This window comes from Glutamicibacter sp. (assembly GCF_032154645.1).
Lineage (GTDB): Bacteria > Actinomycetota > Actinomycetes > Actinomycetales > Micrococcaceae > Glutamicibacter.
Genome location: NZ_JALDXV010000003.1, coordinates 228,092 through 282,904 on the forward strand (window position 1 = coordinate 228,092; position 54,813 = coordinate 282,904).

Annotated in this window: 53 protein-coding genes (1 of these 53 running past the window's edge); 43 read left to right on the plus strand and 10 right to left on the minus strand. The window is 60.0% G+C overall.

The features are described from left to right. The 11 genes from RUH64_RS04885 to dapF all read left to right on the plus strand — a co-directional run. Positions 1 to 467, plus strand: the 3' portion of a protein-coding gene (locus tag RUH64_RS04885; RefSeq protein ID WP_313811745.1) for a hypothetical protein. Its footprint begins 193 nt before the window's first position; only the last 467 of its 660 coding nucleotides appear in the window; its start codon lies off the left edge, out of view; its stop codon occupies positions 465 to 467. A 140-nt stretch (positions 468 to 607) separates the two neighbouring features. Next, positions 608 to 3,652 (plus strand): DNA translocase FtsK, encoded by a 3,045-nt coding sequence (locus RUH64_RS04890; RefSeq protein WP_313811747.1) that lies wholly within the window; start codon positions 608 to 610, stop codon positions 3,650 to 3,652. A gap of 5 nt (positions 3,653 to 3,657) precedes the next feature. After that, entirely contained in the window at positions 3,658 to 4,269 is a 612-nt protein-coding gene (pgsA, locus tag RUH64_RS04895) for a CDP-diacylglycerol--glycerol-3-phosphate 3-phosphatidyltransferase (RefSeq protein WP_313811748.1), read from the plus strand. A 96-nt stretch (positions 4,270 to 4,365) separates the two neighbouring features. Continuing rightward, complete coding sequence (locus RUH64_RS04900; RefSeq protein WP_313811749.1) at positions 4,366 to 4,845, plus strand: CinA family protein; 480 nt, start codon at positions 4,366 to 4,368, stop codon at positions 4,843 to 4,845. Between the two features lie 198 nt (positions 4,846 to 5,043). Beyond that, positions 5,044 to 5,457, plus strand: a complete 414-nt coding sequence (locus RUH64_RS04905; RefSeq protein ID WP_313811750.1) for a helix-turn-helix transcriptional regulator — start codon at positions 5,044 to 5,046, stop codon at positions 5,455 to 5,457. 106 nt (positions 5,458 to 5,563) lie between these two features. Beyond that, positions 5,564 to 5,788, plus strand: coding sequence for a DUF3046 domain-containing protein (locus tag RUH64_RS04910; RefSeq protein ID WP_313811751.1), 225 nt, complete (start codon positions 5,564 to 5,566; stop codon positions 5,786 to 5,788). Positions 5,789 to 6,018: 230 nt separating this feature from the next. Beyond that, positions 6,019 to 7,071 (plus strand): recombinase RecA, encoded by a 1,053-nt coding sequence (gene recA, locus RUH64_RS04915; protein WP_313811753.1) that lies wholly within the window; start codon positions 6,019 to 6,021, stop codon positions 7,069 to 7,071. A 59-nt stretch (positions 7,072 to 7,130) separates the two neighbouring features. Beyond that, the gene (locus tag RUH64_RS04920) at positions 7,131 to 7,928 is read left to right on the plus strand and encodes a regulatory protein RecX (protein WP_313811755.1); all 798 of its coding nucleotides are present in this window, start codon (positions 7,131 to 7,133) and stop codon (positions 7,926 to 7,928) included. Positions 7,929 to 7,988: 60 nt separating this feature from the next. Beyond that, positions 7,989 to 9,521: a tRNA (N6-isopentenyl adenosine(37)-C2)-methylthiotransferase MiaB gene (miaB, locus tag RUH64_RS04925; protein WP_313811757.1), complete on the plus strand. Its 1,533-nt coding sequence runs from the start codon at positions 7,989 to 7,991 to the stop codon at positions 9,519 to 9,521. A 1-nt stretch (position 9,522) separates the two neighbouring features. Beyond that, entirely contained in the window at positions 9,523 to 10,428 is a 906-nt protein-coding gene (gene miaA, locus RUH64_RS04930) for a tRNA (adenosine(37)-N6)-dimethylallyltransferase MiaA (protein ID WP_313811759.1), read from the plus strand. 46 nt (positions 10,429 to 10,474) lie between these two features. Further along, positions 10,475 to 11,407, plus strand: a complete 933-nt coding sequence (gene dapF, locus RUH64_RS04935) for a diaminopimelate epimerase (RefSeq protein WP_313811761.1) — start codon at positions 10,475 to 10,477, stop codon at positions 11,405 to 11,407. Between the two features lie 30 nt (positions 11,408 to 11,437). On the opposite strand, the gene RUH64_RS04940 is transcribed toward dapF, so the two are convergent. After that, positions 11,438 to 12,046, minus strand: coding sequence for a methyltransferase (locus RUH64_RS04940; RefSeq protein ID WP_313811762.1), 609 nt, complete (start codon positions 12,044 to 12,046; stop codon positions 11,438 to 11,440). Between the two features lie 414 nt (positions 12,047 to 12,460). On the opposite strand from RUH64_RS04940, the gene hflX reads away from it, so the two are divergent. Together hflX and RUH64_RS04950 are read left to right on the plus strand one after the other, a co-directional pair. Continuing rightward, positions 12,461 to 14,029, plus strand: coding sequence for a GTPase HflX (hflX, locus tag RUH64_RS04945; protein ID WP_313811763.1), 1,569 nt, complete (start codon positions 12,461 to 12,463; stop codon positions 14,027 to 14,029). Further along, positions 14,022 to 16,019 (plus strand): ATP-dependent DNA helicase, encoded by a 1,998-nt coding sequence (locus RUH64_RS04950; protein WP_313811765.1) that lies wholly within the window; start codon positions 14,022 to 14,024, stop codon positions 16,017 to 16,019. The genes hflX and RUH64_RS04950 overlap by 8 nt, the downstream gene beginning before the upstream one ends. Here the strand turns inward: RUH64_RS04950 and RUH64_RS16890 are convergent. After that, positions 15,934 to 16,932, minus strand: coding sequence for an alcohol dehydrogenase catalytic domain-containing protein (locus RUH64_RS16890; RefSeq protein WP_396275988.1), 999 nt, complete (start codon positions 16,930 to 16,932; stop codon positions 15,934 to 15,936). The genes RUH64_RS04950 and RUH64_RS16890 overlap by 86 nt on opposite strands. Positions 16,933 to 17,148: 216 nt before the next feature. Between RUH64_RS16890 and RUH64_RS04955 the strand changes: the two genes are divergently transcribed. Both RUH64_RS04955 and RUH64_RS04960 read left to right on the plus strand, forming a co-directional pair. Beyond that, positions 17,149 to 17,607, plus strand: coding sequence for a MarR family winged helix-turn-helix transcriptional regulator (locus tag RUH64_RS04955; protein WP_313811766.1), 459 nt, complete (start codon positions 17,149 to 17,151; stop codon positions 17,605 to 17,607). 93 nt (positions 17,608 to 17,700) lie between these two features. Continuing rightward, on the plus strand, positions 17,701 to 19,101 hold the full coding sequence (locus tag RUH64_RS04960) for an MATE family efflux transporter (protein WP_313811768.1): 1,401 nt from the start codon (positions 17,701 to 17,703) through the stop codon (positions 19,099 to 19,101). A gap of 149 nt (positions 19,102 to 19,250) precedes the next feature. Here RUH64_RS04960 and RUH64_RS04965 read toward each other — a convergent pair whose 3' ends face one another. After that, positions 19,251 to 19,718 carry a phage tail protein gene (locus RUH64_RS04965; protein WP_313811770.1) on the minus strand — a complete coding sequence of 156 codons (468 nt, stop codon included), beginning with the start codon at positions 19,716 to 19,718 and terminating at the stop codon, positions 19,251 to 19,253. 482 nt (positions 19,719 to 20,200) lie between these two features. After that, positions 20,201 to 20,920 (minus strand): transcriptional repressor LexA, encoded by a 720-nt coding sequence (gene lexA, locus RUH64_RS04970; RefSeq protein ID WP_313811772.1) that lies wholly within the window; start codon positions 20,918 to 20,920, stop codon positions 20,201 to 20,203. Positions 20,921 to 21,175: 255 nt separating this feature from the next. On the opposite strand from lexA, the gene RUH64_RS04975 reads away from it, so the two are divergent. The 8 genes from RUH64_RS04975 to RUH64_RS05010 all read left to right on the plus strand — a co-directional run bounded on the left by RUH64_RS04975 (position 21,176) and on the right by RUH64_RS05010 (position 27,524). After that, on the plus strand, positions 21,176 to 21,529 hold the full coding sequence (locus RUH64_RS04975; RefSeq protein ID WP_313811774.1) for a LysM peptidoglycan-binding domain-containing protein: 354 nt from the start codon (positions 21,176 to 21,178) through the stop codon (positions 21,527 to 21,529). 88 nt (positions 21,530 to 21,617) lie between these two features. Beyond that, positions 21,618 to 22,724 (plus strand): histidinol-phosphate transaminase, encoded by a 1,107-nt coding sequence (locus tag RUH64_RS04980; RefSeq protein WP_313811775.1) that lies wholly within the window; start codon positions 21,618 to 21,620, stop codon positions 22,722 to 22,724. A gap of 25 nt (positions 22,725 to 22,749) precedes the next feature. Then, positions 22,750 to 23,370, plus strand: coding sequence for an imidazoleglycerol-phosphate dehydratase HisB (gene hisB / locus RUH64_RS04985; RefSeq protein ID WP_313811776.1), 621 nt, complete (start codon positions 22,750 to 22,752; stop codon positions 23,368 to 23,370). Continuing rightward, positions 23,371 to 24,006 (plus strand): imidazole glycerol phosphate synthase subunit HisH, encoded by a 636-nt coding sequence (hisH, locus tag RUH64_RS04990; protein ID WP_313811778.1) that lies wholly within the window; start codon positions 23,371 to 23,373, stop codon positions 24,004 to 24,006. Position 24,007: 1 nt separating this feature from the next. Continuing rightward, positions 24,008 to 24,157, plus strand: coding sequence for a hypothetical protein (locus RUH64_RS04995; protein ID WP_313811779.1), 150 nt, complete (start codon positions 24,008 to 24,010; stop codon positions 24,155 to 24,157). Positions 24,158 to 24,179: 22 nt separating this feature from the next. After that, the gene (gene priA, locus RUH64_RS05000; protein ID WP_313811781.1) at positions 24,180 to 24,914 is read left to right on the plus strand and encodes a bifunctional 1-(5-phosphoribosyl)-5-((5-phosphoribosylamino)methylideneamino)imidazole-4-carboxamide isomerase/phosphoribosylanthranilate isomerase PriA; all 735 of its coding nucleotides are present in this window, start codon (positions 24,180 to 24,182) and stop codon (positions 24,912 to 24,914) included. 361 nt (positions 24,915 to 25,275) lie between these two features. After that, complete coding sequence (locus tag RUH64_RS05005) at positions 25,276 to 26,157, plus strand: SseB family protein (RefSeq protein WP_313811783.1); 882 nt, start codon at positions 25,276 to 25,278, stop codon at positions 26,155 to 26,157. 32 nt (positions 26,158 to 26,189) lie between these two features. Next, positions 26,190 to 27,524, plus strand: a complete 1,335-nt coding sequence (locus tag RUH64_RS05010) for an MFS transporter (protein WP_313811785.1) — start codon at positions 26,190 to 26,192, stop codon at positions 27,522 to 27,524. A gap of 124 nt (positions 27,525 to 27,648) precedes the next feature. Here RUH64_RS05010 and RUH64_RS05015 read toward each other — a convergent pair whose 3' ends face one another. Continuing rightward, complete coding sequence (locus tag RUH64_RS05015; protein WP_313811786.1) at positions 27,649 to 28,014, minus strand: DUF1844 domain-containing protein; 366 nt, start codon at positions 28,012 to 28,014, stop codon at positions 27,649 to 27,651. Between the two features lie 331 nt (positions 28,015 to 28,345). On the opposite strand from RUH64_RS05015, the gene infC reads away from it, so the two are divergent. From infC to RUH64_RS05060, 9 genes are all read left to right on the plus strand, one after another. Then, positions 28,346 to 28,996 (plus strand): translation initiation factor IF-3, encoded by a 651-nt coding sequence (gene infC, locus RUH64_RS05020; RefSeq protein WP_396275985.1) that lies wholly within the window; start codon positions 28,346 to 28,348, stop codon positions 28,994 to 28,996. A gap of 170 nt (positions 28,997 to 29,166) precedes the next feature. Beyond that, complete coding sequence (gene rpmI / locus RUH64_RS05025; RefSeq protein ID WP_313811787.1) at positions 29,167 to 29,361, plus strand: 50S ribosomal protein L35; 195 nt, start codon at positions 29,167 to 29,169, stop codon at positions 29,359 to 29,361. 98 nt (positions 29,362 to 29,459) lie between these two features. Further along, positions 29,460 to 30,155 (plus strand): 50S ribosomal protein L20, encoded by a 696-nt coding sequence (gene rplT, locus RUH64_RS05030; protein WP_313811789.1) that lies wholly within the window; start codon positions 29,460 to 29,462, stop codon positions 30,153 to 30,155. A gap of 97 nt (positions 30,156 to 30,252) precedes the next feature. Then, complete coding sequence (locus RUH64_RS05035; protein WP_313811790.1) at positions 30,253 to 31,146, plus strand: RNA methyltransferase; 894 nt, start codon at positions 30,253 to 30,255, stop codon at positions 31,144 to 31,146. Positions 31,147 to 31,162: 16 nt separating this feature from the next. Then, positions 31,163 to 31,612 (plus strand): NUDIX domain-containing protein, encoded by a 450-nt coding sequence (locus RUH64_RS05040; protein ID WP_313811791.1) that lies wholly within the window; start codon positions 31,163 to 31,165, stop codon positions 31,610 to 31,612. A gap of 66 nt (positions 31,613 to 31,678) precedes the next feature. Beyond that, the gene (locus RUH64_RS05045) at positions 31,679 to 32,323 is read left to right on the plus strand and encodes an LppM family (lipo)protein (RefSeq protein ID WP_313811793.1); all 645 of its coding nucleotides are present in this window, start codon (positions 31,679 to 31,681) and stop codon (positions 32,321 to 32,323) included. 139 nt (positions 32,324 to 32,462) lie between these two features. Continuing rightward, positions 32,463 to 33,542, plus strand: coding sequence for a phenylalanine--tRNA ligase subunit alpha (gene pheS, locus RUH64_RS05050; protein ID WP_313811795.1), 1,080 nt, complete (start codon positions 32,463 to 32,465; stop codon positions 33,540 to 33,542). Between the two features lie 4 nt (positions 33,543 to 33,546). Next, positions 33,547 to 36,087: a phenylalanine--tRNA ligase subunit beta gene (pheT, locus tag RUH64_RS05055; protein ID WP_313811797.1), complete on the plus strand. Its 2,541-nt coding sequence runs from the start codon at positions 33,547 to 33,549 to the stop codon at positions 36,085 to 36,087. A 232-nt stretch (positions 36,088 to 36,319) separates the two neighbouring features. After that, positions 36,320 to 36,508 carry a hypothetical protein gene (locus RUH64_RS05060; RefSeq protein WP_313811799.1) on the plus strand — a complete coding sequence of 63 codons (189 nt, stop codon included), beginning with the start codon at positions 36,320 to 36,322 and terminating at the stop codon, positions 36,506 to 36,508. Positions 36,509 to 37,262: 754 nt separating this feature from the next. Here RUH64_RS05060 and RUH64_RS05065 read toward each other — a convergent pair. Next, positions 37,263 to 37,787, minus strand: a complete 525-nt coding sequence (locus RUH64_RS05065) for a phosphoribosyltransferase (protein ID WP_141364912.1) — start codon at positions 37,785 to 37,787, stop codon at positions 37,263 to 37,265. A gap of 445 nt (positions 37,788 to 38,232) precedes the next feature. Here RUH64_RS05065 and RUH64_RS05070 point away from each other — a divergent pair, with 445 nt between their 5' ends. Continuing rightward, complete coding sequence (locus RUH64_RS05070) at positions 38,233 to 39,624, plus strand: DUF5129 domain-containing protein (protein WP_313811803.1); 1,392 nt, start codon at positions 38,233 to 38,235, stop codon at positions 39,622 to 39,624. Between the two features lie 304 nt (positions 39,625 to 39,928). Here RUH64_RS05070 and RUH64_RS05075 read toward each other — a convergent pair whose 3' ends face one another. The 3 genes from RUH64_RS05075 to RUH64_RS05085 form a co-directional block, all read right to left on the minus strand. Next, positions 39,929 to 40,879 (minus strand): DMT family transporter, encoded by a 951-nt coding sequence (locus RUH64_RS05075; RefSeq protein ID WP_313811805.1) that lies wholly within the window; start codon positions 40,877 to 40,879, stop codon positions 39,929 to 39,931. Between the two features lie 93 nt (positions 40,880 to 40,972). Continuing rightward, a complete protein-coding gene (locus tag RUH64_RS05080; protein WP_313811807.1) occupies positions 40,973 to 41,890 on the minus strand; it encodes an amidohydrolase family protein in 918 nt (305 codons plus the stop codon). 32 nt (positions 41,891 to 41,922) lie between these two features. Then, a complete protein-coding gene (locus RUH64_RS05085; protein ID WP_313811808.1) occupies positions 41,923 to 42,891 on the minus strand; it encodes a quinone oxidoreductase in 969 nt (322 codons plus the stop codon). A 167-nt stretch (positions 42,892 to 43,058) separates the two neighbouring features. Between RUH64_RS05085 and argC the strand changes: the two genes are divergently transcribed. The 7 genes from argC (at position 43,059) to RUH64_RS05120 (ending at position 50,899) form a co-directional block, all read left to right on the plus strand. After that, positions 43,059 to 44,090: an N-acetyl-gamma-glutamyl-phosphate reductase gene (argC, locus tag RUH64_RS05090; protein WP_313811809.1), complete on the plus strand. Its 1,032-nt coding sequence runs from the start codon at positions 43,059 to 43,061 to the stop codon at positions 44,088 to 44,090. Continuing rightward, positions 44,087 to 45,301: a bifunctional glutamate N-acetyltransferase/amino-acid acetyltransferase ArgJ gene (gene argJ / locus RUH64_RS05095; protein ID WP_313811811.1), complete on the plus strand. Its 1,215-nt coding sequence runs from the start codon at positions 44,087 to 44,089 to the stop codon at positions 45,299 to 45,301. Before argC ends, argJ begins: the two co-directional genes overlap by 4 nt. A gap of 15 nt (positions 45,302 to 45,316) precedes the next feature. Then, positions 45,317 to 46,258: an acetylglutamate kinase gene (gene argB, locus RUH64_RS05100; protein WP_313811813.1), complete on the plus strand. Its 942-nt coding sequence runs from the start codon at positions 45,317 to 45,319 to the stop codon at positions 46,256 to 46,258. Positions 46,259 to 46,302: 44 nt separating this feature from the next. Then, a complete protein-coding gene (locus RUH64_RS05105) occupies positions 46,303 to 47,562 on the plus strand; it encodes an acetylornithine transaminase (RefSeq protein ID WP_313811814.1) in 1,260 nt (419 codons plus the stop codon). A gap of 40 nt (positions 47,563 to 47,602) precedes the next feature. Next, a complete protein-coding gene (gene argF, locus RUH64_RS05110; protein ID WP_313811816.1) occupies positions 47,603 to 48,562 on the plus strand; it encodes an ornithine carbamoyltransferase in 960 nt (319 codons plus the stop codon). 1 nt (position 48,563) lies between these two features. Continuing rightward, the gene (locus RUH64_RS05115) at positions 48,564 to 49,067 is read left to right on the plus strand and encodes an arginine repressor (RefSeq protein WP_313811817.1); all 504 of its coding nucleotides are present in this window, start codon (positions 48,564 to 48,566) and stop codon (positions 49,065 to 49,067) included. Between the two features lie 80 nt (positions 49,068 to 49,147). After that, positions 49,148 to 50,899 (plus strand): hypothetical protein, encoded by a 1,752-nt coding sequence (locus RUH64_RS05120; RefSeq protein ID WP_313811818.1) that lies wholly within the window; start codon positions 49,148 to 49,150, stop codon positions 50,897 to 50,899. Between the two features lie 86 nt (positions 50,900 to 50,985). On the opposite strand, the gene RUH64_RS05125 is transcribed toward RUH64_RS05120, so the two are convergent. After that, positions 50,986 to 51,537 (minus strand): macro domain-containing protein, encoded by a 552-nt coding sequence (locus tag RUH64_RS05125; RefSeq protein ID WP_313811819.1) that lies wholly within the window; start codon positions 51,535 to 51,537, stop codon positions 50,986 to 50,988. Between the two features lie 270 nt (positions 51,538 to 51,807). Between RUH64_RS05125 and argH the strand changes: the two genes are divergently transcribed. The 3 genes from argH to RUH64_RS05140 all read left to right on the plus strand — a co-directional run bounded on the left by argH (position 51,808) and on the right by RUH64_RS05140 (position 54,757). Next, a complete protein-coding gene (gene argH / locus RUH64_RS05130; protein WP_313811820.1) occupies positions 51,808 to 53,226 on the plus strand; it encodes an argininosuccinate lyase in 1,419 nt (472 codons plus the stop codon). Between the two features lie 96 nt (positions 53,227 to 53,322). Then, positions 53,323 to 54,063, plus strand: a complete 741-nt coding sequence (locus RUH64_RS05135) for a maleylpyruvate isomerase family mycothiol-dependent enzyme (protein WP_313811821.1) — start codon at positions 53,323 to 53,325, stop codon at positions 54,061 to 54,063. A 154-nt stretch (positions 54,064 to 54,217) separates the two neighbouring features. Beyond that, the gene (locus RUH64_RS05140) at positions 54,218 to 54,757 is read left to right on the plus strand and encodes an adenine phosphoribosyltransferase (RefSeq protein WP_313811822.1); all 540 of its coding nucleotides are present in this window, start codon (positions 54,218 to 54,220) and stop codon (positions 54,755 to 54,757) included. The last annotated feature ends 56 nt before the right edge of the window (positions 54,758 to 54,813 follow it).

Consider the following 54,813-nt stretch of genomic DNA (forward strand, 5'->3'; position numbering starts at 1 on the left):
CCAGGGCGCAGTCGAACAACGCGGAAGGCACGGCCCGCGACGCCCGGCTGTATGACATGTCGATGTATACCCAATGGGTCCTTGCCGAAGAAGAAGGCAATGAGAAATTGCGCAAATTCGTTGAAGAGCGCTTCACACCGGAAATGAGCGTCGCGTTCGAACAGTGGGAAGCCGAGGGCCGTGAACAGCGAGGTCCCTTGTCCATGGACTCCTATGTACCGCCGGGCACCGAGGAAGCCTCCGAGCTCAGCGCCGAAGCGGCAGAACACTACCAGCGTGCCCTGGACTACAACCAGAAGGGCGACGACTATTCGCTGCTGACCGTCATCTTCGCCCTGGTGCTTTTTTTGACGGCGATTTCGCAGCGGATGATCTACTCCGTGGCCCGGCTGGGCCTGCTGGCCGTGGCCACCGTCGTGGCGGTGGGCACCATTGTCGTTCTGGTGACATTCCCCGTGCTGATCTAGCCTGATCGGGAAGGATTCCGCCGCGGTCGAACCCCCCGGGGCAATGCAGCTCGGCAGGGGTGATGTTTCTCCATCTCTTCCCGGGGCCGTCTCCCGTGTAAATTCGGTGGGTTCCCAGCGCCGGGCGCTACCCTTTAAGCATGGCCCCACGTACCCAGTCTCAGGGGGCGAAGAAGCCGACGACGCGAAAACCCAAGGCGTCTGGCAGCTCGTCCTCCAAGAAACCCGTCGAGAATCCGGAACATGAACTCGCCCTGCCGCTGCGCGCAATTCGCAGCGTCTGGATGGGCATCGCCCGGATCGTCGGCGGTGCATTCCGCCGCATCGGCGGCTCCGTCAAACCAGACTTCGAGCTGCGGCGCGACGGCACCGGACTGTTCCTGACGCTGATCGCGCTGATCGTCGCCGTCGTTGAGTGGTGGGGTCTGCGCGATGCCGGTTGGTTCGGTCATGCCGTGCATGCTGTGGTCGGCGGAACGCTCGGCTTCATGGCGGTGCTGCTGCCGGTGATCCTCTTCATCGGCGCCTCGCGGCTGTTCCGCCACCCTGAGGCTGAAACCGAGAACAACCGGATCGGCATCGGGCTGCTGATCATGACCCTTTCGGGCTCTTCGATCGCCTCCCTAGCCCACGGGTCTCCTGCGGTCTCGGCAGACTTTGAGGTGCTCTGGCAGGCCGGCGGCATGGTCGGCTCAATCCTCGGCACGCCGCTGGGACTGCTGATTTCGGTGCCGGCCGCCATGGCGGTGTTCATCTTCCTGGAGTTCATGTCGGTGCTCATCATCACCGCGACTCCGATCACCCAGATTCCTTCCCGGATCCGCGCGGGCTACAACCGCCTGCTCGGCCAGGACCCCGAGGCCCCGCGCCAGTCACGTGCCGCCGGCGAGGAGCCGGGGCTCGACGCGCAGGCCGAAGCCCACGACCAGTCATACCTGTACCCGCAGGATCAGCAGGCTCCGGCGCCGAAAAAGAAGAAGCCCGGCTTCTTCGAGCGCCGTGCCGCCGCTGCACGCAAGGTCACCGAAGTCTACGACGTGGACGACCACGATGGATCCTCGCGCACCGGCGACGTCGCCTACGACAAGGCGGTGGTCGACGAGAACGGCGATGACTTCAACGAGGCGGCCACTACCTCGCTGCCAACCCTTGACCGCTTCCGCAAGAAGAACAAGCGCAACGAGGTGTTCGACGCGGACTCCGCGGCCACCCAGGCCCTGTCCCGCGAGCAGCTTCAGGCGGCGCACACCGAGAATCCGACGGTGGCCCACGCCGTCGTCGAACCGGAGGTGCAGCCAGCCGAGCAGGAAGCCGCCCCCGAGCCGGCGATCCCGCCAGGGGTGAAGCGCCCGACCAAGGCCGAATCCGAGATGGCGCAGATCATGGAGAGCATCGGGCTGAAGTCCGAGCCTGAGGCCGCTACCGACGCGATCAGCCAGGTGTCTTCGCGCGCCGCCGGCCTGCCCGCCACACCGCAGCCGCCGATCCCCGCACGCACCGAACAGCTGCAGCTCTCCGGAGACGTCAGCTACACGCTGCCTTCGGATGACTACCTGCCGCCGGGTCCGCCGGCCAAGGAAGCCAGCGAGGCAAACCAGGTGGTGGTCGACGCGCTGACCAACACCCTTGAACAGTTCAAGGTGGAGGCCCAGGTCACCGGGTTCTCCCGCGGCCCGACGGTGACCCGCTACGAGATTGAGCTGTCGCCGGGCACCAAGGTGGAAAAGGTCACCGCGCTGGCCAAGAACATCTCCTACGCCGTGGCCTCCTCGGATGTGCGCATCCTGTCGCCGATCCCCGGCAAGTCTGCCATCGGCATCGAGATCCCGAACACGGATAAGGAAGTCGTCGCGTTGGGCGACGTGTTGCGCAGCGCCAACGCCCGCAAGTCCGAGCACCCGATGATCATGGGCGTGGGCAAGGACGTGGAGGGCGGCTTCGTCGTCGCCAACCTCGCAAAGATGCCGCACCTGCTCGTGGCAGGCGCCACCGGCGCGGGCAAGTCCTCCTTCGTGAACTCGATGATCACCTCCATCCTGATGCGCTCCACCCCGGACCAAGTGCGCATGGTCATGGTGGACCCCAAGCGCGTGGAGCTCACCGCCTATGAGGGCGTGCCGCACCTGATCACCCCGATCATCACCAACCCCAAGAAGGCCGCCGAAGCGCTGCAGTGGGTGGTGCGTGAAATGGACACCCGCTACGACGACCTGGCGAACTTCGGCTACAAGCACATCGACGACTTCAACAAGGCGGTCAAGGCCGGCAAGGTGCACCCTCCCGAGGGGTCCAAGCGCGTGCTCAAGCCCTACCCGTACCTGCTGGTGATCGTGGACGAGCTCGCCGACTTGATGATGGTCGCCCCGCGCGACGTGGAAGATTCCATCGTGCGCATCACCCAGCTGGCCCGTGCCGCAGGCATCCACCTGGTGCTGGCCACCCAGCGCCCGTCCGTGGACGTGGTCACCGGCCTGATCAAGGCCAACGTGCCATCGCGCATGGCCTTCGCCACCTCCTCGGTGACCGACTCCCGTGTGGTCCTGGACCAGCCGGGCGCTGAAAAGTTGCTGGGTCAGGGCGACGCCCTGTTCCTGCCGATGGGCACTTCCAAGCCGATGCGCGTGCAGGGCGCCTGGGTCACCGAGTCGGAGATCCACCGCGTGGTGGAGCACGTCAAGGCCCAGCTGAAGCCCGAATACCGCGACGACGTCATGCCGACGGTGGAAAAGAAGAAGATCGACGAGGACATCGGAGACGACCTGGATCTGCTGCTGCAGGCCACCGAATTGGTGGTTACCAGCCAGTTCGGTTCCACCTCGATGCTGCAGCGCAAGCTGCGCGTGGGCTTCGCCAAGGCCGGCCGCCTGATGGACCTGATGGAGTCGCGCGGCGTGGTGGGACCCTCCGAGGGCTCCAAGGCCCGCGATGTACTGGTCAAGCCGGACGACCTGCCGATGGTGCTGGCGGCGATGCGCGGCGACGATCCGGGCACCGCGCAGGCCTCCGCCGCCGAACAGGCGCTGGTCGACGAGGCGAACGTCAACCACGCCGACCCAGTGGCAGAATATGCTGAAGACCTAGTGGCCAAGGATCTGGATGACCGGCCGCAGGCCGTTGACTACTTCGACGGCGCCGACGACGAGGATTCTGGCGAAGACGCCTGGAATCTGACAGGGAGAAACTAAAGCCGATGACCGAGCAAGCAGGCCAGGGCGGGCAGCCGCCGGTTCCGACGCTGAACATCGCCAATGTGCTGACCACCATCCGCATCATCATGGTGCCGTTCTTCATCTGGGCCCTGCTGGCGGATAATTCGCAGCAGGGCACCTGGCGCTGGGTGGCGCTGGTCATCTTCGTGCTGGCGATGTACACCGACAAGCTCGACGGAGATCTGGCGCGCAGCCGCGGACTGATCACCAACTTCGGCAAGATCGCGGATCCGATCGCCGACAAGCTGCTCACCGGTTCCGCGCTGGTCTGCCTGTCGATCATCCACGAGCTTCCGTGGTGGGTGACGCTGGTGATCCTGGTGCGCGAATGGGGCATCACCCTATTGCGCTTCGTCGTCATCAAGTACGGCGTGATCGCCGCGAATATGGGCGGCAAGATCAAGACCGTGTTGCAGGCGGTGTCCATCGGCCTGTACCTGCTGCCGCTGACCCATACGGTCGACTGGCTGAATACCTTCGCCTGGTGGCTGATGCTGTTGACCATGGCGGTCACCGTGGTCACCGGTATTGAATACATCTTCAAGGCAGCGGCGCTCTACGGCGCACATCGAAAGAACCAGAGCCAGAACTAGGAGTCGCAGCACTCCAACGCTGAAGTACTGTGCGCATCGAGCAATTCTCGGTGCGCACCGTGCATATCCACCTTTATCGATCACGAAGGATGAACCATGAGGCACCAGGCACCGGCGGCCATCGCCGCCGCAAAGGACAAGGGGCTGCAATTGGCGACGGCTGAATCCCTGACGGCGGGGATGATCGCAGCGACCCTCGCGGAAGTGCCCGGTGCTTCTGCTGTGCTCCGTGGGGGAGTCGTCAGTTATTCGAGCGACGTCAAGGCCGAGGTGCTCGGGGTAGATGCAGCGTTGCTTCTGAGCAACGGTTCGGTGGACCCTGAGGTTGCGCGGCAGATGGCCGTCGGCGCGCAGCGCGTGTGCGGGGCCGATGCGGCGGTGTCGGCAACGGGAGTAGCAGGGCCCGAGGCGCACGACGGCAAATCGGTGGGTACAGTATTTATCGGCTGGGCCATTGGCGATGAATCCGGGGCCAAGGAACACCATTTTGTCGGTGATCGTGCACAGATTCGAGAACAAAGCACAAATGCGGCAATTAGTCAGCTGACTGCCATTTTGAGTAAAGCTTCTTCATAGGAAAGTTAGAAATACTATTTTTCCCGATAATTTGCGCAATGAATCGGCGATATGTGGCGTGAGTCGCATTTTTATGATTAGGGTGAAGTTACGGGAACAAATTCGAACAACTCTCCGTTGTACGATGTGAAGGGCCGCAAGGATGGCCCCCGTATTGAATACATCTTCGAGAAGGACCTAGGAGCAAAGGCTAAATTTATGGTCAAGCAACCCGTCACTGTCAATGGTGTTGTCCGTTGGCGCGATATGGGAGAAGCCCATATGGTCCAGCCCGAGAAGGAGGAGCACAAAATGGTAGTACTCCGTCACGAAATCGGCGACGTCCTGCGTGATGTCCGCCAGCGCCAGGGTCGCACCCTCCGCGAGGTTTCCCACAGCGCCCGAGTCTCACTTGGATATCTTTCCGAGGTTGAGCGCGGACAGAAGGAAGCCTCCTCGGAACTGCTCTCCTCGATCTGCTCGGCATTGGAGATTCCACTTTCACTGATGCTTCGCGAAGTTTCCGAGCGAGTGGCACTGGCCGAGGGCATCGCAATCCCAGATACCGTTCCAATGGATATGGCCAATGAATTTGCTGCCACCCGCAACGACAAGCCGTTGGCTTCGGTCTAGAACATATAGAACTCACCGGGACTCCTGATGCTTACGCAGGAATCTCGAGGGCGAGGGTCCACGCACTGTGCGTGGGCCCTCGCTGTAATTATGGAAGAATGCACCAGTGCGACTTAGTGACTTTTGGCGAAACCTTGAACATGAATTCGGCCCACGGTACTCCCATGTATTGGCCGACTCCCTCTCTTTGACAGAGCTGGGAAGCCTGACGGCGAATGAGGCCCTCAACAAGGGGATTAAGCCTAAGCAGGTATGGGAGGCGCTATGCCGGGCGCAGGATGTACCGCCCGAACGGTGGCTCGGCGTAGATATCGAGCCCAAGCAGACCTAGCCCGGCGAGTTTCGAGAATTCGAAACACTCGCGTTGATTTTCGAATATCTATTCGGATAGGGTTATCCTAGTAGCGGGACGATGGGATCGTTCGCACAACATGAACTTGGAGTTTGTCCACACTTTCGGGTCCTGAAACCCCAAAGTGTCGGTAGGCGCTCATACTGTCTAATGCAGGACAAACAAACGTGAGCAGGCCGTTGGATGGCTTGCAGGAGCAAAGGTGAATCATGGCAGCAAATAATGATCGGGAAAAGGCGCTTGAGTCTGTCCTAGGCCAGATCGACAAGGCTTTCGGCAAGGGCTCGGTCATGCGCCTGGGTGAGGAAACCCGCGCACCTATTGAAGTGATTCCAACTGGCTCCGTCGCATTGGACGTCGCTCTGGGAATTGGCGGCCTTCCACGTGGCCGTGTCGTGGAGATCTATGGACCAGAATCCTCGGGTAAGACCACCGTTGCCCTGCATGCAGTAGCAAGTGCGCAGCGCGCCGGCGGCATTGCCGCCTTCATCGACGCCGAGCACGCATTGGATCCCGAATACGCTAAGAAGCTTGGGGTCGACACCGATGCCCTGCTGGTTTCTCAGCCGGATACCGGTGAACAGGCCCTTGAGATCATGGATATGCTTGTTGGCTCGGGTGCATTGGACATCATCGTCATCGACTCCGTGGCGGCACTGGTGCCACGCGCCGAAATCGAAGGCGAAATGGGCGACAGTCACGTGGGCCTGCAGGCACGCCTGATGTCGCAGGCACTGCGTAAGATCACCGGTCGTCTTTCGGCCTCGAAGACCACTGCAATCTTCATTAACCAGCTGCGTGAAAAGATCGGCGTTTTCTTCGGCAGCCCAGAAACCACTACCGGTGGTAAAGCGCTGAAGTTCTACGCTTCGGTACGCATCGACATCCGTCGTATCGAAACGCTGAAGGAAGGTACCAACCCAGTTGGCAACCGGACCCGTGCCAAGATCGTGAAGAACAAGATGGCTCCTCCCTTCAAGCAGGCAGAGTTCGACATCCTCTACGGCCACGGCATCTCCCGTGAGGGTTCGCTGATTGACATGGGTGTTGAGCACAACCTGGTGAAGAAGTCAGGTGCATGGTTCACCTATGACGGAGACCAGCTGGGTCAGGGCAAGGAAAACGCCCGTCGTTTCCTTCGCGACAACCCGGATCTGGCCAACGAGCTTGAGCGTCAGATCCTGCAGAAGCTCGGTGTGTTGCCGGCTGAAGAAGTTGAAGAAGACGAGACAGAACTGCGAGTCGTCGAGGGCGATAAGTAGTGGCCTCAGGCTTCAAGAAACGTAGCGTCCGTTCCGGAAGAAATTCCGGGTCGGACGCTATGTCCGTTTCCAGTGAGTTTCAGGGCAGCTATGACGACATGCCCGACTGGGCCAAGCCTGGACCCGATGAACCAGCGCAGCCGGAACCAACGGTGCCGCCGCAGCCATTTTTGGATCCTGAACGCGGCAGGGTAATCGCCAGCCTCCCTGCAGAGCCGGAAAAGAAACCCGAGAGCATTGACGAGCTGCGTGCTGCCATGCAGCAGATCATCGAGGCTCCGACGGCTCCCAGGCCGACAAAGAAGGAACGCAAGGAAGCCCGTGCAGCAGCCAGGGCAGCGCAGGACAGCGGCGATCCTGAGGCCCTGAGCGATGATCAATGGCGGGAAAAAGCTCGGGGTATCCTGCTGCGCCAGCTCACCGCGAGCGACAAAACCGCAAAACAGCTCAAAGACAAGCTCCTGGACAAGGACTGTCCGGAACATATCGCCGATGAAGTCATCGACCGCTATGCCGAGATCAACCTCATCGACGACGAACGATTCGCCAAGTCGTGGGTTGCCGCAAGGGCCCGCTCCCGTGGGCTGGCCCGTGGTGCCATCAAACGTGAACTGCGCACCAAGGGTGTGGACGATGACACGGCGGCCGAAGCACTTGAACAGATCGACGACGAGGCCGAGGAACAGCGGGCCCGGGAGCTCGCACGGACCAAGCTGCGCCCGGAGTCCATGGGCGCAGACCGCGACAAGGCGCTGCGCCGCCTGGTGGGGATGCTTGGACGCAAGGGCTATAACGGGGGACTGGCCTATAAGATCGCCCGCGAAGAATGGGACGAACGTTTCGGCCCCAAGTACTAACGCCGTAAGTCTAGGTGCACCTTCGTTTCACCGGCCAGTGAGATTCGGTAACCTTATAAGGTGAGCGAGCAACAACTGATTTCAACCCCTGAGTCCGAAGAACTTCCACGTACCTACGAGGTGCGCACCTTTGGCTGCCAGATGAATGTCCATGACTCCGAGCGGCTCTCGGGCCTGCTGGAAGATGCTGGCCTGGAGAGAAAATCAGAAGACTTGGTCGAGGACGTCGCAGACGTCGTCGTCTTCAACACCTGCGCGGTGCGTGAAAACGCTGACAACAAGCTCTACGGCAACCTCGGTATTCTCAAGGCCATTAAGGCAGAGCGGCCAAATATGCAGATTGCCGTCGGCGGTTGTCTTGCGCAGAAGGACCGCGACACCATCTTGAAGAAGGCTCCCTGGGTGGACGTGGTGTTCGGCACCCACAACATCGGATCCCTTCCGACCCTGCTGGCGCGTTCACGTCACAACAAGAAGGCTGAGCTGGAGATCCTTGAATCTCTGGACGTCTTCCCTTCAACACTGCCAACCCGCCGCGAATCGGTTTACGCCGGATGGGTTTCGATCTCGGTGGGCTGCAACAACACCTGCACCTTCTGCATCGTCCCATCCCTGCGCGGCAAGGAACGAGACCGCTGCCCGGGTGAGATCCTCGCCGAAATTCAGGCCCTCGTCGACGACGGAGCCATTGAGGTCACCCTGCTGGGCCAGAACGTGAACTCCTACGGAGTCGAATTCGGTGACCGCCTCGCCTTCGGCAAGCTGCTGCGTGCCTGCGGAGAGATCGAAGGACTGGAACGAGTGCGCTTCACCAGTCCGCACCCGGCAGCCTTCACCGATGACGTTATCGACGCTATGGCTGAAACCCCCAATGTCATGCCCCAGCTGCACATGCCGCTGCAGTCGGGCTCGGACAAGGTCCTGAAGGAAATGCGCCGTTCCTACCGTTCGAAGAAGTTCTTGGGCATCTTGGACAAGGTCCGTGAACGTATCCCTCACGCAGCGATCACCACCGACATCATCGTCGGTTTCCCTGGCGAAACCGAAGAAGACTTCCAGGCGACCCTCGACGTAGTTGAGGCATCGCGCTTCTCGTCCGCCTTCACCTTCCAGTATTCGCCGCGGCCCGGAACTCCCGCAGCGACGATGGAGCAGCAGCTTCCCAAGGCCGTCGTGCAGGAACGCTACGAGCGTCTGACAGCGCTGCAGGACCGCATGGCCCGCGAAGAAAACGCCAAGCAGCTGGGCCGCACCGTTGAAGTCATGGTCACCGAACAATCGGGCCGCAAGTCGGAGCAGACCCACCGACTGGCAGGGCGCTCCCAGGACCAAAGGCTCGTGCACTTCAGCGTCCCCGAAGGAGCCGAGGCTCCACGACCTGGAGACCTGGTGACAGTGCCGGTCACCGAGGTAGCCTCCTTCCACTTGATTTCCGATCCGAGCCTCGAAGAGTACCAGCTGCGCCGTTCCCGGGCAGGAGACGCCTGGGACCGTGCACAGGCCGAGAGCTGCGGCGTACCTGCCCCAGGAACTCAGGGCAGCGCACCAGGCCGCACCAACCTGGGAATGCCGACCCTGAAGGTGCGCAGCTAATTTGGCCACTGCCTCCAACCTGCCGGTGATTGCCGTCGTCGGACCCACCGGCACCGGCAAGTCCGACCTGGCTATTGCCCTTGCCCAAAAGCTCAACGGAGAAATTATCAACTCCGATGCGCTGCAGTTCTACCGCGGAATGAATATCGGAACGGCCAAGCTGCCGGTGGACGAACGAGGCGGGATTCCACACCACCTCCTGGACACCATGGATGTGCGGGAAGAAGCATCCGTGGCAATGTTCCAGGCACAGGCCCGCGATCACATCGAGACCATTCGGGCCCGCGGCAAGGTCCCGGTCATGGTCGGGGGCTCGGGGCTGTACGTCAGGGCCGCATTGGATGTCATCGACTTTCCGCCTACCGATCCTGAAACCCGGGCCAGGTTGGAGCAGGAGGTGCGCGTTCACGGCGACGGTGAGTTACGGCGCCGGCTGGCGGCGGTCGACCCGGTCTCAGCAGCCAGAAACTTGGACCAGCGTCGAGCCGTGAGGGCCCTTGAAGTCTACGAGATCTCCGGCCGACCGTTCAGTTCGTTCATGCCCCAACGCGAGTACTACCAACCCGCGCTCCAGATCGGACTGAACTACGATCGGACCGCCTTGCACGAGGCATTGGAAACCAGGGTGCACAAAATGGACGCACTGGGCTTGGCTGAAGAAGTTGCAGGACTCCTGAGCCGGGGGCTGCGCGAGGGGAAAACTGCATCACGCGCCATCGGGTATCAGCAGTACATCGACTATCTGGACTCGAAGATCACCCGTGCAGAAGCCATCGAACAGACGGTGGTGGCAACGCGGAAGTTTGCCCGCCGCCAAATCACCTGGTTCAACGCAGATCCGCGAGTGAACTGGCTGAACCCAACAGAGCCTGCGTTGCTTGAAAAAGCACTCAAGCTTGTTGGCTAGAGAATAGTATTTATAGAAACCCAAGCGATCTTCCACGAGGAGCACCATGTTCAGCACCGAATTGCAGCAGCTGGCAGGACAGGCGTTTGCCAAGGCCCACGCAACTGGCAATGATTTTGTGATGCTCTCGGATCCTGAAGGGCAGCTGCAGCTGAGCGAAACTCAGGTGGAGGCACTGTGCCACCGCCGCTTCGGCATCGGCGGCGATGGGCTGATCCGAGCGATCCCCACTGCAAAAGTGAAGGGATATGAGAACCAGGCTGCGGAGCACCCGGAGGCGTACTGGTTCATGGACTACCGCAACAGCGATGGGTCGATCGCGGAAATGTGCGGCAACGGGGTACGCGCCTTCGTCCACTTCCTCATCGCCGAGGGGCTCGTTGACCTGCAGGTGGGAGAGACCCTGCTGATCGGCAGCCGCGCCGGCGTCAAGCACGTGACGCGACTGGCTCAGGGCTATGCGGCAAATCTTGGCGAGTGGGGTTTGATCTTCCCCGAAGAAGCGGAGCAGAATTCGGTGGATTCCATGGTGCGTCCGGCCGGCTGGGAGCAGGGAGTGCCGGCGTTGAGCATCACCATGGGCAACCCGCATACAGTGGTTGCATTGCCCGACACGAAGATGTTGCAGGAACTGAATCTGCTCGCCGCCCCGGAAGTCTCACCGGTACCTGAACACGGAACCAATGTTGAATTCGTTGTTCCTGCAGAGCCGCTGATGCATGAAGGCGTGGCCCAGGTCGCCATGCGCGTGCATGAGCGCGGCGTAGGGGAGACGCTGTCCTGCGGTACAGGAGCCTGCGCGGCCGCCGCCGCCGTACGCTACAGGGCCCGGAGCTCTGCATTGATCAATGTGTGGAACGTTGAAATCCCCGGCGGATACGTCGGGGTCGAATTCCTGGCCAATGACGATGGCGGGGAAGATACCATCCTGAGCGGACCGGCGCAGATCGTGGCTCGCGGTGTTATCGGCTCGGAATAACCCTGCTGTCGCCACCATAGAATTGAGCGGCTAAGCGCTGGGCCGAGCGACCTTCAGGACACGGAACGCCTTGGACGTTGCTTCACGGGTGACCTTCCATTCGCTTGGAAGCTGCTCAGCAAGCCATTTCTGCAATGAATCGCTGCCTAGGTTCTTCTGGACAACCAGCCAGGCCTCCCCGCCTGCGGCCAGCCGCGGCAACCACAATAGCAAAAGTTCGTGCAATGCGGCCTTGCCGATGCGGATCGGCGGATTCGACCAGATCGTATCGAACTCAAGATCGGGGTCTACCGACTCCGGTGTACCGATGATGACATTGTCCAGTCCAAGGTTCTTGGCGTTAATGCGCGCAAGATCAATGGAGCGTTCATTGACATCGACGCCGTAGACCTCGGACGAGGGGCTTTGTTCAGCAGCGGACAACGCTATGGGACCCCAGCCGCAACCGATGTCGAGGATGCGTCCACGTGGAGTGGGTACGTGCTGCAGCAACACCGCAGTTCCCTTATCGAGCCCCGAGGGAGAGAAAATTCCAGACGCAGTTTGTACCTTGCGCAGGGTTCCGTTCAGTTCGACGGAAACAGTCTTGCGTTCATCGGCCGAGGCCGGGGTGGCGCTGAAATAGTGATCGGGACTCATAAGAAAAAGTTTAGCGGTCAAGCCAAGGTGTTCTTACTGCTGCAGAGACAACGTGAGCAAAACAATATTGGCGTCGACAGTTCTCACTGATAGGGTTATCCCTATGACTTTGATTTTCGTCTAATTCGTAGCCCAAGAGGTTACCGCAGATTCGCATCACGCGTTGCTGATAATTCGCGCGCCCTGAATATGAATCTGATGACGGCAAAGTCTATTTCTTTTTAAGGTCCAGTGTTGACGGACCGTTTCCAGTCTTTTGCCTCCTGGTAACCGCATCATTCAGCCAATTAACGACGCAAACGACATTCTCAAGGAAATCACGTGACCAACGAACCGGTTAACTCACACCCCGCCACATCGCCAATTGGGGGTGCCCCGCACTATTCTGGAATGCGAAGTACTTCAAAGGAGACCATGACTAACTCCGATTCACACGAACACGAATCCGAATCGATGGACGAGGCACAGATTCAGGCTGCCATTGACCGGATTCTCGCTGCTGATGAGGCACAGAGCCCACAGGTTCAGCATTTCACCACCGAAGATGACTCCATTTTCTCTGGTCAGGCTACAGCGCTAAACCGCTTTTCCAGCGGATACACCACATTTGACGGTGAACAGGACGACCTGTCGGAACGCCGTGCGCTACGCCGCGTGGCAGGACTTTCTACCGAACTGGAAGACGTCACCGAAGTTGAGTACCGTCAGCTTCGTCTTGAACGCGTTGTACTTGCCGGTATTTGGACCGAAGGCAGCGTGACGGAGGCAGAAAACTCACTACGCGAATTGGCTGCCTTGGCGGAAACCGCTGGCTCGGAAGTGCTGGACGGCGTCGTCCAGCGACGCAGCAAGCCGGACCCATCCACCTATTTGGGGTCTGGCAAGGCTCAGGAACTGCGCGAAATCGTGGCATCCACCGGTGCCGACACGGTCATCGTGGATGCCGAATTGGCGCCGTCGCAGCGTCGAGCCTTGGAAGACGTCGTCAAGGTCAAGGTCATCGACCGTACCAGCTTGATCCTGGACATTTTTGCCCAGCATGCCAAGTCTCGCGAAGGCAAGGCCCAGGTTGAGCTTGCACAGCTCGAATACCTTCTGCCTCGACTGCGCGGTTGGGGCGAATCCATGTCGCGCCAGGCTGGTGGCCGTGTCGGCGCGGCAGGCGGAGGCATTGGTTCCCGCGGCCCCGGTGAAACCAAGATCGAAATGGACCGACGTCGCATTCGTGACCGCATGGCTAAGCTGCGCCGCGAGATTAAGGCGATGAAGCCTGCACGTGAAGCCAAGCGGGCCAACCGTAGACGCAATGAAATCCCGGCGGTGGCCATTGCCGGCTACACCAACGCCGGAAAATCCTCTTTGCTGAACCGACTGACCAATGCCGGAGTTCTAGTTGAGAACGCACTGTTCGCGACGCTGGATCCAACGGTGCGCCAGTCGGCAACCGAGGACGGACTGACCTACACCTTGGCGGACACCGTAGGTTTTGTTTCGAACCTTCCAACTCAGTTGGTTGAGGCCTTTAGATCCACGCTGGAAGAAATCGCCGACTCCGATTTGATCCTGCATGTGGTGGACGCGTCGCACCCGGACCCGGAGGGGCAGATTCAGGCGGTGCGTACCGTTCTTGCCGAGGTCGATGCGCTGAACATTCCAGAGATCATCGTGCTCAACAAAGCCGACGTTGCTGATCCCTTCGTCATTGAACGAGTACGCAATCGTGAATCGAATACGGCAGTGGTCTCTGCTCACACGGGTGCGGGAATCGACGAATTGCTGGAACTGATCAGCACTTCCATCCCTCGACCAGGTGTTCAGCTTGAGGTATTGATTCCATACAGCCGCGGAGATTTGATTTCCAAATTGCATCAGAGTGAGTCTGAAATCTTGGAAAGCGAACACCTGGAAAATGGAACCCGTCTGATCGTCAAAGTACGGGAATCAATGGCGGCAGAGTTGGAGAATTTCAACCTTCATGGATAAGCAAGAGCAGGCCCTTGAGCTGCTTGAAACTGCAGTCAGCACCATGGGCGGTGCCATGCGCACAGGCCAGCAGGAAATGGTCAAGCGGGTGGTGTCCGCACTTGAAGATGAAGAACATCTACTGGTGCAGGCGGGTACTGGTACCGGTAAGTCGATGGGCTATTTGATCCCGGCCTTGGCTCACGCGCAAACCAGCGCCAAGCCAGTCATCGTTTCGACGGCAACCCTAGCGCTGCAGTCGCAGATCGTTGGCCGCGATGTTCCTCGACTGTTGGAATCGCTCAAGGGCAAGCTCTCGCGCCCCATGGACGTTGCCCTGCTCAAGGGCCGCTCAAATTATCTGTGCCAGTACAAGCTGGGCGGCGGCTACCCGGAGGACGACGAAGGAACCCTGTTCTCCATGGACGAGCCGGCCGCGCCCAAAGGTCAGGTATTCTCTCCACTGGCGTCAGAGGTGATGAAGCTCCGCGACTGGGCTGACCGCACCGACACCGGCGACCGGGATGAATTGGTGCCGGGTGTCAGCGACAAGGCTTGGAAGCAAGTTTCGGTCTCGGCCATGGAATGCCTCGGCTCGCAAAAGTGCCCGATGGCCGATGAATGCTTTTCGGAGATGGCTCGGGCTCGGGCCAGCGAAGCAGATGTGGTGATTACAAACCATGCGTTGCTCGCAGTGTCGGCCTTCGAAGGCCTTTCCGTGCTTCCCGACTTTGACGTTGCGATCATTGATGAAGCCCACGAGCTGCAGGACCGCGTCACCAGTTCTGTTTCCGGCGCGCTGTCAGCCCGTATGGTGCTCACTGCGGCCGGCGGCGCCAAGAGGCATTGTGCCGTGAACGTCGACGAGCTGGTGAAAGCCTCGCACAGACTGGAAAAGTCTTTGACAGGGGTACCTACTGGCTTGTTGGAGAATGGCCTGCGCGAAGACATGGGCATTGCGCTGAATGACATCGTTGAACAGTGCCGTTTGGTTCTTGCGTTGACGAAACCTGAAGCCAACGCCCCCGCCGATGGCGGACGACAGACGGCCAGGTCGCAGATGCAGGCGATCATGGACGACGCCATTCGCATGATGGAAGCAGAGGAACGTCGTGAAGTCCTCTACACCACCAGACCAAGGGAATTCGTCGACGGCCGAGGTTATGTCGAAGCCGATGATTCTCAGCCTGCCACCTTGAACGTGGCACCCCTGTCGGTGGCGGGAAAACTCCGCGAAGGACTCTTTGACGGTCGTACTGTGGTGCTGACCAGTGCGACCTTGGCCATCGGATCGCAGTTTGATTCGGTTGCTGGTTCCCTTGGCCTCATGGGCTCGGGCGCGCCCTCGTGGACGGGCGTTGACGTCGGCAGCCCTTTCGACTACCCAAAACAGGGTATCCTGTATGTGGCCAAGCACCTGCCCAAACCGGGACGCCAGTTGGCCGCCGAGACTCTGGATGAAATCGAAGAACTGATCAATGCTTCGGGCGGCGGCGCACTGGCGCTGTTCACCTCCAAGCGTGCAGCTGAAGAAGCCGCGGAAATTCTTCGGGCACGGGTCGACGTCGACATTCTTTGTCAGGGTGAGGCCAGCATGAAGTCACTCGTAGAACAGTTTGCAGAGGAACGCGATACTTGCCTTTTCGGTACCATGACCCTGTGGCAGGGTGTGGACGTTCCTGGAGATTCATGCCGACTTGTCATCATCGACAAGATTCCGTTCCCGCGCCCCGACGATCCAATTTCCAAGGCGCGGACCGAGGACGTACAGAAGCACGGCGGCAACGGCTTTATGCAGGTCTCTGCGACGCACGCTGCGATTCGACTGGCCCAGGGCGCAGGTCGATTGATCCGATCGGTCAACGATAAGGGCGTTGTCGCGGTACTTGATTCACGCATGGCTACGGCCCGATACGGCACGTTCCTCAAGGCATCGCTGCCGCCAATGTGGCCGACGATTGATAAGAAGACGATTCTCGGTGTGCTTCAGCGGATGAACCCAAGTAAATAATCATTCGCGCACGCTTATGATTACCTTGCCTTGAGCACCGCCCAATTCGACGAGCTGGTGGGCTAGTGTGGTCTGGGCCAGGGAAAAATTCTGCTGTCCTGCGATACCTCAGCGAGCCGCGTTTTAAGAATTCATTCAGCCCAAGAGCCGCAGAGCGCAACTGAATGTCGCTGGCATTGAACACTGCGAATCCATGAATGCTGATATCGCGTGTATAGATTGTCTCTACCTGCAAGTTGCTATGCTTGTCGATGCCGGTGCTGAGATGGATGTTGCCGGCATGGGCAACCGAGTCTGTTGCCTGCGACAGGATTAGATGGCCCGACGCGTCCCACCATATGTAAATCCCGTCTGGTGATTGGGCTGATGCCTTTTGCGGTAGGTGTGGATCTCGACAATCAAGAGCCTGATCTGCGCGGAGTGACCAGATCCAGTTATGATCAGCAGCAGGTCCACTGGCGATTACCCGGGAGCCCATCGAGTGCGCACATTGAACTGCCACGGTGCTAACATTCCCGGCTGTGCCGCCGATAAAAATACATTTGTCAGGTCCCAAATTGGGAGCGTGGGTGAAGGCAAGCTGCACCGTGGTTAATGAATGCGCGGTAGCTACGACGTCTAAGGGCTCAGATACGGTGTCTGGTAGGTGAAAGAGCCTATTCGTCGGGGACGACAGAAGATTCGGATGTGTATCCCTGATGCCCGTCGTAGCCCATTGACTTGCTCTAGGCCCTTTGTCCGCGGATGAAACCTTTGACTTGTTTCCGAGTTCCTCAACCGTTCCTACGACGTCACGACCGATGATCAATGGTGCGGGAATTGTATTCCGGTAAGCGCGGGAACGTACGAATGTGTCGACGTGATTTACCGAAACAAGTTCACAACTGAGCAGTACCTCATCGGGGCTCGGCACAGGCTTGTCAACTTGCCTGATCTCGATCGATGTTGCCGGACCCGGGTACGTCGATGACTGCAACTCACATGTCCTAGCATGTTCTTTCGCGCCTTTCGCATCCAGCAATCCATGAATTTCGCTGGTATGGACACATTGAAGAAACGTTGACCACTGCTATGTGAAGATTTAGTTAGAACCTTGACAGTTAGAATTCTAACTAATATTCTTGGGATTATGAATGAAGATCAGTGGGACGTTGTTGAGAACTCCCCGACGGGTGTACTGGGCCTTATGCGTTGGATCGGCTTGGCCCAACGGCAGAATGCCGAGGACTGGGTACGTGAAAGAGGGCTGAGTGTGGAGCAAAGCTTTGTGCTTGGTTACCTTGAGCGATTCCCAGGGGCAATTCAACGAGACATCGCAGCCGTCACCAGAACAAGTGCGGCCAGTGTGTCGAGCCTATTACAGGGATTGGAACGCCGTGGCCTAGTTGAACGAAAGTCGGTCGTCGGTGACGTGCGTCGAAAGGGCGTCTATCTTACGGCAGATGCGGCAGAGCTAATGGTTGGTTTTGCCGACGCCATCTCACAAGGTGATACCCGGATTATGGCTCCGTTGACTGAAGCAGAGATCGCAACGCTACACTCGCTGCTTTCAAAGGTGACGGCAACACTTCCCAAGCCTTCCCGCTAACTTACTCTCATTTCTTTGTCCTAACGCGCCCGCCACAATGACGCTCGGCAGCGCGTCCTCAAGCATGCCCAAAAAGGAGCAATCACGAGTACTTTGCAACGCTCGGACCGCTGGTATCTTGCCTCCGCGCCCATCGGTCGTGCACTAATCCATCTTGCTTTGCCCATGGCAGCGGCGATGGTAGTCGGTGCTATCCACAATGTGATCAACGCCGGATTCCTCGGTTCTCAAAACAACACCGCGTTTATTGCGGCGGTAACCTTCGGCACTCCCATCCTCGGCCTCATGATGGCCATCGGCAATGTATTTGGTGTTGGTGGTGGCGCCATGATTTCTAGACTCTTGGGAGCATTAGAACATCAATCTGCGCCATCGGACGAGATAAAGCGAGTGTCCTCATTTACATTATGGGGAGCGGTGGTCGCTGGCATTGCGTTTGCCGCGATCGGGCTGTTGCTATTGCAGCCGCTGGTTGCCGTCGTTGGGACGACCTCCCAAGCATTCGAAGCCACTAGTGGATATATTGGCGTGATGCTGGCGTTCCTGCCCGTGCTTGCCGGCGCCATGGCGCTTGAACAAATTGTTCGATCACAGGGAGCCGCGCGCCAAGCGATGATCGGTATGTGTCTAGCGACGCTCGGAAACCTTGTTTTTGATATCGTCTTCATCTTGATTCTGCACTGGGGTACGGCGGGTGCAGCAGTAGCCCTAGGACTCGGGAACCTCGGGAGCATTCTCTACTGGTCCTGTTGGTTGAATCGAAACAGCTCAGATGTTAGTTTGTCGCCCCGTTGGTTCACACTTGCATCAAACGTAGCTAAACCAGTACTCAGCGTAGGGTTCAGTGAACTATTGGGATTCGTATTCATGATCCTTACTACCTTGGTTCTGAATAACCTTGCGGCGAATTATGGTGATGGCCCGATTGCTGCGATGGGCGTTGCCGTCAGGATTGCCCAAGTGCCTGAGTTTTTGATCATGGGAATTACTGTAGGTATATTGCCGCTGCTTGCGTATGCCTTTGGCAAGGGGGACTCCAAAAGGCTATCGTCGGGGATGCGTGCTTCGGCCGTTGCGATCGGCGCCGTGTCGTTATTCTTCTTTGCCGTGATACTCATATTCTGCGGCCAGATCATCCCAGTATTCCTGCCGGACAGCTCAATGCTCACACTGGCGGTGACCATTGTGACGGCGCAACTTGTCGCGATGCTAGCCAACGGATTCACCGGGCTTATTACCTCATTGTTCCAGGCCTCAGGTCTCGCACTACCGGCCATGCTGATGTCAGTGGCACAGGGCGTACTGTTCATTCCGATCGTTATTCTGGGAAATCTATTGTTTGGGTTGCCGGGAATCATCTGGTCTTTGACGACAACAGAAGTGCTGGTACTGATCTTCGCCATTATTCTTTGGCTGGTATCTCGCCGACGAATCAACGACGAACTTCGAGCGACCGCAGCCGCCGAAGATACGCTTGCCCTTGCGGTCGTTTAGCACCGGGTACCGATATCTCTCAATATGCGTGGTTATGTTGGTCCATGGAATGCCGGCGTCGAAGGTCTTCAAATACTGATTTACCCCCACAAGTATCTACAGAAGCGGATTCGTGTGTGGGGTACAGGTACTTATGCAGTCATTGCATACTAGTCCCGGGGATGCTCGCCTTTAATGACAAAGTAGCTGCCTCGAATTTCACCGGCCAGTTTGGAGCGTTGGCGGGCCCATTTGAACGCATCCAGCTCCGCGGGAGGAGTCATTCCAAAACTGAGCTTGAAGCCAACTGCCCGTTTTCCTCCCTCTGCTTTAGTCCAAAGAACGTTAACTGCTAGCCCATCCTGGAAATATATAGTTGGCCAGAACAGTTCCTCATCCTCGTAGGTGAACACCTCAAGAATGGGGGAGCTAAATGAAATGTTGCGCTCGCTACTGAGAATTTCCTGAATCCAAGTCACGACATCACTACGTTCCTCAGGTGTGCTTGTGACGTATTCTGACTTGAACTTATTGAAGAAATATCGGGCTTCATTGGCTCGCAATCCTGCCAGCGCCGGTGCTACGGGGGAGGACTCTAGCCCTTCTTCGGATATCTCTTTGAAGTTCACAATGGTCATGGTGTGTTCCTATGCCTCTCGGAAATGAAAGTGAAGGTCGGGGGCAGAACAACGCTGGACTTCGACGTTGCTGTCTCTGAGGTGTCTTGGATAATTGCTCAAGATCGATGTGCCCAGGGGTGGACGATCTAGCAAGAAACTCCACTTGTACACCCCTGTCTTTTGCCTACCCTAGGAATCCTAGGCGAACTTGTGGCTCAATGACTTCTTCATTCCTGACCGATATATATCCATCTTTTGAACCGGGGCTGGGTGAACGAAAGAATTTACCGAAGCTGTAGTTGCTGTGGGAAACGTCCAGTATGCAGGCTGAGAAAGGAACCGAACTAAGGACCGTTGAGTAATGCTGGACCAGGCTTCGGCGAAATGTGTTCCAACGGTGCCATTTATCCGGGGTGCTTGAATAGATTGGCGGCCGATTGCATAGAAAAATGCGGCCAACTTTCTGCTGGCCGCATTTCTAGGAGACTATTTGCTTTGAGTCATAGTGAGCGCATGACTGAGACAACGCGACCCATAACGGTCGCTGCATCGCCCAGAATTGGTTCGTAACGTGAGTTTTGCGGTAACAGCCAGGTATGTCCGTCGCGCTGGCGGAAAGTCTTGACTGTTGCTTCTTCGTCAAGAAGGGCGGCCACGATATCTCCGTTATTTGCGGTCTGCTGGCGACGCACGACAACCCAGTCTCCGTCGCAGATCGCAGCATCGACCATGGAATCGCCAGAAACTCGAAGCATGAATAATTCGCCATGACCTACAAGTTGACGGGGGAGGGCGAAGACATCTTCGACCGACTGATCGGCGAGGATCGGTCCACCAGCGGCGATCCGACCTACCAACGGAACCATCGTCGTGTCAGCGGAGGAGCTTAATTCGACAATCTTTGCTTCCTCGGCCTTCGAAGCTTCGGCCTTGGGATCTTCTTCAGTTTTGGAATTCTCATCCGTAAGCTGCAACGGCAGCAGAATTTCCATGGCCCTAGGGCGACGCGGATCTCGACGAAGATAACCAAGCTTCTCTAATTGACTGAGCTGATGGGTCACGCTTGAAAGGCTCTTTAGACCAACGGTGTCACCGATCTCACGCATCGATGGCGGATAACCGTTTTTTCCGATGGAACGCTGAATCGTCTCCAGGATTTTCTTCTGGCGAATCGTCAGCGAACGTGCGTTCGATCGGGGAGTTCGTTCTGAAGCTGACATGATCGTAGCCTTCCCTAGACACCGGTTCTGAACTGGGCCGAAGCCAAACTGTCGGAGCTCGGTGATGATATGTACTCGTTCCTCTTCTACTTCGAAATCTTAGTCGATAAGGGACTGTCAATCAAAGATTTGTTCGAAAATGTCTGGACATTTTCGCGCCGTCTCTGTTAGAAAAGATATACGAGGTTCGAAAGTATCTTCGAAGAGTACTTTCGAACAAGAATTCGCATCACTGTCACCGTTGAGGAGAAGGTCATGGCACACGCAACACTTGACTCGAATCGCACTGCAGAACCATTGAAAATCCGAATAAACCGCAGGGGCTGGGCAGTCCTGGTGGGAATCCCCGTTTTCGTTCTGACTATTGCCGCCGCATTTTTCGTAAGCATGATGACCTCCAGTGCACAGGCATCGTCGACCTTGCCACAAGGAGTTCAGACCATCGGGATCACGGTAGTTCCGGGTGACTCACTGTGGAGCCTAGCTGGCGAATACGCATCCGGGCATGACGTGAACTCCGCCGTCGAGCATATCGCCGAGCTCAACGATCTTCGCACCAGTGAGATTCGAGTGGGCGACACCTTGGAGATTCCAGTTCTTTCGAACTAGAACCGAAGTCACGTAAATACCGGCTGCAATGTTACTGAAACTCGTAGCCAATTCACCAACCGTTCAGCTGCACCATTAGACTTAATTTGTGAATGTTCGTAGTGAACTCTTGAGTCAGCTGCCCTTGCGTGAGAATCTCCGCGGGCTATCCCCATACGGTGCGCCACAAATTGACGTACCAATCCAGCTGAACGTCAACGAAAACACGCATCCACTGCCGCCGACTGTTATCGAAGCAATTGCGCAAGAAGTAACCAAAGCCGCCGCAACCCTGAACCGTTACCCGGATCGAGAATTCGTTGAGTTGCGTGAGCTGCTTGCGGACTACCTAGGCCATGATTTGAGCCGTGAGAACATCTGGGCTGCAAACGGCTCCAATGAAGTTCTCCAGCAAATTCTTCAGGCCTTTGGCGGCCCGGGGCGCTCGGTGCTGAGCTTTGATCCTACATACTCCATGTATCCCTTGCTGGCCAGTGGAACTGACACGCGGTACATATCAGGGCGACGTGCCAGCGACTTTACACTTTCCGCCGCCGACGCTGCATCCCAGGTCCGTGAGCACAAGCCAAATCTGGTCTTCTTATGCTCGCCTAATAACCCCACGGGTACGGCGTTGAGCCTTGAAGTGATCGAGGCCGTCTACGAAGCCGCATCAGAACTAAAAGCCATGGTTATCGTGGATGAGGCCTATGCGGAATTTTCGCTGGCTTCTACCAAGTCTGCGTTGAGCTTGCTGCCCGGCCGGCAACGACTGATCGTCACCCGCACCATGTCGAAGGCCTTTGGGCTAGCCGGTGCGCGACTGGGCTACCTCGCAGCAGCCCCTGAAGTCACCGACGCGATTCGACTTGTTCGTCTTCCCTACCATCTCTCAGCGGTAACCCAGGCGACTGCTATTGCAGCGTTGAAGAACATTGACCTGCTGCTGGCCCAAGTTGAAGAGATTAAGACTCAACGAGATCGAATTGTCAGCACACTGAAAGACCTGGGCCTCAAGCCTTCCGTCTCCGACTCGAATTTCGTGTTCTTCGGGGGACTGGAAGATCCGCACGCCATCTGGAAGGGCTTGCTCGAATCTGGGATCATCGTTCGCGACAACGGGATTCCCGGTACGCTTCGAGTCACCGCAGGCACTAAGGCTGAAACTACTGCTTTCCTTGAGCGACTCACCGAACTGCTTGCACCACAGAACTAACAGATCAACACAAACGAAGGAAGACATGTCTGCCGAATTGATTGGGGCACGTCGGGCCCGGATGGAACGATCCACCAGCGAATCATCGGTGTTCGTTGAACTGGATCTGGATGGCTCAGGTGTATCCGAGATCAGTACTTCTGTTCCGTTCTACGATCACATGCTCACGGCCCTTTCGAAGCATTCACTCATCGACCTGACGGTGCGTGCTACGGGTGACACTCATATCGACGTTCATCACACGGTAGAGGATACGGCGATCACCATCGGCGAGGTGTTGCGAGTAGCACTGGGCAACAAGGCAGGAATTCGTCGGTTTGGGACCGCTTATGCACCGCTGGATGAAGCGTTGGCGCGTTCTGTGGTTGACGTTTCGGGACGCCCTTATCTCGTTCACAGTGGCGAGCCAGCCGGGCAGGAATACCATCTGATTGGTGGGCATTTCACCGGCTCCATGACTCGCCACGTTTTCGAAGCGATTACCTTCCACGCTCAAATCTGTGCGCATATCGAGGTGCTTTCCGGACGGGATCCACACCATATTGTTGAAGCACAGTTCAAGTCATTCGCCCGTGCACTGCGCGAAGCAGTAGAGCTCGATGCTCGAATGGGCGACAAGATTCCATCCACGAAGGGTGCCCTGTAAGTGGCTCAGAAGAAAGTAGTTGTCCTGGACTATGGTTCAGGCAACGTTCGTTCGGCAGTGCGAGCATTGGAAGCCGCCGGCGCTGAAGTTGAACTCACTGCGGACCCGGACAAGGTCATGAGTGCTGATGGCTTGGTTGTCCCTGGTGTTGGTGCCTACGCCTCAGTGATGGAGCAGTTGACAAAACTCGGGGCGCTGCGCTGGATCGGAAGACGCATTGCTGGTGGCCAGCCGGTTCTTGGTATTTGCGTCGGACACCAGATCTTCTTTGAGCAGGGTGTTGAACACGGGGTAAAGACCAACGGCATGGGCGAGTGGCCTGGCTCGGTGGAGCGTTTGCAGGCCGATGTCATTCCACATATGGGCTGGAACACGGTGCGCCCACCCGAAGGCAGCAAACTTTTCGCAGGGATCGAGGACGAGCGGTTTTACTTCGTTCATTCTTATGGCGTGCAGAAATGGGAATTTGATGTAACGCAGCCGGCGATGACCCCACCGCAAGTCACCTGGTCGACCCACGGGACACCGTTCGTTGCCGCAGTGGAGAACGGTGCGTTGTCGGCCGTTCAGTTCCACCCTGAAAAATCAGGGGACGCTGGAAAGAAGCTACTGAGCAACTGGCTGGAGACTCTCTAGAATGTGGTCAATTGTTTTGCTGACCGCCGGTGCTTTTCTCGCCGGCGGAGCAATCTCATTGAAAAACCAAAAGGCACATATTTCATGGATTATCGCCGCTTGGGGCTTGGCTATCGGATGTGCCATTGCCGCTTGGGCGCTGACCTACTAGTCATCACGTCGAAAAGGACAACATGAGCGAGCAACCAATTCTTGAACTGCTACCAGCCGTTGATATTGCCGGTGGCCAGGCAGTACGACTTGTACAGGGTGAGGCCGGATCTGAGACGGGTTATGGCGATCCGTTAGAAGCCGCCTTAGCCTGGCAGAACGACGGTGCGCAGTGGTTGCACCTGGTCGATCTGGACGCAGCTTTCGATCGGGGAACTAATGTCGAGATCGTTCAGCGAATTGCGAATGAGCTGAGCATCAAGGTCGAACTATCGGGCGGCATCCGTGACGATGCTTCGCTGGAACGAGCACTTGAATTCGGGGCAACCCGAGTGAACCTGGGTACCGCTGCCTTGGAAAACCCCGAGTGGACCCGAAAGGCTATCGCGCGGTTTGGTGACAAAATCGCTGTGGGCATGGATGTCCGCGGCACAACCTTGTCGGGACATGGCTGGACGAAAGACGGCGGAGACCTCTGGGATGTCTTGGCACGTCTGGAAGATGCAGGATGCGCCCGCTACGTGGTCACCGATGTCACGAAGGATGGAACACTTCGAGGCCCAAACGTCGAACTGCTACGTGAAATCGCCGCAAAGACGAGCAAGCCAATCGTTGCTTCCGGAGGCATCTCATCGTTGGATGACCTTCGCGTGCTCAGAGAACTCACGGGCGAGGGAATCGAAGGCGCCATCGTTGGCAAGGCGTTGTACTCGGGACAGTTCACCTTGCAGCAAGCATTAGACGTCGCTGGACGCTAACAAAAAGACCGATCCTCTAGGGGCGGTTGAAAACGCGGATCGCTACCCACCGGAAAGCCGATCCGCGTTTTCTTTATGAAAATAAAATGATCACTATTCATTAGTTCCAAAAAGAAAGAGACGATCGAGTGATTGGCCAGCGGTGATAGAAGCAATCAGGTGCAGCCTCTGTAGTTGTGCATCCAGTTCGACTTGCGGGTAGCCGAACCCCGTTCGACAAATAAGTGATTGAGGTGCAAGTTGCTGCGTCGCAGTTGCGGGGCCTAGAAATCTGAAAGACAAACTCATCGCGTGGGCAACCTCATGATCACTTGACTAAAAGATGTTCTCAACGGCTCATTAGCACCGATAGCATGGAAGCATGAGCACCGAACAACCTGAATCAGCACCAAAGCGACACCTGCCGGGTCATATCGTTGCGGCGTTGGCTCAAGCAGGAGCTGCCTCGGACTCGGCTGGTCAAAGCTGGGAGGGGCGCGACTTAGCCGGCGAAGGAAACCCCCTGCACAAGTTCGACAAGGACGACGGGCTGGCAGATGCGCAGGTAGTACAAGCGCTACTGGACCTTCGCAGCGGTGAAGGGTCGGAGTCCTCAGTTCATAAGGCATTGGCAGATGCTCGTGTATTTGTCGCAGTGATCGCCCAGCTGGGGGAAGAATCCATGACCGAACACGGATTCGCCGCTGATAAAGAAGCCGACATGGCATTGGTGAAAATTAAGGCTCCCGACGGCAGGATGGCCCTGCCGGTTTTTACCACGGTCGAACGACTTCAAGCATGGCATTCTGAAGCGCGTCCGGTTGCCGTCTATGCTCCACGAGCGGCCTTGTCAGCCGTCAGTGAGGAATGTCAGTTGCTGGTCCTAGACCCGGGCAGCGACTATACCTTCGTACTTCGCAGACCGGGTGTTTGGAACCTGGCTAAACAAATTGACTGGATACCCAGCTACTTGAATCAGGACATCGCCAACCTCGTGCAGGAGGCGACGACTGGATTTGAACAGTTGAAATCAGTGCAACTGGCACCCGGCCGTGGCGTTGGTTCACGAGATGCCCAAGGCAACCCGGTACTGGGTGGCGGATCAGGACCAGAATTGAACCTCCAATTTGTATATACCGCCGGTACCAGCGAAAACGACGCTCGTCAGATCACCAGCACCATCCACGGGCGTCTAGCCCAAAATACTGAGTTCGCCGAATTGGTGGACTCGCTCGAAATTAGTTTGCTCAGCTCTTCAACCTAAGGGCGGGCCAGCCAAGAGGGGAAGCACCATACATGAAGCGCTACTGGCAGATCCTGCGTCAACCACAGATCGCTTCATTGCTCATCATAGGAATGGTGGCCCGACTTCCTCATTCGGCACTGGGCATGCTGCTGATCCTTCATCTGGTGAACAACCTTGGACTGATGTGGGTCCAAGCAGGCACCGTCACCGCGTTGATGACTATCGGCATTGCCATTGGTGCACCGTGGCGCGGTGCCCGCGTCGACATGTGGGGGCTGCGCAGGGCTCTGATCCCCTCGGTAATTATCGAAACGGCGGTATGGTGCACCGTGCCGCACGTACCGCTGGTCTGGATCTATCCGTTGGCATTTATTGGAGGGCTGTTCGCCCTTCCCGTGTTCTCCGTGGTTCGAACCGCTCTGGGCATCATGACCGTCGGCGATCAGCGACGGACGGCCTTTGCCCTGGATGCTACCGCCACTGAACTGGTGTTCATTGTCGGTCCCGCGTCCGCTGGAATCGTCGCAACACAGATTTCCAGTGTTGTCGGACTGACGGTGATCGGCCTGACCTCCAGCCTCGCGGGTATAGCGTTGATGCTGTTGAATCCTCCAACGCAAAGTTCTGATCCCAAGGCCATCGCAGCACGTGCCAATGTGCACGAGGAGCGCCTGGGCGCAGAAGCCAGCTTCATCGCCGCGGCCCCAATGGGGGTACAGGAAGTTGAGGGCGAACTGATCCTTGCCGGCTGGAAGTCGGCACGGGCACGCATCAAGAAGCGCGGCCATGCGTTCAAAAATCGCTTCAGCTGGGTCAGCGCCTCGGTGCTGGCGGTTCTCATTGCCTCCGCCGGCGCAGGTATTCTGCTGACCGGAACCGAGGTCTCAATACTCGCCGAACTGCAGGCAACAGACAGCAGTGATCAGCTGGGTTTGGTGTTTTTGTTTTGGTGTGGTGCTTCGCTGGTCGGCGGATTGATTTACGGTTCGATGAGCCGCAATATATCTCCATTGATACTGCTGTTGCTCATGGCAATCTTGACCATCCCCATGTACTTTGCCTGGGACCCATGGTCTCTGGCGCTGTTCTCTGCGCTGCCGGGATTCATGTGCGCGCCGACCCTGTCGGCAGCATCGGAATGGCTCACGGATTTGGTAGCAGAGAAGAGGCGTGGCGAAGCTATGGGCTGGTACGGTTCGGCAATGACTGCGGGTACCGCCATCGGTTCACCGCTGACTGGTTGGTTTGTCGACGGTTACGGACCAGCTGTGGCGTTCGCAGCCATCGGTGTACTAGCCGTGGTCTTTGTCGTGCTGGCATTGACAGCACAGCAGATCCGCCGACGGATTCGCGCCCGACGCATTGCCACGCGAAGCGTTATCTAGCGTCGACTAGATTATTGCGCGTGATCCGGCGCTCAGAACCCCATGAAAAAGATCATCCCTTCAACGCCCTGAACGAAGCCTTGAAGGGATGATCTTAATCTCTTAAATAATCTTTGATTGGGCCTTAGCTGACCGGTCCGGTGTACTTTTCACCGGGGCCCTTGCCTGGCTCATCCGGGATTAGCGAAGCTTCGCGGAACGCCAGCTGCAAGCTGCGCAGTCCATCGCGCAACGGTGCTGCGTGTTGTGAGCCGATCTCCGGTGCGCCGGCGGTGACTAGGCCAGCTAGCGCGGTGATCAGCTTGCGAGCCTCATCCAAATCCTTGAGTTCATTTGCATCTTCACCCTCAGCCAAACCGCACTTGACCGCTGCTGCGCTCATCAGGTGTACGGCTGCGGTAGTGATGATTTCTACTGCTGCGACCTCGGCAATGTCACGGACTTGCTGGTCGACGGTGTGCTCATGCGAGTTGGTATCTTCGGTACTCATACTGCTAAGCTTGTCACAGACCGACTCGATACGTGCAGTCACAGGGTCTCTGGGTTCGACCTAGAGGTACCTGAGGCATTAGTATTGAGCCATGCAAGTGGAGGCCAACTCCCACCCGCCGTCGCCGCTATGAGGCTTCCGGGTAATTCGGCAGGATACGCTTAGGTGTATTCCCCAGCAGCTCTAGTGTTGTAATTTCTAGGGACTGTTGTGTCGTTCTTTTTGGCCTTCGCCTGCAATCGCAGACGGAGGCCTTCTTTGTTTGCGGTTACGGAATTACGAATTTCAGGAGTGACACATCAGCGATCCACGCATTAATGAGCGCATTCGCGTGCCAGAGGTACGTCTCGTCGGCCCCAATGGTGAGCAGGTAGGCATCGTCCGCATCGAGGACGCGCTTCGTTTGGCTCACGAGTCCGATCTGGACTTGGTCGAGGTGGCACCCAACGCCAAGCCTCCAGTGTGCAAGCTGATGGACTTCGGCAAGTACAAGTACGAGGCCGCAGTCAAGGCTCGCGAAGCTCGTAAGAACCAGACCAACACGGTCCTGAAGGAAGTTCGCTTCCGCCTAAAGATTGACACCCACGATTACCAGACCAAGGTCGGCCACGCACTGCGCTTCCTAGGCGCAGGCGACAAGGTCAAGGCCATGATCCAGTTCCGTGGTCGTGAACAGCAGCGTCCAGAGATGGGTATCCGCTTGCTGGAGAAGTTTGCAGCAGACGTCGCAGAGGTTGGAATCATTGAGTCCAGCCCGCGCATCGATGGCCGAAACATGGTCATGGTTGTAGGTCCGCTGAAGAACAAGGCCGAGGCTCGCCGCGAACAGCAGCAGAAGTCGGGTGGCCGCAATGCGGCCAAGCGCAAGATCCGCACCGACGAGCCAGTCGAGACCGAAGGTCAGAATGTCGCAGCAGCGATGGACGACGAAGCTCGCGCCAAGCTGGAGCAGGCTCGTCAGGCAGCTGAAGGCGACGCCTAGCCAAACCTGTTGGGCTTTCGAGCCCGTCACCGCTTAGACGGTGAAGGAACTTCCTTGGAAGATCCAACTAGAAGAGAACATTAGCGGTCACCTTTGCTAAGGGGCCCGCTTCGGATGAACCCCGTCCAGCATTTATTTGCCGGATGGAGCACGTAAGGAGAACGGCAGCTATGCCGAAGTTCAAGACTCACAGTGGCGCCAAGAAGCGCTTCAAGGTAACTGGCAGCGGCAAGCTCGTCCGCCAGCAGGCCAACCGTCGTCACTACCTGGAGCACAAGTCCTCGCGTCTGACCCGTCGCCTGGCTTCTGACCAGATCGTCGCCAAGGCCGATGTGAAGACCATCAAGCGGATGCTGGGCCTCTAAGCCTCCCTTTCGCACTTCGGGGAGCATTACCCCACCACCCATAGACTTCTCCCACCCTGTTACCTCGGGGCTGGGGAACCAACTTGAAGGAGACACACGTGGCACGTGTGAAGCGGGCAGTAAACGCCCACAAGAAGCGTCGCGTCGTAATGGAACGCGCCAAGGGCTACCGCGGTCAGCGTTCGCGCCTGTACCGTAAGGCCAAGGAGCAGCTGCTCCACTCGTTCGTTTACAGCTTCAACGACCGTCGTAAGCGCAAGGGCGACTTCCGCCGCCTGTGGATCCAGCGCATCAACGCTGCATCCCGCGCCAACGGCCTGACCTACAACCGTCTGATCCAGGGCCTGAAGGCTGCTGAGATCGAGGTTGACCGCCGCATGCTCGCTGAGCTGGCTGTTTCAGACTCGAACGCTTTCGCAACTCTGGTTCAGGTAGCAAAGGGTGCCCTGCCGGCTGATGTCAACGCCCCAAAAGCGCCTAAGGTAGTAGCCGCAGCCCCTAAGGCTGCAGCCAAGGCTACTGCCGCCGCTCCGAAGGCCGCTCCGGCCCCAGCTTCGGCTGAGACCCCAGCCCCTGAGGCTGCCGCAGCAGACGGTGTCTTCAAGGTAACTGAAGGCGCAGTTGTTCCTGAAGGATTCATCATCAAGGGCAACGCCGGTTCTAACAAGTACCACGTACCGGGCTCGACCTGGTACGAGCAGACCGATGCTGAAGTTTGGTTCAACTCCATCGAGGCCGCCAAGGCAGCAGGCTTCGAGCCTGCTGGTGGCGAAGCCCGCCAGAAGATGAAGTAGAAATACTTCCTCTTTATTGGAGAGATCACACCTAAGGGTGGGGTCCGCACCTAGTGCGGACTCCGCCCTTAGGCGTTTCTGAGGGTATTCTCGAAGAATGACCAGCACAACCCCTGAGGTAATGACCAATCCACGCGCCGAAAGAGTCAAGGCGGTAGCCCGGCTGGCCAATCGCAAGGGGCGCGAAAATTCGGGTCAATTCCTCGTTGAAGGACCACAGGCGGTCCGTGAAGCACTGCGTGCCCACGGCGCACAGCAAGACCTCGTCAGAGCCGTGTACACGGTGCCTGGATTCATTGAAAGCCACACTGAATTTGAAGCGCTGTTGCGCGAAGCTCGGGTAACCCCCCGACTGGTGACGGGCGAGGTGCTGCTCGCCATGGCGGATACGCAAAGCCCTCAGGGCATCCTCGCCGTTGTTTCCATGCACCAGCCTGAACTCTCCGAAATACTCGCCGCCAAGCCGCAGCTCATCGCGGTATTGTGCCGTGTCCAAGATCCGGGAAATGCAGGAACAATACTGCGGGCAGCAGACGCCGCCGGGGCCGACGCGGTCGTGCTCACCAAGGGCAGCGTGGATATCTACAACCCCAAGGCCGTGCGCTCAACGGTAGGCTCGCTGTTCCATCTTCCGGTGCTCAGCAACATCGAGTTTGAACATCTGGTTGCAGCGGCCAAGGCCACCGATATCCAGGTGCTGGCTGCGGATGGATACGCTGCCCACAACCTTGATGAGCTCCAGGACCGCGCCGTACTACGCGCGCATCATCCAGAGGGTTCCCACCCGTCACAGAACGAACCGGTGCTCGAAGCCCGGAGCATGTGGCTATTCGGGAACGAAGGCCAGGGACTAGACGAGCAAGAAAAAGACGCCGCCGACTTCCGAGTGGCAGTCCCGCTCTATGGGGTTGCAGAATCCTTGAATGTCGGCACGGCCGCAACCGTCTGCCTATATGGTTCGGCCAGGGCCCAGCATTCGGGCAAGAACTAAACGGAGAGTCTAAACCGTGAGTGAAAACCTCAAACAAATCGTCGCTGTGGCAATCGTCGACGATTTCAGTGCCCCCACGCGCATGTTGGCGGCACGCAGGAACCGCCCCGAAGCGCTTGCGGGCCTTTGGGAATTTCCCGGCGGCAAGGTTGAGCCGGGGGAGAGCGACATCGCTGCCGTGCACCGAGAACTGCGCGAGGAGCTCGGAGTCCAGATCCAGCTGGGAGCCGAAATCCCTGGTCCGCTGAGGCAAGGTTGGCAGCTGAACGAACGCGCCGCGATGCGCGTGTGGTTTGCGGTTATCCACGACGGAGAGCCGGCGACACTCGACGGCCATGACCAGTTGCAATGGCTGGACCTTGACGAGCACCTGGGAACCGTCGTCCCTTGGATCCCGGCCGATGCACCAATCGTTCAAGCCTGCTTAGAACGTAGTCAACTCGGTCATGTCGCCCAAACCCTTTAGACTTATAACTATGCCAATGCTCTGAGGAGTATAGGTAACCACCAACTTCCACTAGGAGCTTCTTCCGTGAAGAAAATCTTTAGCGTCATTGCGCTATTCTTTACCGCTATTTTGGCCTTGTCGGGTTGCGTCAATATGAATGTTGGCGTTGATATCAAGGGTGAGGACAAGGTCACCGGCACGGTAGAGGTAACTACCGCTAAGCAGTCCCTTCAGGGCATGGACTTTAAAGAGCTCATGGCTCAGCAGGTTGATATGTCTAAGCTGGACAGCATGCTTGCCGACCAGTGGACCTACACCGAAGTAGAAGAAGGCGACAAGGTAGGCATCCGTTTTGAGACTGCCAAGACCATGACCTACTCGGAACTGGCCGACGCGTTCTCAGTCTTTAATATTCCGGTGACCGTCACCGATAACGGCAAGGAATTCACCTTCACCATGCCTGGCTCCGGGCAGACCGCTGTAGATTCCAGCTTTACCGAAGCAAAGGTTGCGGTGACCTTCCCAGGCGCTGTAGTTTCCCACTCCGCCGGTGAAGTCGAGCACAATACCGTGACCTTTGACCTGATCGAAGGCGCGGACGTATACACCGCTACCGGCGAGGCCAACCACTCGCTGTACTACTCGATCCTCTTCGGCGGTGCACTGCTCGTGCTGTCATTGGTATTCACCCTGGCCTTTGCTCCTAAGGCGCAGAAGGAAGCTCACTAATCAAGAAGTAACACTTCCAGCTTCTAGAGCTACGCCAAGGGCCCGTCTTCGTTTCAACGAAGACGGGCCCTTGGCAATAGAATGGTAGCAAGTGTTCAAACGCGTAAGTACAAGATAAGAGTAAGGATCGATCGATCCCATGTCTGATCAGACAACCGAACAGGCTCCGGACGCGGAGCTAAACATCCCGCACCCAACCGATGAAGCCGGCATCCAGGCAGCCGTCGAGGCCGCCTTGGCAGCCATCGAAGCAGCTGGCGACCTGAACGAGCTCAAGGATGCACGACTGGCCCACACAGGCGAGAAATCGCCGTTGTCGCTGTCCAACCGCCAGATCGGCAAGCTGGACAAGTCAGAAAAGGCTGTTGCAGGCAAGCTCGTCGGCGGCGCCCGTGGACGAGTCAACAAGGCCCTGGCTGCCCGCACCGTCGTGCTGGAAGAAGCGGAAGCAGCCCGCATCCTCGTGGAAGAAACCGTGGATGTCACCGCTGCCGCACGCCGCCGCCGTACCGGCGCCCGTCACCCGCTCTCGGTCCTGCAGGACCGCGTTTCCGACATCTTCGTCGGCATGGGCTGGGAAATCGCCGAAGGCCCGGAAGTCGAATCCGAGTGGTTCAACTTCGACGCTTTGAACTTCAAGCCGGACCACCCGGCCCGCGAAATGCAGGACACCTTCTTCATCGAGCCTGCCGACGCTCACCTGGTACTGCGTACCCACACCTCCCCGGTACAGGTCCGTTCCATGCTGGAGCGCGAGGTTCCGGTCTACGTGCTGTGCCCGGGGCGCACCTTCCGCACCGATGAGCTGGACGCCACCCACACCCCGGTCTTCCACCAGTTCGAAGGCCTGGCCGTGGACAAGGGCCTGACCATGGCCGACCTGCGCGGCACCCTTGAGCACTTCGCACGCCAGATGTTCGGCGCGGAGGCTAAGATCCGCCTGCGCCCAGCGTACTTCCCGTTCACCGAGCCGAGCGCCGAACTGGACATCTGGCACCCGGGCGCCAAGGGCGGCCCGCGCTGGATCGAGTGGGGCGGCTGCGGCATGATCAACCCCAACGTGCTGCGCGCCGCGGGCATCGACCCGGAGGAATACTCCGGCTTTGCCTTCGGCATGGGCATCGAGCGCACGCTCATGTTCCGCAACGACGTTCCTGACATGCACGACATGATCGAGGGCGACGTCCGTTTCAGCCAGCACTTCGGGATGGAGATCTAAGCACATGCGTATTCCACTATCATGGCTGCGCGACTACGCGCAGGTACCGGCCGACGCCTCGGCCGAAGATGTCATGGCGGACCTGGTCAAGGTCGGCCTCGAAGAAGAAGACGTCCACCGCCCATCGGACGAGCTCTCCGGCCCCATCGTGGTCGGCCAGGTGCTCTCGCTGGTCAAGGAAGAAGCCTCCAACGGCAAAACCATCAACTGGTGCCAGGTGCGCGTGGTTCCCGAGGGTGCCGAGCAGACCCTGACCGGCAAGGGCATCGACCCATCGGGCGTACAGGGCATCGTCTGCGGCGCACATAACTTCGTGGAGGGCGACAAGGTAGTTGTCACCCTGCCCGGAGCGGTGCTGCCAGGGGACTTCAAAATCTCCCCGCGCAAGACCTACGGCCACACCTCGGCCGGCATGATCGCCTCCTCCCGCGAGCTGGGCATCGGCGAAGACCACGACGGCATCATCGTGCTCTCCCGCCTGGGCCTGGACCCTGAGCTGGGCACCGACGTCATGGAGCTCTTTGGCCTGAACGATCAGGCGGCGGAGATCAACGTGACCCCGGACCGCGGCTACTGCTTCTCCATTCGCGGCGTAGCCCGCGAATACGGACTGGCCACCGGCACGGACTACACCGACCCGGCAGTGACTGTAAACGTCAGCGCCGCCACCGAGGCCGGCCACGAGGTAGTGCTCAAGGACGAGGCTCCGATCTACGGAGTACCAGGCTGCACCCGCTTCGTGACCCGCGAGGTCACCGGCATCGACCCGACCCGCCCGACCCCGCGCTGGATGGCTTCGCGCCTGCAGCTGGCCGGCGTGCGCTCGATCTCGCTTCCGGTGGACATCTCCAACTACGTGATGTTCGAGCTGGGCACCCCGATCCACTGCTACGACGCCGACAAGGTGAGCGGTGCGATCACCGTTCGCCGGGCCGCCGTCGGGGAGAAGCTCACCACCTTGGACGACAAGGAACGCGAGCTGTCGGTCGAGGACCTGCTGATCACCGATGAATCCGGTGCCATCGGCATTGCCGGTGTGATGGGTGGGGCCTCCACCGAGGTCTCCGACACCACCACCCGTGTGCTGATCGAGTCTGCCCACTTCGACGCGGTCTCCATTGCCCGCTCGCGCCGCCGCCACAAGCTGCCTTCCGAAGCATCCAAGCGCTTCGAGCGCGGTGTGGATCCGGAGCTCATGCAGATCGCGGCGCAGCGCGTTGTTGACCTGCTGGTAGAACTGGCAGGCGGTACCGAAACTACCAAGGTCACCGACGCGGGCCAGGTTCCGGCACCGGCAACCATCCTGCTCCCCACCGGCTTCGCTTCGGCGCTGATCGGCATCGACTACACGGATGCGCAGATCATCGAATCCTTGGAAGGCATCGGCGCACAGGTCGCCAAGGTTGCCGAAGGCTTCGAAGTCACCGCTCCAAGCTGGCGCCCGGACCTCGCCATCAAGGAAGACCTGGTGGAAGAAGTAGCCCGCATCGTGGGCTACGACAAGATTCCAGCGACCCTGCCGGTGGCACCTCCGGGCCGCGGCCTGACCCGCGCCCAGTCGCAGCGCCGTCGTGTGCTGCAGGGCCTGGCTGATTTCGGCCTGACCGAGGTGCTGTCCTACCCATTCGTCTCCGAGGCGCAGAACAACACCTTCGGCGCAGCCGTAGCAGGCACCGAGGTCAAGGCGGTGACCCTGGCGAATCCGATCTCCAAGGAATTCCGCTTCCTTCGCACCAGCCTGCTTCCGGGGCTGCTGGACACCGCACGCCGCAACCACGGCCGCGGCTTCCGCGACCTGGCCCTGTATGAGGGCGGATTGGTGTTCCTGCCAGGTAAGCAGCTGGGTTCTTCCGTGCTGCCACCGCTGGGAGCCAAGCCAAGCGACGAGGTCTTGGCGGAGCTCTTTGCCGGCGTCCCGAACCAGCCATGGCATGTTGCAGGTGTACTCACCGGCAACGAGGGCCGCGCCGCCGCTGGCTTCGCACCTCGCGCCTGGGACTGGGCCGATGCATTGGATGCTGCACGCACCGTCACCGACATTCTCGGCACCGAGCTTGAGGTGGCGCAGGGAAGCCACCAGGCGTTCCACCCGGGTCGCGCCGCAGCGTTGAAGATCAACGGCGAGGTCATCGGCTACGCGGGCGAACTGCACCCGGCACTGCTCAAGGAGTTGGACCTGCCGGCACGCACCGTGGCCTTCGAACTGAACGCCGCCGCCGCACTGGAGGCCGCCCCAGCGGTGGTCGTGGCCCAGCACCTGTCCACCCAGCCATTGGCCACCCAGGATGTTGCATTGGTCGTCGACCGCGAGGTCGTTGCAGGCGACGTACTGGCAGCGCTGCGTGAAGGCGCCGGTGAGCTGTTGGAAGACGTCGCACTGTTCGACGTCTACGAGGGCAAGGGCATTGAGGAAGGCAAGAAGTCTCTGGCCTTCGGGCTGCGCTTCCGTGCCACCGACCGTACCCTGACAGCTGATGAAGCGTCCGAAGCACGTGCAGCTGCTGTTGAGGTTGCAGCGCAGAAGTTCGGCGCCGTTCAGCGCTAGGGGATTCGCAACCCTTTCAAACGCCTCGGTACCCTGCGAAAGTAGGGTACCGAGGCGTTGCCGTATGCCAAGGTTCAATGGGAGTCGAAACTTTGCGATGAACAGTTTCTCAGCTTAATGGCACGGATCCGACCAGAGATATATTCTGGGGTTCGTCGCCGGGCAATACCCCGAGATATGCACTTCGATTCATCCGCCCAGTGCGAGATGCGGAAAATTAGGCGGCAAATCAATGCCTGCTCCGACCGATACCGCCGAGCCTGCCCAGTTGTTGCTTTCACAAGTCGGAGAGTATTGGCTTTTCGCCGTCGGGGCGCATCAATGCGGTGCCGGTATGGAGCTAATTTCGGTGGCCCAGCAGGTACAGACAACTTCTGAGCAGCTGCTTCCGGCCGAACGCCAAGAATTCAACTACCCCTAGGCCCGGAAAGAGACACTGCTCGAAATCGAAGGCACTGGAATGAGTCTTGGACCGCCGTGGCTGTCTGCCGGTGTGCGCCGCCTTGAGCACAAAGGACCCACCGTGTATCGACGACAAGTTGTTCCATACACCGCATCGGGCCATAACAATACAATCTCAGCAGCCAAGATAATAGCGTGTGCTGATCTCCTGCGATTAATCAGTAACTACGCTGCCAACTAATGTTCTTTGATGGTGTAGCAACCATCTTTCAGTATTCCTCGGGGCCAAAAGAGATATTGAATTTCTAATTTTAAAGTGAGATTCCTTCTGTCCGTTTGGAAGGGTGTAAAGGAATTGGGCTGATGAGGAAATCGGCCTTCACCTCAACTAACTCCCCATTCGGCGGGACAGGGTATCGGGTGGGAATCGTATTCTTTGATAGATTATTACCGATGTAATTCTTCTGTAAAGCTATTGTTCGCGCCCGATGGGGGAAATTTAAATGTCTATGGGACGCGCAATTTGGTCGTGTTTTCTTGTCGGTGTCCTTGGAACCATCGCGGTTCTCGTTATTATTGCCGTCGCGTGGGGCGTCGTGCTTTTTATTCAGCGAGGGGCCGGGACTCATCTTCCAGATCCTGAAGTTCCCAGCATGAGCATTAACGACGATTCCCGTGATCCGATGCGTCCGACAGACTGACCTTCAAATAGATCACCGGTTAAAGCAATGGAGGACGACATCATGTCGTCCTCCATCGATTGCTAACTTTATTTACTTTGCTTCTTCGGTCTTGGTGACCGGTGGCAGATCAGACCACGGGAAGGTAATCCACTTGTCGGTGCGGCGCCACTCGAAGTCAGGAACCAAGATGGTGCGTGGCTTGGTGTAGAGGCACACGGTCTTGACGTTGGCGCCCCATTCGGAAATCAACTCAAGAACCTTGGCCAAGGTGCGGCCCGAGTCGGAAACATCGTCTACGAGCAGAACGTTCTTGCCGCGCAGTGCTCCCTCGTCAAGCATCGGAGGAAGGACAACTGGTTCTGGCAATACGGTGCCGATGCCGGTGTAGAACTCGACGTTCAACGCGCCGCAGGCCTTTGCGCCCAGTGCATATGCGATCGAACCGGCAAGCAACAGGCCACCGCGAGCGATGGCAACAACGACATCGGTTTCGAAACCGCTGTCGACGACGGTCTGAGCAAGTTCACGGGAAGCAACACCGAAGGTGTCCCAGGTGAGAACTTCGCGCTCAGTCTCTGATAGTACGGCTGCGCCGGAATCGTCAATGCTAGTCATTCTACGATTTTACCGTGAGATATGACGTTTCCTGACATGTTGCGCTGCCAGACCTATCGATCTTCTTCGTTCTCTGCCTCATTTTCCACGCTGATTAGCATTGTTGAGCCGGAGCAGAGTTCTAGTGAAACTTCCAACACCAACGAGTGCAGGCCTCAGATGGAGGACCTGGACCCGAGGCAAGAGCAGAAAATGACGGTCATAAACGAAAACTGCGCCAGGCTCTGCTGTCGAGGTGGAATTAGCCGATACGATGGTCAAAGGTCATCGTCAGTCAGCTGGACTACAGGTCCAACGGAGGTTCATTCCAGTGCAAATTCACCGAGCCCCTTTTTTCGTCCGGGCCGCGGCTTCAGTCGCGGTAATTGGAATTCTGGGAATAGCACCGGCAGCTCAGGCCGCAGTGACGGCCCTCGATGCCCCTTTCGGCACAAATTTAGAATCCGTGGAAGTCTATGACACCGCCGGCGTGCTTAATGAGCAAAAGCTCCAAGACGTGATTGGTGAACTTGATTTTCATGAGCCGACGAAGGTCGCAGTGTACTCACGGGACGGAGAGTATTCGGACAACATTAATACGGAAACCCTGCTTTTTGCCAAGGACTCCCATCCTGAATGGATTTCATCGGATCCGGAAGATTATGGAGATTATTGGTCCGACGGATATTTCATCATCACTTTGTCTGTAGAAGATGCCGGTTCAGGGCAGATCGGTACGTATTTTGGTGAGGACCGAAAAGTGACCGAGGGGCAGATGCAGAAGATTCACGAAGCCGGATACGACAATTTCCGTGCTGCTCGTTGGACCGATGGCATCATCGACGTTGCAACGGCGGGCGCTGGGATCATTAATCGGCCTTGGTACCTGCAGCCTGGAATGTGGATTTTCGGGGCGGTGGTCGCGCTGGTTGGCGGCGGAACCGCGCTGGGAATTTTCGGCGCAAGAGCATCTCGACGCAGCAAGTTTGCCGAGCATCTAGCCCAGGGGCAAAAACACCTCAGCAACGTCACCATGGACTTGGAATCAACCGAGTTATCGGCGCGCACCCTGCCCACCGGATCGCGGCATGCTGCCGACCTCGAACGCAGGTTTGCAGACTTCATGACCAAATATCGTGAGTCATTTACCAAGCAGCAGGAGCTGGAAGCAGCGACAAAGAAGGAACGGGGCACCTCTGCTGGCGTACAGAGTTCAAAGAACTTCAGCCTGACAGCTCAGAATTTAGACGCGACGGACGATGCCATCATTGCGGCGGCCGCGCTCTACACCCGCTCATCGACGTGGGAAGACGCTTGGCGCGCTCAGATTGCTCCGCTGCTGGAAGATCTTAAAGCACTACCGGAATTGACAGCGGAAGCAGAGGAAGGGACCCAGGGCGCAGCCGCCGCCCTCGATTCTTTCGCCGCGGATGCGTCATCAGAGATTGAACGCATCGGCACCGATTTGAAAGCAGAAAACATTGACGTTGACTCGGCACTTGACCGGTTAACCGAACTGCGCAAACTACTCACCGAGCGATTGGACGCCTTCGCAACGGCCCAAATCGAAGCCTATGCCGAAAGCGAAGAAGAGAAGCGCGATATGCAAGAAGCGCTGCGCAATGAACGCACCAAGTACTCCAACCGGGGCTACCGAAGCGGGGGATCGATCCTTGACGTGACCAGCCCCGGAGAACTTTTCTGGCGCGTGCAAAGCTTCAACACCGGGTACCACGCAGGAGTAAATTCCGTCACGAGCTCCCGACAAGCAGCCAGCTCTACTTCCTCCGGAATATCCAGCGGATATTCCGGAGGAGGCGGAAGCTTCTCAGGGTCCGGAGGATCCTCGCGGTTCTAGAACGCTTCGCTGTGGGACATCACGTTGGCAGCAGGGCCGACGATCTTCGGATCCTGCCACGCTACCTCTCCTTGGAGTTCGCCATGCTCTGTAGAGCGTGATCGGCATCGGTTTCAGGGAGCATTTCTCGCTGTAGTCGTCCTATTTTGTCCAGCAACTCAAGCCTTGTTGCCCAAGTCGCCAAGGCTACTTCATCGAGCATTCACACGGCGCGATATATCTTCACGTGCGGCACTTTTGAGGTGAAGACTTCAGACGCGGCGCACCAGCTGGCCGCCGCCGAGTGGCACTACCCGGAGGTGTTTCAGGCGCCGCGGCGAAGGCCGAACAGCAGTACGGCAACGAGCAAACTCATCGCCACCCCGATGCTCGCGGTCAGCTGGGCCCCGAGCAGCACATCGGCGGCCAGTACCACCACCGGCAGCGCAGAAATGATGATCGCCGAATGCAGGGGCCTGGCAAGGGTAATGCCCCATTGGAGCAGCAGGATCGGGGCGCTGATGGCAACGGTCGAGATGCCGGCAATGGCGATGAGCTGTCCGGCGTCCACCGGTCCGAGCATCAGGGCTGGAAGGGAGAGCGCTCCGCAGATGATCCATGCCAAATGGAAGCGCGCCACACTCATGCTCAAGGCACTCACGCCGCGCTGGGCCAACTGACGGGAAATGAGCAGCACCCCGGCGGCGCAGCTTCCGGCAACGACGCTGAGCAGGATGCCCGCCAACTGGTGGGCGCTGGCCGATTCCTGGGCTGCGAAAACGAACCAGGCAACGGCACAGGCAGCCAGAAGCACCCAGGCAGGATAGAGCAGTGACTTTGCGCTATTCCGTCCCCGGTTCTGCACATATGCCACAGTAGTCACGGCGATCGGGCCGAGGCCGGTTTCGATGACGCTGGCAGCGGTGGCTGGGATCATCGTCGCCGCTACGTAGAAACAAGCGAAGGCTCCGGCGGTGACCAGATTCAGCTTGACCCATTCGGTGGGCCGGATCCGAACAGCACGGCCCTGCGCCTGCCCGCGCCGGGACCGCACGGCATAGATGAGCACCGCGATGATCGAGGCGCTGAGGAAGGCGCTGAACGTGGCGAAGGTGCCCCACCGCGGGTCGACCACATGGGCTACCACCGCCGTGCCGATGCCCTGCCAGAGAACTGCCAAAGCCACCACCAGCACGCCAAGCCATAGCCCGGCGGCCCTGGCTGCAACATGCGGTTCACCGGCCTTTGCCGATGCTGTGGTGGGTGTCTGGCTCATGGCGCTTCCTCAAAAGTCGGTCGATGAAAGGTATTCTCACCAGTCAAGAGGATTTGCTGAACCATTGCAAAACGTGCGCACCATATGTCGCGGCTAGGGCAGCTCAAGGACCGCATCGAGCAGACGCTGCGGGGCGTCGTGCAATACCTCGCGCATCCACGCGTCGCCCAGCCCCAGGGACTCAAGGGCCTGCAGTTGATGGCTGTAGGGGTAGGGGATGTTCGGGAAGTCGCTGCCCAATACCACCTTGCCGCGAAGCTGTGCCAAGAGTTCGACGTACCCCGGAGGCATGGGCGCGAAGGACTGTGTGAAGTCGGTGGCGAGCATGGTGGTGTCCAGATGAACCCCGGGGTGTTCCAACGCCAGGCGCGCAAATTCGTTGTACTCGGGAAGACCCGCATGGGCGATGACCAGCACCAGCCGGGGGTACCGTTCAAGCAGCCGCTCGATGTTCTCGACCCCGGTGTATTGTCCGCGATGCGGCCCGTTGCCGCAGTGGATCACCACCGGGGTCTGAGTCTGTTGCAGCAGCTCCCAGGCGTCAGTCAGCAGCCGGTCGTTCGGGTCGAAGTTGCCGACCTGAACATGCACCTTGAAAATCTGCGCCCCCGCCTCCAAACAGCCGCGCACCTGCTGACCGGCACCGGGTTCGGGGTAGAAGGTTCCCGAATGGATCGCCTGCGGGTGTGCCTTGGCAAAATGGCGTGAATAGTCGTTGAGCCAGTCGGCCATGCCCGGACGGTGGGCGTAGTTCAGCGTGCTGAAGCGCTTCACGCCCAGGCGGCGCAGGTCCTGGATCCTTGCCGCCTCGTCATGGCGGTAGGTGATCGGCCAAGCCAGCTCGCCGTGCTCCTCGCGGGCGTCGAAAAACGCCCAGACCTTGCGCAGCACGTTATCGGGCATGAAGTGCACATGCAGGTCGATCACGCCGTCAATCCCCAGCCGGTCAAGGTAGCCGACAATTGCCGCATCTTCGGCCGGGGCGAGCAGCTGGTGGGGTACCTCGCTCATATGTTCCTTCACCGTCATTGGACGCCGCAGCCCTAGGGGAGCAGCAGTACCTTGCCGGTGGTGGCCCGAGACTCAAGGGCCTTGTGTGCCTCGGCCGCCTGGGCCAGCGGGAATTGTGCACCGATGCGTACATCGATGTCACCGCTGGCAGCCCAGCCCAGAACATCGCCGAATCGCCAGTTCAGCTCTTCGGCGGTGGCGATGAAGTCGCCCAGCTTCGGACGGGTGACACTCAGCGACCCGCCGGCGTTCAGGCGCTGCAGGTCAAAGGCGGGCACCTGGCCGCTGGCCCCGCCGAAGAGCACCAGCGTGCCGCGCCGGCGCAAGGCGGCCAACGACCCATCGAAGGTATCCTTGCCGATTCCGTCATAGACCGCATGCACGCCCGCCCCGCCGGTGACCTCGGCGACGGTGGCTGCCACCTGGTCGTAGTCCACCACGTAGTCGGCACCGGCGGCCTTGGCTAGGTCCTTCTTTTCCTGGGTGCTGGCGGTGGTGATCACCGTGGCCCCCTTGAGCTTGAGCATCTGGGTCAGCAACAGCCCCACGCCGCCGGCTCCCGCATAGGTCAAGACGGTGTCTCCCTGGCGCACCATGTAGCTGTTGTGCACCAGATAGTGGGCGGTCATTCCCTGCAGCGGCAGGGCGGCGGCAAAGCGCAGGTCAACGGCGTCGGGCACCTTGGCGATGGCGGCGGCGTCCACCATCGCATATTGCGCATAGCCGTTGACTCCCGAGGCGGTCGCTACACGGTCACCGACCGAGTAGTTCTGCACGCCGGGGCCCACCTCGGTGATGACCCCGGAGAATTCCGAGCCGGGAGTGAAGGGGTAGTCGACCTGATACACGCCGCTGCGCTGATAGGTCTCGATGAAGTTCACGCCGATGGCGGCGATCTTCACCAGCACCTGTCCCGGACCAGCACTTGGCACCTCGCGCTCGCCGAGCACCAATCCGTCGGCGTCACTTGGCTCGGCGACGAGAATTGCCTGTTGCTGCATGGCTGTACTCCTAGTACTTCGGCGGTTGAATCCGTGGGGTATCCCGCTGCTCAGTCTACGACCGCGGTGCGGCGGCTGACGCGCCGCGGGGAGCATGTCGAGAAAGATGACGGAGTATCTATGAATATTTATTAGCGTCTATGCATAAGTTGCGGTACGATCTGGTCATGACGATTTCAGTAGCTGTCTCCGGTGCCAGTGGGTATGCCGGCGGCGAGGTTCTGCGCATCCTCGCGGCCCACCCAGAGGTAGAAATTGGCGCGATCACCGCGCATTCCCAGGCCGGGCAGCGACTCGGCTCGATCGCACCGCACCTGCATGCGCTCGCCGACCGGGTGCTGGTGGACACCACCGTTGAAAATCTTGCAGGGCACGACGTGGTCTTCCTGGCCCTGCCGCACGGCGCCAGCGCCGAGGTCGCGGCCCAGCTGCCCGAATCCACCCTGGTCATCGACGCGGGCGCGGACCACCGCCTGGAATCCGCCCAGGCCTGGGAGAAGTTCTACGGAACCCCCTACGCAGGATCCTGGCCCTATGGCTTGCCCGAGCTGCCGGGCCAGCGCGAGAAGCTGGCCGGTGCCAAGCGCATCGCAGTTCCCGGCTGCTATCCCACCGGCGGCCAGCTCTCCCTGGCCCCGGGCTTTGCCGCCGGACTGCTGGAAACCGACGACGTAGTCATCGTCTCCGCCTCCGGCACCTCCGGAGCCGGCAAGTCCCTGAAGCCCCACCTTCTGGGTGCGGAGGTCATGGGATCGATGAGCACCTACGGTGTGGGCGGCGTGCACCGCCACATCCCGGAAATGGAACAGGGCTTCTCCAAGCTTGCCGGCGCCCCGGTCACCGTCTCCTTCACCCCGACCCTGGCCCCGATGCCGCGCGGCATCCTGACCACCGCCACCGCCAAGGTGAAGCCAGGCGTCACTCAGGAGCAGCTGCGCGCGGCCTGGGAGCAGGCCTATGCCGGGGAGCTGTTCGTGCACCTGCTGCCCGAGGGCCAATGGCCCACCACCGGCGCGGTGCAAGCAAGCAACCACGTGCAGATGCAGCTTGCCTTCGATACCCACGCGAACCGCGTGATCGTCTCCGTGGCGCTGGACAACCTGACCAAGGGCACCGCGGGAGCGGCCGTCCAGTCAATGAACATCGCGCTCGGCCTGCCAGAAAATACCGGATTGCTCATGCAAGGAGTCGCACCGTGAGCCTCGCCCACACCAACACCCACCCCTCGGCACCTTCCACCGGCGTCACCGCCCCGGCAGGCTTCGCAGCTGCAGGCGTTCCCGCCGGCCTGAAGTCCACCGGCAAGAACGACGTGGTCGTGGTTCAAAACCTCGGCCCGTCCTTCACCGCCGCCGGCGTGTTCACCTCCAACCGCGTGGCCGCCGCCCCGGTGCACTGGTCGCGCCAGGTCATCGCCGACGGCCGCGTGGACGCGGTGCTGCTGAACTCCGGCGGCGCCAACGCCTGCACCGGCGCTGAGGGCTTCGGCAACACGCACAAGTCGGCAGAACACGTGGCGCAGCTGCTGGGCATCTCCGCGGGCGACGTGGCCGTGGCCTCCACCGGGTTGATCGGCGTGCAGCTGCCTATGGACAAGATGCTCTCCGGGGCCTCCGAAGCAGTCTCCGCGCTGGCCGGCGACCAGAACGCCGCGGACCAGGCGGCGGCCGGCATCATGACCACCGACACCGTGCCCAAGCTGACCAGCCGCCTGGTGGGGGATTCCACCACCGGCCAGGTCATCATCGGCGGCATGGCCAAGGGTGCGGGCATGCTCGCTCCGGCCCTGGCCACGATGCTCGTGGTGCTCACCACCGATGCGGTGCTTTCCTCCGAGCAGCTGGATCAAGCCCTGCGCGCTGCGACCGCGATGAGCTTTGACCGCGCGGATTCCGATGGCTGCATGTCAACCAACGACACGGTGCTGCTGCTGGCCTCAGGCGCCTCGGGCATCACCCCGGATGTTGCCGAGTTCACCGCGGCGCTGACCGACGCCTGCCAAGAGCTGGCGGCCAAGCTGATCGAAGATGCCGAGGGGGCCGACCACACCATCGCCATCCGCACCTTCAACGCCGCCACCGAGGCCGACGCACTGGAAGTCTCCAAGGCCGTCTCCCGCTCCAACCTGGTCAAGACCGCGATCTTCGGCAAGGACCCGAACTGGGGGCGCGTGCTTTCAGAGGTCGGCACCACCAAGGCCGCCTTCGAGCCCGATGGGCTGAACGTGGCCATCAACGGCGTGTGGGTGTGCAAGAACGGCGGCGTGGGCGAAGACCGCGAGCTGGTCAGTCTTGAGGACCGCAACGTGTCCATCGACATCGACCTGAACGCGGGCAGCGAGGAAGCCACCGTGCTGACCAACGACCTGACCCACGACTACGTCCACGAAAACTCCGCCTACTCCAGCTAGGAACCACACAGCATCATGACCGAAAACCTGCGCCCCAACCTGGCCGACGCCCAGCGCAAGGCCGAAGCACTGATCGAGGCCCTGCCCTGGATCCAGCGCTTCGCCGGAACCACCATGGTGATCAAATACGGCGGCAACGCCATGATCAACGAGGAACTGCGCCGCGCCTTCGCCGAGGACATCGTGTTCCTGCGCCACGCCGGCATCAACCCGGTGGTGGTGCACGGCGGCGGACCGCAGATCAACAAGATGCTGGACACCCTGGGTATCGAGTCCGAATTCCGCGGCGGGCTGCGGGTGACCACCCCCGAAGCCATGGACGTGGTGCGCATGGTGCTCACCGGCCAGGTGCAGCGGGACCTGGTCGGCCTGATCAACTCCCACGGCCCCTACTCGGTGGGCATGTCCGGCGAGGACGGCGCCACCTTGCAGGCCATCCGCCGCGGCACCGTCGTGGACGGGCAGCAGGTGGACCTGGGCCTGGTCGGCGAGGTGACCACCGTGCGCACCGACCAGGTGGACTCGCTGATCGATGCGGGCATGATCCCGGTGATCTCCACCGTCGCCCCGGAGTTCGACGAACACGGCGAACCCACCGGTGCGGTGCTCAACGTCAACGCCGACACCGCCGCCGGGGTGCTGGCCACCGCGCTGGGTGCCAGCAAGCTGGTGATCCTCACCGACGTGGAGGGGCTCTACGGCGCCTGGCCGGACAAGTCATCGCTGATCACCTCGATCAGCACCGAGGAACTGCGCGAGATGATGCCGAGCCTGGAATCAGGCATGATCCCCAAGATGGGGGCGTGCCTCAAGGCGGTAGACGCCGGCGTCGGCCAGGCGCACATCGTCGACGGGCGCGAACCGCATTCCATGCTGCTTGAAATCTTCACCGCCGCCGGCGTGGGCACCCAGGTGGTCCCTGCCGCACCTCCGGTGGCTAACCACCTGCCCAACTAACCACAGCAATGCTGCACCGAAACGCTGCACCGAAAGGACCGAGGATGAGCGAGCACGCCACCGACGCCGGAATCGACACCACCGACCTGACCGAACTGGCCCACGCCTCTTCGACGGTGCTGGGGCAGCGATACGCGTCCAGCCTGCTCGGGGTCTTCGGCACCCCGCAGCGCGTGTTGGTGCGCGGGGCAGGCTGCCACGTGTGGGATGCCGACGGCAACCAGTACCTAGATCTGCTCGGCGGCATCGCGGTGAACACCCTGGGCCACGGGCACCCGCTGCTCACCTCGGTGATCAGCAGCCAGCTGGCCACCCTGGGCCATGTATCCAACTTCTTCACCTCGCCCACGCAGATCGCGCTGGCGGAGAAGCTGCTTGAAATTTCCAACGCCCCGGCAGGTTCCAAGGTGTTCTTCGCGAACTCCGGCACCGAGGCCAACGAGGCGGCGCTGAAGCTGACCCGCCGCAACGCCGGCACGCCGCAGGCCCCGCGCACCAAGGTCATCGCCCTGGAACACGCATTCCACGGCCGCACCCTGGGTGCGCTGTCGCTGACCTACAAGGAAAAGTACCGGGCGCCCTTCGCCCCGTTGCCTGAAAACGTGCAGTGGATCCCGGCCGGCGACGAGCAGGCCCTGCGCGCGGCGGTGGATGAGAGCGTGTCTGCGGTGTTCATCGAGCCGATCCAGGGCGAGGCCGGGGTGCGCGTGCTCAGCGCGGACTACCTGCGCGCCGCCCGCGAGATCACGGCCAAGGCCGGAGCACTACTGGTCTTCGACGAGGTGCAGACCGGCATGGGCCGCACCGGCTCCTTCTTCGCCTCCGCAGGCGTGATCCCGGATGTCATGACCCTGGCCAAGGGGCTGGGCGGCGGCTTCCCGATCGGCGCGATGATCGTCTTCGGCGAGGCGAACACCGCCTGGCTGACCCCGGGTGACCACGGCACCACCTTCGGTGGCAACCCTGTAGCCTGCGCCGCAGGCCTAGCGGTGATCCATGTGATTGAAAAGGAGCAGCTGCTCACCCACGTGCAGGACACCGGCGCCTGGCTGCGCGGGCAGCTCGCCGGCGTGCCGGGCGTGGTGGCTGTGCGCGGGGCGGGCCTGCTCAACGCGTTTGAACTCTCCGGCCCCTTCGCCCCAGCCCTGGTGACCGCCGCCCTGGATGCGGGCTTCATCATCAACGCCACCGACGAGCGCACCATCCGCCTGGCCCCGCCGCTGGTAGTCACCACCGACCAGCTGGCAACCTTCATCGCCGCCCTGCCGGAACTGATCAGCGCCGCCGCAAACTCCGCCGAATAACCGCACAATTCACGCCTCAACACCTCAAGGAGCCACCCGAATGAGCACCACCCGCCACTTCCTCACCGACCTGGACTTCACCCAAGAAGAGCAGGGCAAGGTCCTGGACCTCGCGCTGGCGATGAAGGCCGACAAATACGGTTTCACCCCCTACGCGGGCCCGCAGACCGTCGCCGTCTTCTTCGACAAGACCAGCACCCGCACCCGTGTCTCCTTCCACGCGGGCATTGCCGAACTCGGCGGCTCCCCGCTGATCATCAACTCCGCCGAATCCCAGCTGGGTCACAAGGAGTCCATCGCCGATTCCGCCCAGGTGCTTGAGCGCATGGTCTCCACCATCGTGTGGCGCACCTACGCCCAGAAGGGCTTGGAAGAAATGGCGGCGAACTCCTCGGTGCCGGTGATCAATGCACTGTCCGACGACTACCACCCCTGCCAGCTGATCGCCGACCTGCTCACCGTGCGCGAGCACAAGGGCGCACTGGCCGGCCTGAAGATGACCTACCTGGGCGACGCGGCGAACAACATGGCCAACTCCTACCTGCTGGCAGGCGTCACCGCCGGCATGCACGTGGCCATTGCCGGCCCCGAGGGCTACCTGCCCGATGCGGCCATCATCGCCGCCGCCGAGGAACGCGCCGCGTCCACCGGTGGATCGGTCACCATCACCACCGACGCGGCCGCCGCGGTCAAGGACGCCGACGTCGTCGCCACCGACACATGGGTTTCCATGGGCCAGGAAGAGGAGAAAGAGGCGCGCCTGAAGCTGTTCACCGACTACTCGGTCACCTCCGCGGCCATGAAGCTCGCCAAGGACGACGCCATCGTGCTGCACTGCCTGCCCGCCTATCGCGGCTATGAGATCGACGCGGCGGTCATCGACGGGCCGCAGTCGGTGGTCTTTGACGAGGCGGAAAACCGTGTGCACGCCCAGAAGGCCATCATGACCTGGCTCATGGTCGCTTCCAACCTTGCCGACGACGACCGCGTGGTGCTGTAGCATGGGGGCCCAGCCGAGCACCAAAACAGCACGACAGGCCCGCATCCGAGCGTTTCTGGGCAACAACTCGGTCAAGTCCCAGGCCGAGCTGCTGGCCCTGTTGAAGGACGATGGGCTGGAGGTCACCCAGGCCACGCTCTCACGCGACCTAGTGGAGATCGGCGCCGTGCGCATCCGCGACAACTCGGGCCAGCTGATCTATGCGGTGCGCCAGGAAGGCGGGGACCGCTCACCGCAGACCGCCATCACCCAGGAAGTGCTCGACGCCCGGCTGGCCAAAATCTGCGCCGAGCAGCTGGTCACCGCGGAAGCCAGCGGCAACATCGTCGTGCTGCGCACCCCGCCGGGGGCTGCCAACCTGCTGGCCCTGGCCATCGACCACTCGCAGATGCCGGCCATCCTCGGCTGCATCGCCGGGGACGACACCATCATGGTCACCACTCGGGACGTCGACGGCGGCGCCGAGGTGGCGGCGCGCTTCTTGCAGCTGGCAGAACCGCGCTAGCCGCCGGGGCCTCCTGCCCGGTTATCCACAGTGCGCGGCCCCGCCGGCCCCGTGGTTGGCTGAGGCGCGATCATCGGAGCATGGAAACCGCAGGCATCACCCACAGCGCCGACACGCTGCTGCACCAGCTGCAGCAGGCGCCAGCCCTTACCGCTGGCGACCTGCTGCGGCTGCAGTCCGCCTGCCTGGCGCTGCTGGGAATGCTGAACACCGCGGCGCAGCAGCAGAACGATCCGCGCCTCGCCTGCGCCCATGCCGCCTACACCGAGGCCTGCTCCCGCGTCATCGCCCATCAGAGCATCGCCGCCGCCAGCAAGGTGGAGACCACCGCCGCCCATGCGCTGGCCCTTGAAGAGTTCGACGCCCTGCGCGATGGCTGTACCGACGTCACCGCCGACGCCAAATTCGCCCCGGGCCGCAGCTGCTACCGCGACGCAGCCGACTTCCTGTCCCACTGGCTGAACATCAACTACTTTGAGGCGTCCCGTCGTCTGGGTGATGCCCACCTTGTCTACCGCCGCAAGGACATCACCGGAGCCGCCTGTACGCCGCGCTTCGAAAAGCTGGGCCAAGCCTTTTCCGCTGCGCCAGCGTTGTCGCAAAAAACGGGGGAGCACCCCGCCGTGCCTGATCTACGGGCGTCGGCCGACCCCCGCGCGGTGCTGCACGCCGCCCGCGCCTTGAACAAGTTCGAGCCCGAGGACACCACCTTCGACGGACTGCCCGCCTTCGCCACCGCGGCCGCCCCCGACGGCCGGCTGATGGAAGACCACGCCGTCGAGCTGCTGGCAGAACGCGATCCCCGCACCCGGGATAAGCACATCAACGCACTGATCAACCGCTACCAGAAGGACCACAAGGAAACCAAGGACCTCCCCGTAGGTCTCTTCAGGGGCAAGATCGTCGGAGGCACCCACCAGTATCTTGTCAACGTGGCAGGCGTGGACATCGAGGTCATGGAGTCCCTGCTGGCCCAGGCTGACAACAAGCACACCCAGGCGGGATCCGCCGCCCGCGCCGGATCCACGAGAGGCCACTCCGATGCGGCACAGGGTGCCGACGCTCATGATGACGCCTCCGCCGACGCCGACGCCTCCGCCGACGCCGACGCCTCCGCCGACGCCGACGCCTCCGCCGATGCCGCCGTCGACCCGCTCTTCAGCAGCACCGCACCGCCGCCGGAATGGGCCTTCGGCGCCGCGGAACACACTGAAACCACCAGCGGCACCGGCCCGGAATTACCCAAAAACGCAAAACCCTCCCTGCAAGTCGGCTGCACCGTCGCCCAACGCAGGCTCAACGCGCTCATGGCGATATTGGTGAACCTGGACCCGAACGCAGATGGCAAACGTGTGACCCCGGAAATCATCGTCCACGCTGCCCTAGAAGATCTGCGCGACCTCTCGACCATTACCGGCGTCACCGCACATGGCGTTGAACTCTCCGCGGCAGAATTGCGTGCGATGCTCTGCGAGGCAAAGGTTCTCAGCCCGATCTACAACGCCGACGGCGTCATCATGGATGTGGGGAGGGACCGGCGGACTTTCCCGCGCTACATGAAGCTGGCAGTCAGAGACCGCGATGGCGGCTGTATTGTGCCGGGCTGCACCCAGGACCCAGCCCTCATTGAATTTCACCACATCAACCCCTGGTTCATGGGTGGGCGAACCAGCATCGAGAACTGCTGTCCGCTGTGCGCAGCCCATCACGTTATGGTTCACGCGGGAATCCTGCGCATCGTAAAGATCAATTCGTTGCCCTACGCAATCCTGCCGAGGCACCTTGATCCGGACCAACGCCCACAAAGAAACAGCTACTTCTCCCGCTGCTGACAACACTCCGCGCCCACCTTGAGGCGCAGAAGCGGGCCACCGGCAAAAGCGATGGCCCGCTGAATACTACGCAGTTGATCCGCAGCCTAGGCTGCGATCTCCTCTATCGACTCCATTCCAAAGGCATGCTCGAACGCTGCCTGAACCTCGTCGTTGTAGGACACCATGATGATGCGGTGAATGGGGGAGATGTGCTTATTCGTCTCGACCCATTCGCCGATTGATTTGTAGGCCACCTGTGCAACTTCTTCTGCGGGCCATCCAAACGCGCCAGTTCCCAGCGCGGGGAAGGCGATTGAGTGGGCTTCATGCCGGGCGGCCGTGTACAGCGAGTTCTTGAAGCAGTCGGCCAGAATCTTCGGATTCGGCTTGATGAGGGCAAGATTTGGGGCCGCAGTGTGGATGACCCACTTGGCTTTCAAATCTCCCGCCTTGGTTGCTACCGCTATGCCCGAAGGAATTCCGTCGGGGTACCTGGAAGCGCGTATTTCTCGGGCCGCTGCTAGTAGGGCAGGTCCGGCTGCGTGATGAATAGCTTCATCCACGCCCTTTCCGCCAAGAAGGGATGGGTTTGCGGAGTTGACAATTGCATCAACATTCAGCGTGGTGATGTCCCCGCGAAACAACTGGATTTCCATTTGGTTTCCTCCAATGACGTATCCGTTTACGAATATGGCTTCACCATACGCCCGAGCGTTGTGAGGTGGAAGAGAAAAAATAGTATTACGGGCGATGCGCGAGAATTCCTGCCAAACGCACAGAATCGGCCGCGCAAGAAACTAATGAATATTTATGAGCGATCTTGCATAAAGTTTTGCTACAGTGGTACATAGGTACAAGAACTCTCCGCGCATTACCTGGTTTGGAGGCAGCAACAGCGCTCCGCCGCCAGCAGAAAGGAACGGGCAATGGCTTCGTCAACAAATGAAGGCTCACTCTGGGGCGGTCGCTTTTCCGGTGGCCCGGCCGACGCCATGGCCGCCTTGAGTAAGTCCACGCACTTCGACTGGCGTTTGGCCAGCTACGACATTGCCGGATCCCGCGCCCACGCCAAGGTGCTCAACCGCGCAGGCCTGCTCACCGAGCAGGAGCTGATCGACATGATCGCGGCACTAAATCAACTGGAAGCCGACGTGCTCGACGAAACCTATGTCGCAGCAGCAACCGATGAGGACGTCCACGGCTCGCTGGAGCGCGGTCTGCTGGAACGCGCCGGCACCCAACTGGGCGGCAAACTGCGCGCAGGCCGCTCCCGGAACGACCAGATCGCCACCCTGGGCCGCATGTTCCTGCGTGATCACGCCCGCATCATCGCCGGTGGCGTCATCGATACCATCGACGCATTGCTGGAACAGGCCAAGGCGCATCCCTACGCTCCGATGCCGGGGCGTACCCACCTGCAGCACGCTCAGCCGATCCTGCTCTCCCACCTGCTGCTCGCCTATGCCTGGCCGTTGCTGCGCGACGTGCAGCGTTTCGTCGATTGGGACCAGCGCGCCGCCGTATCTCCCTATGGATCGGGCGCGCTGGCTGGCCAGACCCTGGGGCTGGATCCGAACTTCGTCGCAGCGGAATTGGGCTTCAATTCGGCGGTTTACAACTCCATCGACGGCACTGCCGCCCGCGACGTGTTTGCCGAGTTCTCCTGGATCTCTTCGATGATCGGCGTTGATCTGTCCCGCGTGAGCGAGGAGATCATTCTCTGGGCTACCAAGGAATTCAGCTTCGTGAAACTGCACGATGCCTTTTCCACCGGATCTTCGATCATGCCGCAGAAAAAGAACCCCGACATCGCAGAATTGGCACGCGGCAAGGCCGGGCGCTTGATCGGCGACCTCACCGGTCTGCTGGCCACGCTGAAGGCCCTCCCACTGGCCTACAACCGCGACCTTCAGGAAGATAAAGAGCCAGTGTTCGACGCGGCGGACACCCTTGAGATTCTGCTGCCAGCGGTGGCGGGCATGATCCAGACGTTGACCTTCAACACCGAACGCATGGCAGATCTTGCGCCTCAGGGCTTCGCTCTTGCCACCGACATCGCCGAATGGCTGGTGCGCCAGGGTGTACCGTTCCGCGACGCCCACGAGCTGTCCGGCGCTGCCGTGCAGCTGGCCGAATCCCGTGGCGTTGAACTGTGGGACCTAAGCGATGAAGACTACGCGGGCATTTCCGAACATTTGACGCCGGCGGTGCGCGAGGTGCTCTCCACCGAAGGTTCGCTCAATGCCCGCAACGGCCAGGGTGGTACTGCACCGAGCGCCGTGGCTCAGCAGATCACCGAGTTCGAGCGTCAGCTGGAAGCTGTGCGCGCCTGGACCGCGCAGTAGGCCGAACGCTCGGCTTGGGCGGCTGGGTCGGGTGCGTCAAGCATTCGAACCCGGCCGCCTACTCTTTTAACCCGTGCACGCGATACAGTGTGTTTCATGACTCAGCTAATGGCCCCGGCCGCGCTTATTTCACAGGTCACTACCTCATTGGATGAACTGCGCGAGCAACTGCGCGGCGTGCCCTTCGAAAAATATCCGGCGCCAAGTTCGCTGCCCGGCTGGAGCACCGCCCAGCTGATCGCTCATCTTGCCTCGCTGGCCAAGGCTGCCCGGCGGCAGTTTGAACATGCGGGTGAAGAATCCTCTCCGGAAATGTACGACGGCGGCGCCGTCGGACGCATGGAGGCTATCAACCTGACCGCACTGATGCGCCCCGAGGCGCTGAGCGAACTGGCGGATTCCGCGCTTGTGGAACTGCGCCATGTGCTCCCCGGAGCCGAAGCGAAGTGGGAGCTGTCGGTGGGCTACCGGCCCGGCGCCAAGGTGGCGGACATGATGTATGCGACCTGGCGCGAGATGTTGATCCACGCGACGGACCTAGACGAATTTGTGCGCCCGGCCTCAACCTGGCCTGCGGAGTTCTCCGAACACCTTTTCCGCGCCCTGGCAGCGCGGGTGCCTGCCGAGGATCGGCTGGTATTGCAGCCGCACGGCAGGTCCCCGGTGGTGCTGGGCAACGGCGAACAGTCGTGGGTGCTTACTGGAACAGAGTTTGACTTGGCCGCTTGGCTCGCAGGCCGGCCAGCTGCGGGCCCGGTCCAGGCGACCGCCGCGGCGGACGGTGCGGAATACCCGCAACTGCTTCCCTGGCCCAGCGATCGCTTGATGAGCCGCTGACATCACGCATGATCTTGGCGCGGCAGGCATAAGTATTCAGGCCGCCTCGGTGCAGGTGCCGCATGAAAATGCATTGCACCGCATAGGCCAGCGTCACACGATCGATGGCCAGGCCGCCTAAATTGTTGCGCGAATGCGACTAAAATATTGAGGCGTGAACACTTCTGAGAGCATTACCGAACTTCTTGACCGCCTCTGCGCCATCGTGCCCGACTACCCGCAGCCGGGTATTTCGTTTAAGGACCTGACACCGGTCTTCGCGGATCCTGCCGGACTGCGTCGGATGGTCGACGAGCTGCTGACCCCATTCGAGGGGCAATTCGACGTGGTTGCGGGGCTGGAAGCCCGCGGCTTCGTTTTGGCCGCGGCCGCGGCCTACGCGTCGGGCACCGGAATGCTCACCATCCGCAAGGCGGGCAAGCTGCCGCGCGAGGTGTACCGCGATGAATACACGCTTGAGTATGGCTCGAGCTGCTTGGAAATCCACCGCGACGAGGTAGCCCCCGGCACCCGCGTGCTGATTTTGGACGATGTGCTCGCCACCGGCGGCACCGTTGGCTCAGCGGTGCGCCTGATTGAAAAGACCGGCGCCGTCGTCGCCGGCGTCGGCGTGGTGCTGGAACTCGACGGGCTGAACGGACGGGACCAACTGAACGAACATCGGGTGGTATCGCTGCAGCTCGTGCACTCTTAACCACTGTGAGTATTGAGGTGGCTGGTCTGGGACTAGCTGGCAGGATAAGAACCAGC

Bases quoted from the DNA above. Each gene is read 5' to 3' on its own strand.
- RUH64_RS04890 (WP_313811747.1), top strand. From the start codon at position 608: ATGGCCCCACGTACCCAGTCTCAGGGGGCGAAGAAGCCGACGACGCGA.
- pgsA (WP_313811748.1), top strand. From the start codon at position 3,658: ATGACCGAGCAAGCAGGCCAGGGCGGGCAGCCGCCGGTTCCGACGCTG.
- RUH64_RS04900 (WP_313811749.1), top strand. From the start codon at position 4,366: ATGAGGCACCAGGCACCGGCGGCCATCGCCGCCGCAAAGGACAAGGGG.
- RUH64_RS04905 (WP_313811750.1), top strand. From the start codon at position 5,044: ATGGTCAAGCAACCCGTCACTGTCAATGGTGTTGTCCGTTGGCGCGAT.
- recA (WP_313811753.1), top strand. From the start codon at position 6,019: ATGGCAGCAAATAATGATCGGGAAAAGGCGCTTGAGTCTGTCCTAGGC.
- RUH64_RS04920 (WP_313811755.1), top strand. From the start codon at position 7,131: ATGTCCGTTTCCAGTGAGTTTCAGGGCAGCTATGACGACATGCCCGAC.
- dapF (WP_313811761.1), top strand. From the start codon at position 10,475: ATGTTCAGCACCGAATTGCAGCAGCTGGCAGGACAGGCGTTTGCCAAG.
- RUH64_RS04940 (WP_313811762.1), bottom strand. From the start codon at position 12,046: ATGAGTCCCGATCACTATTTCAGCGCCACCCCGGCCTCGGCCGATGAA.
- hflX (WP_313811763.1), top strand. From the start codon at position 12,461: ATGACTAACTCCGATTCACACGAACACGAATCCGAATCGATGGACGAG.
- RUH64_RS04950 (WP_313811765.1), top strand. From the start codon at position 14,022: ATGGATAAGCAAGAGCAGGCCCTTGAGCTGCTTGAAACTGCAGTCAGC.
- RUH64_RS04955 (WP_313811766.1), top strand. From the start codon at position 17,149: ATGAATGAAGATCAGTGGGACGTTGTTGAGAACTCCCCGACGGGTGTA.
- RUH64_RS04965 (WP_313811770.1), bottom strand. From the start codon at position 19,718: ATGACCATTGTGAACTTCAAAGAGATATCCGAAGAAGGGCTAGAGTCC.
- lexA (WP_313811772.1), bottom strand. From the start codon at position 20,920: ATGTCAGCTTCAGAACGAACTCCCCGATCGAACGCACGTTCGCTGACG.
- RUH64_RS04975 (WP_313811774.1), top strand. From the start codon at position 21,176: ATGGCACACGCAACACTTGACTCGAATCGCACTGCAGAACCATTGAAA.
- hisB (WP_313811776.1), top strand. From the start codon at position 22,750: ATGTCTGCCGAATTGATTGGGGCACGTCGGGCCCGGATGGAACGATCC.
- RUH64_RS04995 (WP_313811779.1), top strand. From the start codon at position 24,008: ATGTGGTCAATTGTTTTGCTGACCGCCGGTGCTTTTCTCGCCGGCGGA.
- priA (WP_313811781.1), top strand. From the start codon at position 24,180: ATGAGCGAGCAACCAATTCTTGAACTGCTACCAGCCGTTGATATTGCC.
- RUH64_RS05005 (WP_313811783.1), top strand. From the start codon at position 25,276: ATGAGCACCGAACAACCTGAATCAGCACCAAAGCGACACCTGCCGGGT.
- RUH64_RS05010 (WP_313811785.1), top strand. From the start codon at position 26,190: ATGAAGCGCTACTGGCAGATCCTGCGTCAACCACAGATCGCTTCATTG.
- RUH64_RS05015 (WP_313811786.1), bottom strand. From the start codon at position 28,014: ATGAGTACCGAAGATACCAACTCGCATGAGCACACCGTCGACCAGCAA.
- rpmI (WP_313811787.1), top strand. From the start codon at position 29,167: ATGCCGAAGTTCAAGACTCACAGTGGCGCCAAGAAGCGCTTCAAGGTA.
- RUH64_RS05035 (WP_313811790.1), top strand. From the start codon at position 30,253: ATGACCAGCACAACCCCTGAGGTAATGACCAATCCACGCGCCGAAAGA.
- pheS (WP_313811795.1), top strand. From the start codon at position 32,463: ATGTCTGATCAGACAACCGAACAGGCTCCGGACGCGGAGCTAAACATC.
- pheT (WP_313811797.1), top strand. From the start codon at position 33,547: ATGCGTATTCCACTATCATGGCTGCGCGACTACGCGCAGGTACCGGCC.
- RUH64_RS05060 (WP_313811799.1), top strand. From the start codon at position 36,320: ATGCCTGCTCCGACCGATACCGCCGAGCCTGCCCAGTTGTTGCTTTCA.
- RUH64_RS05065 (WP_141364912.1), bottom strand. From the start codon at position 37,787: ATGACTAGCATTGACGATTCCGGCGCAGCCGTACTATCAGAGACTGAG.
- RUH64_RS05075 (WP_313811805.1), bottom strand. From the start codon at position 40,879: ATGAGCCAGACACCCACCACAGCATCGGCAAAGGCCGGTGAACCGCAT.
- RUH64_RS05080 (WP_313811807.1), bottom strand. From the start codon at position 41,890: ATGAGCGAGGTACCCCACCAGCTGCTCGCCCCGGCCGAAGATGCGGCA.
- RUH64_RS05085 (WP_313811808.1), bottom strand. From the start codon at position 42,891: ATGCAGCAACAGGCAATTCTCGTCGCCGAGCCAAGTGACGCCGACGGA.
- argC (WP_313811809.1), top strand. From the start codon at position 43,059: ATGACGATTTCAGTAGCTGTCTCCGGTGCCAGTGGGTATGCCGGCGGC.
- argB (WP_313811813.1), top strand. From the start codon at position 45,317: ATGACCGAAAACCTGCGCCCCAACCTGGCCGACGCCCAGCGCAAGGCC.
- RUH64_RS05105 (WP_313811814.1), top strand. From the start codon at position 46,303: ATGAGCGAGCACGCCACCGACGCCGGAATCGACACCACCGACCTGACC.
- argF (WP_313811816.1), top strand. From the start codon at position 47,603: ATGAGCACCACCCGCCACTTCCTCACCGACCTGGACTTCACCCAAGAA.
- RUH64_RS05115 (WP_313811817.1), top strand. From the start codon at position 48,564: ATGGGGGCCCAGCCGAGCACCAAAACAGCACGACAGGCCCGCATCCGA.
- RUH64_RS05120 (WP_313811818.1), top strand. From the start codon at position 49,148: ATGGAAACCGCAGGCATCACCCACAGCGCCGACACGCTGCTGCACCAG.
- RUH64_RS05125 (WP_313811819.1), bottom strand. From the start codon at position 51,537: ATGGAAATCCAGTTGTTTCGCGGGGACATCACCACGCTGAATGTTGAT.
- argH (WP_313811820.1), top strand. From the start codon at position 51,808: ATGGCTTCGTCAACAAATGAAGGCTCACTCTGGGGCGGTCGCTTTTCC.
- RUH64_RS05135 (WP_313811821.1), top strand. From the start codon at position 53,323: ATGACTCAGCTAATGGCCCCGGCCGCGCTTATTTCACAGGTCACTACC.